General features: G+C 71.2%; 62 protein-coding genes, 1 tRNA gene and 1 pseudogene (2 of these 64 cut by a window edge). 18 read left to right on the top strand and 46 right to left on the bottom strand.

The features are described 5' to 3' along the window. The 20 genes from BIV04_RS03210 to BIV04_RS03125 form a co-directional block, all read right to left on the bottom strand. Positions 1-2,406, bottom strand: the 5' portion of a protein-coding gene (locus BIV04_RS03210; protein ID WP_071254056.1) for a hypothetical protein. It extends 72 nt beyond the left edge of the window; the window shows 2,406 of its 2,478 coding nt (coding positions 1-2,406); the start codon lies at positions 2,404-2,406; its stop codon lies off the left edge, out of view. Between the two features lie 56 nt (positions 2,407-2,462). After that, positions 2,463-2,945 carry an endonuclease domain-containing protein gene (locus BIV04_RS17500; RefSeq protein ID WP_083396089.1) on the bottom strand — a complete coding sequence of 161 codons (483 nt, stop codon included), beginning with the start codon at positions 2,943-2,945 and terminating at the stop codon, positions 2,463-2,465. Between the two features lie 362 nt (positions 2,946-3,307). Next, positions 3,308-3,577, bottom strand: a complete 270-nt coding sequence (locus BIV04_RS16665) for a hypothetical protein (RefSeq protein ID WP_071254052.1) — start codon at positions 3,575-3,577, stop codon at positions 3,308-3,310. Between the two features lie 99 nt (positions 3,578-3,676). Continuing rightward, the gene (locus tag BIV04_RS03195; protein ID WP_071254050.1) at positions 3,677-4,225 is read right to left on the bottom strand and encodes a hypothetical protein; all 549 of its coding nucleotides are present in this window, start codon (positions 4,223-4,225) and stop codon (positions 3,677-3,679) included. 14 nt (positions 4,226-4,239) lie between these two features. Next, complete coding sequence (locus BIV04_RS03190) at positions 4,240-4,644, bottom strand: hypothetical protein (RefSeq protein ID WP_071254048.1); 405 nt, start codon at positions 4,642-4,644, stop codon at positions 4,240-4,242. Further along, complete coding sequence (locus BIV04_RS03185; RefSeq protein ID WP_071254047.1) at positions 4,641-4,928, bottom strand: hypothetical protein; 288 nt, start codon at positions 4,926-4,928, stop codon at positions 4,641-4,643. The genes BIV04_RS03190 and BIV04_RS03185 overlap by 4 nt, the downstream gene beginning before the upstream one ends. Positions 4,929-4,938: 10 nt before the next feature. Continuing rightward, a complete protein-coding gene (locus BIV04_RS16995) occupies positions 4,939-5,283 on the bottom strand; it encodes a hypothetical protein (RefSeq protein ID WP_071254045.1) in 345 nt (114 codons plus the stop codon). Then, complete coding sequence (locus BIV04_RS17385) at positions 5,280-5,405, bottom strand: hypothetical protein (RefSeq protein ID WP_255364128.1); 126 nt, start codon at positions 5,403-5,405, stop codon at positions 5,280-5,282. Before BIV04_RS17385 ends, BIV04_RS16995 begins: the two co-directional genes overlap by 4 nt. Further along, a complete protein-coding gene (locus tag BIV04_RS03175) occupies positions 5,402-5,809 on the bottom strand; it encodes a hypothetical protein (protein WP_071254043.1) in 408 nt (135 codons plus the stop codon). Before BIV04_RS03175 ends, BIV04_RS17385 begins: the two co-directional genes overlap by 4 nt. A gap of 62 nt (positions 5,810-5,871) precedes the next feature. Continuing rightward, positions 5,872-6,819 carry a P22 phage major capsid protein family protein gene (locus BIV04_RS03170; RefSeq protein WP_071254041.1) on the bottom strand — a complete coding sequence of 316 codons (948 nt, stop codon included), beginning with the start codon at positions 6,817-6,819 and terminating at the stop codon, positions 5,872-5,874. Positions 6,820-6,843: 24 nt separating this feature from the next. Next, on the bottom strand, positions 6,844-7,362 hold the full coding sequence (locus BIV04_RS03165) for a hypothetical protein (protein WP_071254038.1): 519 nt from the start codon (positions 7,360-7,362) through the stop codon (positions 6,844-6,846). A 65-nt stretch (positions 7,363-7,427) separates the two neighbouring features. Next, positions 7,428-8,294 (bottom strand): D-alanyl-D-alanine carboxypeptidase family protein, encoded by an 867-nt coding sequence (locus BIV04_RS03160; RefSeq protein ID WP_083396088.1) that lies wholly within the window; start codon positions 8,292-8,294, stop codon positions 7,428-7,430. Positions 8,295-8,303: 9 nt separating this feature from the next. Next, positions 8,304-9,104, bottom strand: coding sequence for a hypothetical protein (locus BIV04_RS03155; protein ID WP_071254034.1), 801 nt, complete (start codon positions 9,102-9,104; stop codon positions 8,304-8,306). A gap of 15 nt (positions 9,105-9,119) precedes the next feature. Beyond that, positions 9,120-10,481: a phage portal protein gene (locus BIV04_RS03150; protein WP_071254032.1), complete on the bottom strand. Its 1,362-nt coding sequence runs from the start codon at positions 10,479-10,481 to the stop codon at positions 9,120-9,122. A gap of 25 nt (positions 10,482-10,506) precedes the next feature. Beyond that, positions 10,507-12,171 carry a hypothetical protein gene (locus tag BIV04_RS03145; protein WP_071254030.1) on the bottom strand — a complete coding sequence of 555 codons (1,665 nt, stop codon included), beginning with the start codon at positions 12,169-12,171 and terminating at the stop codon, positions 10,507-10,509. 15 nt (positions 12,172-12,186) lie between these two features. Next, positions 12,187-12,579 carry a P27 family phage terminase small subunit gene (locus BIV04_RS17495; protein ID WP_369825268.1) on the bottom strand — a complete coding sequence of 131 codons (393 nt, stop codon included), beginning with the start codon at positions 12,577-12,579 and terminating at the stop codon, positions 12,187-12,189. Positions 12,580-12,699: 120 nt separating this feature from the next. Continuing rightward, positions 12,700-13,053, bottom strand: coding sequence for a hypothetical protein (locus BIV04_RS03135; RefSeq protein ID WP_143048519.1), 354 nt, complete (start codon positions 13,051-13,053; stop codon positions 12,700-12,702). A 739-nt stretch (positions 13,054-13,792) separates the two neighbouring features. Continuing rightward, positions 13,793-13,960, bottom strand: coding sequence for a hypothetical protein (locus BIV04_RS16990; protein WP_177174748.1), 168 nt, complete (start codon positions 13,958-13,960; stop codon positions 13,793-13,795). Positions 13,961-14,317: 357 nt separating this feature from the next. Further along, a tRNA-Trp gene (locus BIV04_RS03130) sits at positions 14,318-14,389 on the bottom strand. Positions 14,390-14,487: 98 nt separating this feature from the next. Continuing rightward, positions 14,488-14,733 (bottom strand): hypothetical protein, encoded by a 246-nt coding sequence (locus tag BIV04_RS03125; protein WP_071254024.1) that lies wholly within the window; start codon positions 14,731-14,733, stop codon positions 14,488-14,490. 136 nt (positions 14,734-14,869) lie between these two features. On the opposite strand from BIV04_RS03125, the gene BIV04_RS03120 reads away from it, so the two are divergent. Both BIV04_RS03120 and BIV04_RS03115 read left to right on the top strand, forming a co-directional pair. Beyond that, positions 14,870-15,142, top strand: coding sequence for a hypothetical protein (locus tag BIV04_RS03120; protein ID WP_071254022.1), 273 nt, complete (start codon positions 14,870-14,872; stop codon positions 15,140-15,142). 60 nt (positions 15,143-15,202) lie between these two features. Then, complete coding sequence (locus BIV04_RS03115; RefSeq protein WP_143048518.1) at positions 15,203-15,931, top strand: hypothetical protein; 729 nt, start codon at positions 15,203-15,205, stop codon at positions 15,929-15,931. 61 nt (positions 15,932-15,992) lie between these two features. On the opposite strand, the gene BIV04_RS03110 is transcribed toward BIV04_RS03115, so the two are convergent. The 5 genes from BIV04_RS03110 to BIV04_RS03095 form a co-directional block, all read right to left on the bottom strand. Next, complete coding sequence (locus BIV04_RS03110; protein WP_143048517.1) at positions 15,993-16,523, bottom strand: hypothetical protein; 531 nt, start codon at positions 16,521-16,523, stop codon at positions 15,993-15,995. 70 nt (positions 16,524-16,593) lie between these two features. Beyond that, on the bottom strand, positions 16,594-17,415 hold the full coding sequence (locus BIV04_RS03105; RefSeq protein ID WP_071254016.1) for a hypothetical protein: 822 nt from the start codon (positions 17,413-17,415) through the stop codon (positions 16,594-16,596). Positions 17,416-17,649: 234 nt separating this feature from the next. Then, the gene (locus BIV04_RS16350) at positions 17,650-17,823 is read right to left on the bottom strand and encodes a helix-turn-helix domain-containing protein (protein ID WP_255364127.1); all 174 of its coding nucleotides are present in this window, start codon (positions 17,821-17,823) and stop codon (positions 17,650-17,652) included. Between the two features lie 124 nt (positions 17,824-17,947). After that, entirely contained in the window at positions 17,948-18,499 is a 552-nt protein-coding gene (locus BIV04_RS16985) for an SHOCT domain-containing protein (RefSeq protein WP_071254014.1), read from the bottom strand. Between the two features lie 118 nt (positions 18,500-18,617). After that, the gene (locus tag BIV04_RS03095; RefSeq protein ID WP_083396085.1) at positions 18,618-20,036 is read right to left on the bottom strand and encodes a recombinase family protein; all 1,419 of its coding nucleotides are present in this window, start codon (positions 20,034-20,036) and stop codon (positions 18,618-18,620) included. Positions 20,037-20,092: 56 nt separating this feature from the next. Between BIV04_RS03095 and BIV04_RS03090 the strand changes: the two are divergent. Together BIV04_RS03090 and BIV04_RS03085 are read left to right on the top strand one after the other, a co-directional pair. Next, positions 20,093-20,260: pseudogene (locus BIV04_RS03090) on the top strand (MTH1187 family thiamine-binding protein); the annotation flags it as partial. 194 nt (positions 20,261-20,454) lie between these two features. Next, positions 20,455-21,705, top strand: a complete 1,251-nt coding sequence (locus BIV04_RS03085; RefSeq protein ID WP_054147546.1) for an MFS transporter — start codon at positions 20,455-20,457, stop codon at positions 21,703-21,705. A gap of 206 nt (positions 21,706-21,911) precedes the next feature. Here BIV04_RS03085 and BIV04_RS03080 read toward each other — a convergent pair whose 3' ends face one another. The 4 genes from BIV04_RS03080 to BIV04_RS03065 all read right to left on the bottom strand — a co-directional run bounded on the left by BIV04_RS03080 (position 21,912) and on the right by BIV04_RS03065 (position 26,454). Next, on the bottom strand, positions 21,912-22,589 hold the full coding sequence (locus BIV04_RS03080) for a response regulator transcription factor (protein WP_043593728.1): 678 nt from the start codon (positions 22,587-22,589) through the stop codon (positions 21,912-21,914). Positions 22,590-22,674: 85 nt separating this feature from the next. Continuing rightward, positions 22,675-23,925, bottom strand: coding sequence for a hypothetical protein (locus BIV04_RS03075; RefSeq protein WP_071254008.1), 1,251 nt, complete (start codon positions 23,923-23,925; stop codon positions 22,675-22,677). Beyond that, positions 23,922-25,079 (bottom strand): sensor histidine kinase, encoded by a 1,158-nt coding sequence (locus BIV04_RS03070; RefSeq protein WP_071254006.1) that lies wholly within the window; start codon positions 25,077-25,079, stop codon positions 23,922-23,924. The genes BIV04_RS03075 and BIV04_RS03070 overlap by 4 nt, the downstream gene beginning before the upstream one ends. Positions 25,080-25,254: 175 nt before the next feature. Then, positions 25,255-26,454 carry a homoserine O-acetyltransferase gene (locus BIV04_RS03065; protein ID WP_071254005.1) on the bottom strand — a complete coding sequence of 400 codons (1,200 nt, stop codon included), beginning with the start codon at positions 26,452-26,454 and terminating at the stop codon, positions 25,255-25,257. Positions 26,455-26,598: 144 nt separating this feature from the next. On the opposite strand from BIV04_RS03065, the gene BIV04_RS03060 reads away from it, so the two are divergent. Together BIV04_RS03060 and BIV04_RS03055 are read left to right on the top strand one after the other, a co-directional pair. Next, the gene (locus tag BIV04_RS03060) at positions 26,599-27,336 is read left to right on the top strand and encodes an ABC transporter ATP-binding protein (RefSeq protein WP_071254003.1); all 738 of its coding nucleotides are present in this window, start codon (positions 26,599-26,601) and stop codon (positions 27,334-27,336) included. Further along, positions 27,333-28,631 (top strand): FtsX-like permease family protein, encoded by a 1,299-nt coding sequence (locus BIV04_RS03055; RefSeq protein ID WP_071254001.1) that lies wholly within the window; start codon positions 27,333-27,335, stop codon positions 28,629-28,631. The genes BIV04_RS03060 and BIV04_RS03055 overlap by 4 nt, the downstream gene beginning before the upstream one ends. 33 nt (positions 28,632-28,664) lie before the next feature. Here the strand turns inward: BIV04_RS03055 and BIV04_RS03050 are convergent, their stop codons facing one another. Beyond that, positions 28,665-29,996: a bifunctional o-acetylhomoserine/o-acetylserine sulfhydrylase gene (locus tag BIV04_RS03050; RefSeq protein ID WP_071253999.1), complete on the bottom strand. Its 1,332-nt coding sequence runs from the start codon at positions 29,994-29,996 to the stop codon at positions 28,665-28,667. A gap of 184 nt (positions 29,997-30,180) precedes the next feature. Here BIV04_RS03050 and BIV04_RS03045 point away from each other — a divergent pair, with 184 nt between their 5' ends. Then, positions 30,181-30,957, top strand: a complete 777-nt coding sequence (locus BIV04_RS03045; protein ID WP_071253997.1) for an SDR family oxidoreductase — start codon at positions 30,181-30,183, stop codon at positions 30,955-30,957. Here BIV04_RS03045 and BIV04_RS03040 read toward each other — a convergent pair. Further along, on the bottom strand, positions 30,944-31,534 hold the full coding sequence (locus tag BIV04_RS03040) for a hypothetical protein (RefSeq protein WP_071253994.1): 591 nt from the start codon (positions 31,532-31,534) through the stop codon (positions 30,944-30,946). The genes BIV04_RS03045 and BIV04_RS03040 overlap by 14 nt on opposite strands. Positions 31,535-32,157: 623 nt before the next feature. Between BIV04_RS03040 and BIV04_RS16980 the strand changes: the two genes are divergently transcribed. The 7 genes from BIV04_RS16980 (at position 32,158) to BIV04_RS03005 (ending at position 37,998) form a co-directional block, all read left to right on the top strand. Beyond that, complete coding sequence (locus BIV04_RS16980) at positions 32,158-33,120, top strand: glycosyltransferase family 2 protein (protein WP_071253992.1); 963 nt, start codon at positions 32,158-32,160, stop codon at positions 33,118-33,120. Positions 33,121-33,246: 126 nt separating this feature from the next. Next, on the top strand, positions 33,247-34,443 hold the full coding sequence (locus tag BIV04_RS03030; RefSeq protein WP_071253990.1) for an FAD-binding domain-containing protein: 1,197 nt from the start codon (positions 33,247-33,249) through the stop codon (positions 34,441-34,443). 80 nt (positions 34,444-34,523) lie between these two features. Next, positions 34,524-35,288, top strand: a complete 765-nt coding sequence (locus BIV04_RS03025; protein ID WP_255364126.1) for a YqjF family protein — start codon at positions 34,524-34,526, stop codon at positions 35,286-35,288. A 34-nt stretch (positions 35,289-35,322) separates the two neighbouring features. Next, a complete protein-coding gene (locus BIV04_RS03020; protein ID WP_071253988.1) occupies positions 35,323-35,871 on the top strand; it encodes a phosphoribosyltransferase in 549 nt (182 codons plus the stop codon). After that, positions 35,868-36,611 (top strand): Type 1 glutamine amidotransferase-like domain-containing protein, encoded by a 744-nt coding sequence (locus BIV04_RS03015; protein ID WP_255364125.1) that lies wholly within the window; start codon positions 35,868-35,870, stop codon positions 36,609-36,611. Before BIV04_RS03020 ends, BIV04_RS03015 begins: the two co-directional genes overlap by 4 nt. Before the next feature lie 47 nt (positions 36,612-36,658). After that, positions 36,659-37,348: a uracil-DNA glycosylase gene (locus BIV04_RS03010; protein ID WP_071254725.1), complete on the top strand. Its 690-nt coding sequence runs from the start codon at positions 36,659-36,661 to the stop codon at positions 37,346-37,348. 56 nt (positions 37,349-37,404) lie between these two features. After that, on the top strand, positions 37,405-37,998 hold the full coding sequence (locus BIV04_RS03005) for a GNAT family N-acetyltransferase (RefSeq protein WP_071253984.1): 594 nt from the start codon (positions 37,405-37,407) through the stop codon (positions 37,996-37,998). A 3-nt stretch (positions 37,999-38,001) separates the two neighbouring features. On the opposite strand, the gene BIV04_RS03000 is transcribed toward BIV04_RS03005, so the two are convergent. Beyond that, complete coding sequence (locus tag BIV04_RS03000) at positions 38,002-38,595, bottom strand: TetR/AcrR family transcriptional regulator (RefSeq protein ID WP_071253982.1); 594 nt, start codon at positions 38,593-38,595, stop codon at positions 38,002-38,004. Between the two features lie 5 nt (positions 38,596-38,600). Then, positions 38,601-38,939: a multidrug efflux SMR transporter gene (locus tag BIV04_RS02995; protein WP_043593751.1), complete on the bottom strand. Its 339-nt coding sequence runs from the start codon at positions 38,937-38,939 to the stop codon at positions 38,601-38,603. A 121-nt stretch (positions 38,940-39,060) separates the two neighbouring features. Between BIV04_RS02995 and BIV04_RS02990 the strand changes: the two genes are divergently transcribed. Next, positions 39,061-40,485, top strand: a complete 1,425-nt coding sequence (locus BIV04_RS02990; RefSeq protein ID WP_071253980.1) for an amidase — start codon at positions 39,061-39,063, stop codon at positions 40,483-40,485. Positions 40,486-40,539: 54 nt separating this feature from the next. On the opposite strand, the gene BIV04_RS02985 is transcribed toward BIV04_RS02990, so the two are convergent. The 5 genes from BIV04_RS02985 to BIV04_RS02965 are packed head-to-tail and all read right to left on the bottom strand — an operon-like array spanning position 40,540 to position 45,509. Continuing rightward, entirely contained in the window at positions 40,540-41,346 is an 807-nt protein-coding gene (locus BIV04_RS02985; RefSeq protein ID WP_177174747.1) for an ABC transporter ATP-binding protein, read from the bottom strand. After that, a complete protein-coding gene (locus BIV04_RS02980) occupies positions 41,343-42,122 on the bottom strand; it encodes an ABC transporter ATP-binding protein (protein ID WP_071253979.1) in 780 nt (259 codons plus the stop codon). Before BIV04_RS02980 ends, BIV04_RS02985 begins: the two co-directional genes overlap by 4 nt. Next, the gene (locus BIV04_RS02975) at positions 42,119-43,063 is read right to left on the bottom strand and encodes an ABC transporter permease (RefSeq protein WP_071253977.1); all 945 of its coding nucleotides are present in this window, start codon (positions 43,061-43,063) and stop codon (positions 42,119-42,121) included. The genes BIV04_RS02980 and BIV04_RS02975 overlap by 4 nt, the downstream gene beginning before the upstream one ends. Then, positions 43,060-44,013, bottom strand: coding sequence for an ABC transporter permease (locus BIV04_RS02970; protein WP_071253975.1), 954 nt, complete (start codon positions 44,011-44,013; stop codon positions 43,060-43,062). Before BIV04_RS02970 ends, BIV04_RS02975 begins: the two co-directional genes overlap by 4 nt. Further along, positions 44,010-45,509, bottom strand: coding sequence for an ABC transporter substrate-binding protein (locus BIV04_RS02965; RefSeq protein ID WP_071253973.1), 1,500 nt, complete (start codon positions 45,507-45,509; stop codon positions 44,010-44,012). The genes BIV04_RS02970 and BIV04_RS02965 overlap by 4 nt, the downstream gene beginning before the upstream one ends. Before the next feature lie 285 nt (positions 45,510-45,794). Here BIV04_RS02965 and BIV04_RS02960 point away from each other — a divergent pair, with 285 nt between their 5' ends. After that, positions 45,795-46,223 (top strand): SIP domain-containing protein, encoded by a 429-nt coding sequence (locus BIV04_RS02960; protein WP_071253972.1) that lies wholly within the window; start codon positions 45,795-45,797, stop codon positions 46,221-46,223. A gap of 13 nt (positions 46,224-46,236) precedes the next feature. Then, on the top strand, positions 46,237-47,175 hold the full coding sequence (locus BIV04_RS02955; protein WP_177174746.1) for a siderophore-interacting protein: 939 nt from the start codon (positions 46,237-46,239) through the stop codon (positions 47,173-47,175). Positions 47,176-47,248: 73 nt separating this feature from the next. On the opposite strand, the gene BIV04_RS02950 is transcribed toward BIV04_RS02955, so the two are convergent. From BIV04_RS02950 to BIV04_RS02940, 3 genes are read right to left on the bottom strand one after another with little or no spacing between them, the layout of a single operon-like run. Continuing rightward, entirely contained in the window at positions 47,249-48,070 is an 822-nt protein-coding gene (locus tag BIV04_RS02950) for an SDR family NAD(P)-dependent oxidoreductase (protein ID WP_071253970.1), read from the bottom strand. After that, positions 48,067-48,423: a Fe-S oxidoreductase gene (locus tag BIV04_RS02945; protein ID WP_177174745.1), complete on the bottom strand. Its 357-nt coding sequence runs from the start codon at positions 48,421-48,423 to the stop codon at positions 48,067-48,069. The genes BIV04_RS02950 and BIV04_RS02945 overlap by 4 nt, the downstream gene beginning before the upstream one ends. Further along, positions 48,420-49,820, bottom strand: coding sequence for an NAD(P)/FAD-dependent oxidoreductase (locus BIV04_RS02940; protein WP_071253968.1), 1,401 nt, complete (start codon positions 49,818-49,820; stop codon positions 48,420-48,422). The genes BIV04_RS02945 and BIV04_RS02940 overlap by 4 nt, the downstream gene beginning before the upstream one ends. 194 nt (positions 49,821-50,014) lie before the next feature. On the opposite strand from BIV04_RS02940, the gene BIV04_RS02935 reads away from it, so the two are divergent. Further along, positions 50,015-50,185, top strand: a complete 171-nt coding sequence (locus BIV04_RS02935; RefSeq protein ID WP_043595102.1) for a CsbD family protein — start codon at positions 50,015-50,017, stop codon at positions 50,183-50,185. A gap of 80 nt (positions 50,186-50,265) precedes the next feature. On the opposite strand, the gene BIV04_RS02930 is transcribed toward BIV04_RS02935, so the two are convergent. The 5 genes from BIV04_RS02930 to BIV04_RS17470 all read right to left on the bottom strand — a co-directional run. Then, positions 50,266-51,102, bottom strand: coding sequence for a crotonase/enoyl-CoA hydratase family protein (locus BIV04_RS02930; protein ID WP_071253966.1), 837 nt, complete (start codon positions 51,100-51,102; stop codon positions 50,266-50,268). Further along, the gene (locus tag BIV04_RS02925) at positions 51,099-51,926 is read right to left on the bottom strand and encodes an arginase family protein (protein ID WP_369825265.1); all 828 of its coding nucleotides are present in this window, start codon (positions 51,924-51,926) and stop codon (positions 51,099-51,101) included. Before BIV04_RS02925 ends, BIV04_RS02930 begins: the two co-directional genes overlap by 4 nt. A 13-nt stretch (positions 51,927-51,939) precedes the next feature. Continuing rightward, positions 51,940-53,079, bottom strand: coding sequence for a DUF418 domain-containing protein (locus BIV04_RS02920; protein ID WP_071253962.1), 1,140 nt, complete (start codon positions 53,077-53,079; stop codon positions 51,940-51,942). Next, the gene (locus BIV04_RS02915; RefSeq protein WP_071253960.1) at positions 53,076-53,798 is read right to left on the bottom strand and encodes a PspA/IM30 family protein; all 723 of its coding nucleotides are present in this window, start codon (positions 53,796-53,798) and stop codon (positions 53,076-53,078) included. Before BIV04_RS02915 ends, BIV04_RS02920 begins: the two co-directional genes overlap by 4 nt. 103 nt (positions 53,799-53,901) lie before the next feature. Then, positions 53,902-54,068, bottom strand: the end of a protein-coding gene (locus BIV04_RS17470; RefSeq protein WP_143048516.1) for a YgcG family protein. Its footprint extends 1,855 nt past the window's final position; the window shows 167 of its 2,022 coding nt (coding positions 1,856-2,022); its start codon lies off the right edge, out of view; it ends in the stop codon at positions 53,902-53,904.

Here is a 54,068-nt window from a genome sequence, read left to right as displayed (position 1 = left end):
GTTGAATTGGTCGCCTCCTGCGGGGGGCCGGCCCGCGCCGTCGATGCGTGCGCGTGACTGCGCCGCGTCGAAGGCGTCCGGCGACTGAATCGTCGGGACGGTCGGGATCAGCGCGTCGGATGCTCGAGCGACAAGACCCGCGGTCGACGCGAGGCCGATAGCCATGCCCTGACCGGTGAAGACACCGATCGAGCGCATGAGGCGCGAGGGCGAGTGAATGCCGAGGAAGTTCTTCACGCCCTCGACCGAGTTGCGGATCGGGGCGAGAACGGCCTCGGCGATGCGGCCGGCCGCGGCCTGCACGCCCTGAATGAGGCCTTGCATCATGTTCGAGCCGACCGACACGAGGAGCGAGCCAAGGCCGGACAGAGCGCCGAGGATCTTCCCCGGAAGGCTGCTCACGAAGGAGACAGCCGATGAAACGCCCGAGGAGATGGCGCCGGTGATGCCGGCCCAGGCGCCAGAGACGATGCCCGTCAGGCCGTTCCAGGCCGACGAGAAGAGCGACCCGATGAGGCTAAGGGCCGCGCTGATGACCGACTGCACGATCGACAGCGCGCCCATGATGACCGACTTGATGAGGTTCCAGGCCCCACCAACGATGTTGCCGAGCCCCGTCCAGACTTGAGACCAGTTGCCCGAAATGACGCCAGTGACGACCTGAATGACGCCCTGGACGATCTGCAGTGCGGCGGTGATGACGGCCGCGATGACACCGAAGACCGTCGTGACGACTGGGAGGAGCGCCTGGATGATCGGAATGAGCAGCCCCGCGAGCGTCGAGATGACCGGCAGGATCGCGCTGATCACCGAAGACCAGACCGGCACGAGCGTGCTGATGAGCATGACGATGAGCGGCGCGATGGCGCTGGCGACCTGAGAGAAGATCGCCACGAGCGGCGGGAGCACTGCGCCAACAAGCTGCACGATGACCGGGACGAGCTGCGAGAGCAGGCTCGACACGAGCGGCATGACGGCGGCGACTACTTCGCCGATGAGGCCGACAATCATGCCGAGGGCCGGCGCAAGGGCCGCGAGCAAGCTCGAGAAGACCGGGCCCAGCGTGCCCAGCGCGCCGGTGATGACCGGGAGGAGCTGCGAGACCGCACTGCCGAGCGTGGCGAAGATCGGGGTGAGCGAGGAGCCGACGGTCGAGGCGAGACCCGCGAGCTGGCTGCGCAGCTCCGGCGAGCTTGCGAGCAGGGCGCCAATGATGCCGACGACGAGACCGAAGGGGCCGAGGAGCAAACGCGCTGCGGGGGCCAGCTTGGTCAAGGTAGCGATCATGGGCGCAAATGCCGAGGCGACCCTGGCGCCGATGTTGAGCATGGGAGCGAGGTTGAGAAGGAGCCCGCCGACGACGGCGCCGATGGGCGCTAGGTACGGAGCGAGCGTCGAGAACGCGCTACCCACGCCAGCCATGGCGGACTGTGCCGTCTCGCGCATCGTGAAGAGGAAGTCGACGAAGCCGCTGTCTTCCTGCAGTCCGGCGAAGGGCTTGAAGTCGCCCTTGCCGAGGATGGAGTAGATGCCGCCGGCGACGTCGATGACCGTCTTGATGCCGGTCTCCGCGCCGTTGAGGGCGGGGCCGAGGACGCCGATGAGGATCGACGCCAGGCCGGAGATAGCGGGCACGAGGGCCGCACCGATGCGGGTCTTGCCGTCCTCCCACATGGCGTTGAGGACTTGTTGCTTGTGGGAGAGGGTGTCGGCCTCGCTGGCGAAGTTGCCGTGCGCATCGGCCGTCTGATCCATGATGATCGCGAGGGTCGCGGCCTGGTTGGCCTCGGCCGACAGCGCGCCGCCGACCTTCGTGAAGCCGAGCTCGGCGGCCTTCGCGTCGACACCGGCCTGGTTGAGGCTGACGCCGTACTTCTCGATCGGGTCGCGCTCGCCCTTGAGGGCGGAGGACAGGGCGCCGACGGCATCCGCGGTCGAGCCGCCGAACATCGACGACAGGTCGGCACCGAGGCCGATGAGGTTGTTGGTCTTCGGCGCCAGCTCGTCCATGGCTGTTCCACCATTTTTTAGTTGGGTGCCGATGAGCGTTCCGAGTTCGGCGTACTCGTTCTTGGTCAGGCCGACCGACGTGGCCGCGGTAGAGGCCCAGTCGAGCATCTGCGGGGCGGCACTCTTGAAGACGGTCTCGATCGCGCCGACGCTCTGCTCGAGGTTGGCGGCGCCCTGGACGGCGTCCTTGAAGAAGCCCCCAACGCCGACCGCGGCGAAGAGAGCGCCGGCACCGGCGGCGAGCTTGCCGACGGAGGGCATGAGGCCTTTGCCGAACAGGCCACCGCCGTCAGCGCCAGCACGGCTCATGGCGGGGTTGACCTCGCCGGAGAGCGCCGAGCCGAAGCCCTTCGCCGACGGGATGATGGTCAGGGTGGCGAAGCCGACGTTGGACATCGGACCTCCTTGGGCATGAAAAAACCCCGGCCACAACGGACCGGGGTTTCAAAGGGTTAGCGCTCGAGGTATGTGGCCAGCGAACGTAGGACGGTGGGGCTATCGCGGGCACTACCAATGGCGTGGTTACAGCCAGCGCAGAGCAGCCCGCGAACGCATTCACCGCAGGACTGCTTGCCTGGGCAGCATGCGTGGTCGTGATCAACATGCGCCGCGGTGGGTGTCTCGAAGGGGCGAGCGCAGACCTGGCAGGCCCACCCGAGCTCGTCAAGGCGCTGACGCTTCTCTGATGGGGTCATTCCATGGGCACGACCAGCCGTCTTGCGGTACGCCGTCTGGTAGGCCTTGGCGGGTTCTGGGTTGGCGGCATACCGAGCAGCCGCAGCGGCCAGAATTGCGGCACGGTTGCGGGCGTACGTTTCCCGGTTTGCAAGGCGCTGGCATTCGCGGCAGCGACCTTGCAAGCCGTCCCGCGCTCGGCGGTCGGGACCGAACTCGCTGAAGTCCTTACGTTCATCGCAGCGCGGGCACAGTTTCATGCAAGAGGAGGGGGGCCGAGACCGTCACGGCTGCTCGAGCCGTGCGCGCTGCTCTTCGAGTCGAGCGCGGAGGCTGGCGTAGCGCGTGCTGGCGCTCTTGGGCTTGGGGAGTGCGGGGTGGGGCTTGCCGGTCCACGCGGACCAGAGGTCGGCGATGAGGATGGCTTCGACCGTCCAGTCGGGGTTGACGTCGGCGTGCTTCCGGGCCGTCGCGGAGTCGGCGGGGAGCCGGGAGACGAGGATGGACAGGCGGCGGAGGGAGAGCTCGCCGCGCCAGTAGGCCGCGAGGTCGACGCCGTAGAAGCGCTGGAGGTCGGCTTCTACGACGTCAGCGTCGTCGCGGAGTAGCGCGACGAGCTCGCTCAGTTTCCCGAGATGCCGAGGGCGCTCTGGAGCTCGACGACGAACTCCTGGAAGGTGGCGACGGTGGGCTTGGTCGCACGGAAGGCGGCGATCTGGTCGTCGCCGAGGACGAGACGGAGGAACGTGGCGACCTTGCCGTCCTCGAACGCCTCGAGGGCCTCGAAGGGCCACTGGCTGGTCGGCGCGACGCTGTAGTCGATGCCGGCGAAAGTGAAGGGGACGTGCTCGCCGAGTGCTTCGGCGGCGGTGGGGCTCTTGCGTGCGGTCATGCGGGGGTTCTCCTAGCGCGGGTCGGAAAGGTGCGCGGGCATGGGTGAGAGACGAGGGAGCGTCCCGCGCGGACGCTCCCTCGCCGGTTCAGGGGAGGGCTAGACGACGGCCGTCGGGTCGGTCTCGACGGTGGTGTAGAGGGTGCCGTCCTCCTCGGGGAAGATGAGGACGGTGATCTCGTAGACCGTGGGGTCCTCCTCGCCTTCCTTGACCTCGCCGATCTCGGAGACCTCGGCGTGCTTGACGATGCGGCGCTTGGTGCGTCCGCCGTCACGCAGCTCGAAGCCGATGGCGAAGGCGTCGGTCGTCGGGACGACGATGCGCGAGGTGCGCACGCCGCCGACGGTGATGCGCTCCGAGCCGGGGTTTACGAGTCGGAAGGTGGCCTTGTTGTCCTCGAGCGCGACGAACTTGAAGGTCCGCTTGTGCTTGGACTTCGTTCGGCGGTAGAGGATGCCACCCCAGGCGTACGACTCGGACGTGTCCTCGTCGCGGCCTTCGGTGAAGCCTTCGGCGCCGTCGAGGAGGCCGGCGGCCTCCCAGGCAGCGCCCCAGGCGGTGGTGACGTCGTCGGGGCCTTCGGTGTCGACGGCTGCGATGTAGACGTCGGCTCCCTGCCACTGGGCGGTGTTCTTGGCTTCTCCCATGGGAGTCGCTCCAATCAGTCGAGTTGCTCCGGCACGAGCCGAGCGGTGAGGGTGAGGTAGGAGAGGGGCTCTCCCGTGTCGGGGTCCTCGGTGGGAATCGGGCCCGTACGGTCGCCGAAGCTGCGTACGCCGGGGGCGTGGGCGCCGAGGAGGAGTGCTTCGCAGAGGCGAGCGAGCGCGAAGCCGAGGCCCTCGTCGCGGTGCCAGATGGAGAGGCGGACGGCTTGCTGACCGTTGAGGCGGGGCGTGCGGCTCGAGCCGTCGACCTGGACACGCACGTAGGGGCGCGGGCCTTGGGGGTCGGACGGCTTCGTGCTCACCGTGACGCCCAAGGCTTCCGGCTCGGGGCGCCCGGCGAGGAGCGTGCGGAGGACGTCGCGGGTGATGAGCCGGGCGTCGGGGAAGACGAAGCCGGTCACTTCTTGCTCCTGACCTCGAGGCCAGCAGCCGCAGCGGCCTTGCTGAGCGTGCCGTGCTTGGCCTCCATGCCGAGGCCCGCGGGGTGTGCGAGCGTCACGCCAGCGGCAGCACGGTCGGTTGTGTACGTGTCGACCTTGACCGGCAGGGGCTCGCCGCTGCGGACCGTCTCGGAGACGTTGCTGGCGACGCTGTCGGCGGTGTCGGCGACGAGGGCGGCGACATCGGCGGACTGCAGCACCTCGAGGATGCCGGGGCTATCGAGGCGGAGCTGGTTGCGGGCCATGCGGCTCCTCTCAGGCGGTGAATCGGACGAGCTGGGCGGAGGTGGAGGTGCCCATGGACTCGCTGCGGCGGACGACGGGGTCGCCGTCGACGCGCCACACCTCGCCGGAGATCTCGACGCGGTCGTCGCGGTGCAGGTCGGCGGCCGAGGGGACGAGCAGGAGGCGCTCCCCTTCGGTGAGGCGGGTGACGACGCCGTCCTTCTCAGACGACGTGACGTCGTGGACGACGGCGCCCCGGAGCCGCTGCCGCTCTGGCGCTGCCCAGGACTCAACGGGGTCGCCGTCGTAGTCGAGGGCCGTGCCGGGGCGGAGGCGGTAGACCGGGCGCGCTCGAGTGGGGCGCGCAAGGCTCACGGCACGTCCTCCAGCTCGACCCACGGCAGGGCCTCCCCGACGACACCGGTAAGGGCATCGACGGAGACGAGGTAGACGACGCCGTCGATGACTGCGTTACGCGGCTCAGGGGGCTGGGTCACGTCGTGTCTCCGTCTCCGTAGGCGCTGGGCGTGCGGATGGTTCCGACGAAGCCGCCGGAGCGGCCCGTCGCGGCGCGTCGGACTTGGGCGATCTCGCGGGCGGTCAAGTAGACGCCGGATGTCTCGGTGTTGCCGACCGTGTGCTCGCCGTAGGTCTCCTGGGCAATGCCTTGCGGGTTTTCGTACTCGCGTCGGGCAGCCTTGAGGACGACGAGGTGGACGACGTCAGGGGCGTCGATCTTCCAGGTCGAAGCCTTGGAGGTGGCGACCTCGGCGAGCACGAGCGCGGTGGCGTCTTCGAGGGCCGCTTCAGCGCCGGCGAGGTCTTCCTCTTCGAGGGAGCCCTCCGGGACGCGGAGGCGCCGCTCGAGCTCGGCGACCGGGGGCGGGAGCAGGTTAGGCACTCGGTCTCCTCTCGGGAGGCGGTGAGGAGGGAGCCGGTCACCCCGGCTCCCTCCTCAGTCGGCTACTCGCCGGCGGGTTCGGTGTCGGACGTCGAGATGCGGATGGCGGCGCCGTTCGGCACCTCCGTCACCTTGACCGTGCCGAGCGCGTAGTCCCGCTCGATACGGAAGAGCGGCATCGCCGTGACGCCGGCGAAGATCGACACGAGCGAGCGGTCGACGGTGAACTTGGCGTCGTAGTCGCGGAGGTAGCGCAGGGCGTAACCGTTCGCGCTCACGGTCTCCCCGAAGGTGGCACCTTCGGGGACCTTCGGGGCCCGGACGGCGAGGGTGAAGGCGTTCTTGTGGAACGCGACGATCTGGTCCTCCTCGAGACGGGTCGACTCGACGACCGTGAAGCCACGCACGAGCCCCACCTGCGCCTCGCGGAGAGCCGCGGGCGAGTCGGACTGGCTCGCGTCGGTGATCGCCTTGGCGTCCAGGAGGTCGGCGTACACGGCCGTCCCGACGACGGCAACGAGGCCGCTCGCGGGGACGTTCCGCTGACGCAGGGTCGCACGGATGCGGGTGAATGCCGAGACCGGGTCGGTGCGGTCGTAGGCGATGGACGTGTCGAGGGGGACCGCGCGCAGCTTTTCGGCCACCAGGTGCTCGAGCTTGTCGACGACGGCCTCGACCTGCGGGGCCAGGACGCGGGACGCGAAGTCGTCGATGCGGAGGCTCACATCGCCCTCGGAGAGGGCGAGGGCGCTGTAGGCGTGCGTGGTGAGGCTCACCGGCACGGTCTTCTCCGTGAGGTCGTCCGTGACGATGGCGGCTTGGGTCTCGTCGATGTCGCGGTCGCGGGCGATCAGGGCCGGCCCGACGCGCACGTCGACGGTCTTGCCGAGCGCGGTGGCGATGTCGGAGTCGTAGTTGCGCGAGATGAGCGCGGTGAGGACGGAGTCTTCCTTCGCCAGCTCAGCGGCGACGGCGGCGACCTGCGCCGGGGTGTAGAGGTCGTTCGGCATGTGGCCGGGTCCTTTCGGAGAGGGTTAGCTGCGCGCCTTGGCGGCGATCGCGGCAGGGTCAAAGGGCTCGGCGACATCGCCGCCGTGTCCAGGAGTGAGGGTCAGGTCGGGCTTCGGCTTGCCGGGGAGTTCTGGCTTCGCGTCGGCGTCCGGCTTGGGTTCGCCATCGGGCTTGGCATCGGCATCCGGCTTGGGCGCTTCGGCGGGGGCCTTCGGCTGACCGACCTTCGACAGGCGCTCGGCCTTGGCGAGGATCTCCTCCTCGGTGTCACCGGAGAGGAAGTCGACGAAGTCTTCGGACACGGTGGGGTGCTTGCGCAGGGCCCGCTCGGTCCAGAGGGCACGCTCGGCCTTGTCGGCGCGGTCCTTCTCGGTCTCGCCTGCGGTGGCCTTCGTCTCGGCTTCCGTCAGCGCCTGGCGGGCGGTAGCGAGGTCGGCCTGCAGGGTGGTCTTGGCGCCGCGGAGGTTCTGGACAAGCGTCCAGGCCTTCGCTTCGTCGAAGTCGTCGCCCCAGGGCTTCTTCTGGTCGTTGGTGTCGGTCATGTTGTTCCTCCTGGGAACGAAAAAGCCCCGGACCTGCCGGGGCTGAGATGGTGGGGTGCGGGTGCTCAGGACTTGAGGCGTGCCGCGAGGGTGTCGGCGACCTTGCCTGCGACCTCAGCGGCGAGGGCGCTGGTGTCGACGTCGGCGGCGAGCTTGCCGTCGAGGCCAGCGAGGACGGCCGTGGCGAGGGCCGAGGCGTCGACCGTCTCGGAGTCGTGCGAGGCGTAGAGCGCGTACTGGTTCCAGCCGACGCGGTCGACCGAGATGTCCTGCACTCGGCCACCGTGGCGGCGGGCCACGTCCTTCATGGCCTCGAAGGCGCCACGCGGGGCGTAGCCGGACGAGGTCTGGGTGAAACGCCCACCGACGAGCACGCCGGTGGAGGCGTACGCGGGATCGGTCTTGGCGCTGGGGACGTCGAGGATGACGGCGACGAGGTCCATGTCGTGCTCCTTCGGGGGCTCAGGGACGGGATGACGGGTGGCAGCGGGGGTGTCGAAGATCGACGGGCCGCGCGTGATGCGGGGGTCGCCGACGTAGTCGTAGTGCCAGGCCTCGGGGCGGCTGAACGAGTTGCCGGTGGGCTTCCAGCCGTAGGCCGGCGCGTTGGCGTCCATCCACCGCTTCGCCGCGGTCCCGAAGGAGGCGACGCCGGAGCCGAAGTCACACGAGATGCCTAGGCCGTGGTTGGAGCTGCCCGGGTAGGCGGCGAGGTTGCCGGTCCCGGCCTGGTACTTCCGCCAGTACTCGAGCTGGCGCGTATAGTCGCGGTAGCCCTCGGTGATGACGAGGGGCTGCCCGAGGGCCTCGCGGAAGGCGTAGGCGAGCATCCCGTACTGGGACGCCGCGTCGCGGCGGAGGAAACCGGACCCTGACACAGACGCCGGAACGGCCATGAGGTCGGCTGTGGCGAGCCTGCCATTTTCGGCCATTCGGGCCTCCTAGCTGGTCTGTCGGGCCGCGAAGTACGCGGCGTGCCGCTCGTCGAAGGCGGCCTGGAGCTCCTCGAGGCTGAGCTCGGGATGAGCGACGGCGTAGGCGTAGTCGGTGCGCCAGAAGCCGCCGACGTCGCGCGTGGACGCCTTGTAGAGGTCGTTCAGGCGGCGCGAGGTGGGGTCCCAGCCGCCGGTGCGGTCGTTCTTGAAGACCGGCTTGGCCGAGCAGCCGCACCCGTCGTGGGCCGAGAAGCTCGCCGTGCCGGCCGAGTAGATCGGGCCGCGGCCGAGGAGCATGGCGCAGAAGTGACAGGGCTTGCCGTCGCTGACGCGGGCCCAGCCGCGGGTGTCGCCGTCGGCGTCCGCGAGAGCGATGATGCGCCGTCGCGGGGCCTCGAGGATGCGGCGCTTGGCCGACCGGAGCATGGCCGCCTTGGCGGCGGTGAGGGCCTGGTCGGCGGGCGTGCCGTTCGCGATCGCCTTCTTGGCGTTGGCGACGCTCGTCGCGTGGAGCGCGGCGCGGTTGGCTTTCGTCTCGGTCGGCTGGAACTCGACGTCGGGTGCTGGCTTGTCGTAGCCGGCGAGGACCTTGGAGGCGTCGTAGTATTCCTGCGCTGTGAGCTCGCCGGAGCGGCGGCCCGCCTTGATTACGGCCGACGCCTGAGCCTGGAACCGGAGGAAGGACCCGTCGATGTCGGCGGGGTCCATCGTGCGGTCCCAGAGCTCGGCGAGGATGACCTGGAGGCGGGCAACGTCGCGGACCTGCTGCTGCATGTGGCGGCGAGCGAGGATCTCCTGCGTCGTCACGGCGCCTCCTGGGTGCTACTCGGTGGCGGGTGCGTCTGTCGACGTCTGACGCTGCGTCTCCTGAAGGAGCGCTGTCATCGGGTCGGGGTTGGCCGCGCGCAACTCGGTCCAGCGCGTGATGTCGCCGTCGGTGACGCCGGGGATGCGCTCCCAGAGCGCCTCGACGGGCACGGAGAGCATCGTGGCGATCTTGCCGAGGGCGTCGACCGTGGCCGCGAGGGAGCGGGCCTCGGTGTCGCGCCAGCGGACCTGGGCGTCGAGGTCGGCAGCCCCGGCGGAGTCGCCGGCGGCCTTGGCCGCGAGGCGAAAGCCGGACTCCCAGGACTCGCCGAAGTTAGTCTCGTACTCGCCGATCTTGCGCTGGGTCGAGTCCTGGATGGCGGCGAGGGCGTCGGCGCTGATGTTGACGAGGTCGCCCATCATGACGGTCGGACTTACCTGCGAGACGGCCGCGAGGGTGCTGACGCTCGAGTCGTAGAGGCGCAGGTGTCCGGACATCTCGGTCTGGGCGAAGTCGCCGAAGCGGGCCTCGCTGTCTTCGGAGACCCAGAGGCGGTCAACGGCGGAGTTGAAGGGCTCGACGGGGTTGCCGTCGTCGTCCTCGGGGATTGCCAGGCCGGTTGCCCAGCGCTGGCGGAAGCTCGCGTACTGGAGCGCCATGAGGGTCGAGAAAACGACTTCGTTGACACGGTCCTGGAGGTTGAGGATCGGGCGGATGATGCCCGTTGCCTCGCCGTCCAGGCGGTCGCGGAAGCGGACGAACGGCGTGACGCCGAGGCCGTGCGACTCCGTCGCAGAGAGCACCCAGCGAGAGTCGTCGCCCTTCGGCTTGGCGAACGTGTAGACGTTCTCGGCGTCGAAGACCTCCATGAGGCGAGCGCCGTCAAGGGTCGTGCCCTTGTGCCGAAGTGCGAGCTCCGGGAACTCCTCGTCGGGGTCCGAGTACCAGGCGGCCGAGCGGAGGGGCGACAGCGGCCGGAAGTACGGGATGCGCTTGGTCTGCACGCTGCCAGGCAGGACGAGAGCGTAGCTCGTGCCGAACTCAAGCGCACCGCGGTGGGCGATGTTCTGGCGGGCGTCGAGGCCGTTGGCCTGCCAGTAGCTCCAGGCGGTGGCGTTGTCGCCGGCGCGCGCAGGGCGGTAGCCGTCGACGAAAAGGCCGTGCGAGTAGGTGTCGCTGAGGAGCGGCGTCCAGTTCGTGATGGAGCGCTTGGCGAGATGGCGGTACTCGGCCTTGGCCCCGCGGGGCATGTAGGGCAGATCGTGGTCGCCGGCGAGGTAGCGGCGGACCTTGCCGAGCCGACCGGAGACGGGCTCGAGGTCGGCGGCGAGCTCTTCGTCGAGGCGAGCCGCCAGGGCGGCGTCGATGTTCGGCATGGGCCCTCCAGGGGATGCGTAGGGCCTAGAAGCCGACGACGCGGCCCTTGGGCTTGCGCCGCTTGGCGTAGCCCTTGTCGGCGAGGACGCGGGAACGGGCCATTCGGGCGAGGATGAGTGATGCCAGGGCGTCGACCTTGAGCGGGGACTCGCGGGTCTCCTTGCCGAAGCTGACGCCCCACCGGTTCGGCCGGCGACGGGCGTTGAGGACGTGGCGGGTGAGGACGTCGTGCGCCTGGATAGTTCCGGCGCCGGGCCCTGCGACGAGGTCGTGGGCTGCCCAGGGCTGGTCGCCGTCGACGATGGCGCGGTGCAGCGTCTCGACGGCGCGGACGGTCTCCATTTGGTGGGCGCGCATGTCGTAGCCGACCGCGTGCTTGGCGGTGGCCTTCACGAGGAGGCGCTCGGAGTGCTCGTCGCGCCAGGCATCGACGTCCGTCTCCCAGTAGGCGACGTCGGCGAAGAAGGCGACGACGTCGAGGGTGGCGAAGGCGTGCTCGACAGCGCCGCGGACCTGGTCCTTCGGGACCTCCCAGCCCTGGCCCTTCGGGCCCTCTGGCTTCTCCCAGATGGCGAGGAGGAAGGCGGCGCCGTCGTCGACGCGGCAGGCCACAAGGGCTGTCGAGTCGTCGGTGAGGGCACCGTCGAAGCCGAGGGTGACCATGTCGCCGGTTGCGTGGCGGGCCTTGGGGTCGCCGAGACGCAGCGGGGCGAGGTCGTCGCGGCGGTTCTTGTGCCACTCGGCAGGTGCAAGCCAGGAGTCGGCGGCGGCGACAATCTGGTTGAGGTAGAAGCGGCGAGACTCTTCGGCGGTCGTGCCCGGGTCATAGACCTCGGCGAGGATGCGCCCGAGGTTGACCCAGTAGGAGTCGCCGTAGGCGGCTATGAGGCCAGCCATGACCTGCTCGGCGTCAGCGAGGTCCAGGTCGGACGGCGCCTCGCGGGAGTCGTAGAGGATGCCGTCGCCGACGGCGCGGCCCTCAAGGATGGCGCGGTGGTCGAGGTAAGACTTCTCGGCGGTGCTGTCGCGGCCGGGCTCGTGAGCGTTGGTGGTCTCGATGGACCGGCCGTCCATCTTGCCGAGGTTGCGACGGATGACGTCGGCGAGGTCGTGGCCGCGGTTCGACTGCGTCCAGTGATGCGTCTCGTCGAGGATGGCGAAGGTGACGCGGCCACCCTCCTGGGTGCTGGCGGAGGCCGTCGCGGGGACGATCTTGCCGCCGCCGGGGAGGAGGATGCGAGTCATGCCGATGTCGACCCCGTAGGCGTCGACGAAGGCCTGGTCGCCGGCCATGGCGCGGATGGCGTCGAGGGTGTTCTTCGTCTGTGCCTCGGAGACGCCGGCGATGACGATCCAGGGGAGGGGCTCGCGGACCCCGAAGGGGTAGCCGTCGTCGTCCCAGCCGCCGAAGCGGGTCGGGCCGCAGAGCTCGGCGAGGGCGATGGCGCCGAGGAAGGGCGACTTGCCCCAGCCCTTCGCGCGGCGGAGGACGGCGCGGCGGTAGCGGAACGTGCCGCGGTCGTCGAGGGCGTAGAACCAGAGGACGAAGTCGCGCTGCTCGGCGGTGAGGCGCATGTACTCCTCGACGCCGTCCGGGCGGAAGAGTGTGGCCTCGATCCAGGCGATGACGCCGTAGCCGAGGGTCTTGATCGAGGGGTCGAAGGGCGGAGACGTCAGAACGGCGTGCATCGACCCTCCTCGGGACTAGAAGGGGGCGCTCGCTTCCCGGATCGGGGTGACGGTGGCGGGTCGGCTGGACCAGCGCTTGCCGGCGAGGGCGGCTCCGCCCGCGGATGCGGCGCTGCGGCCGCCGAGCTCGAGCGAGCGGATGACGTCGAGGGCCTGTTTCCGGTACTGGCGTACCTCGGCGACGAGCGGGTGGGCGACGGGCTGGCCCTGGGAGCCTGCGACGACGAAGCCCTCGGTGTCGATGACGACCTGCATGGCGTCGGCCTGACTCAGTAGGTCACAGGCGCCGTAGAGGCCCGTTAGCTTCGCCTTTTCGAGCCCAGGAGAGGCCTCTAGGACCTCCCGGAAGGCCCTTTTTGCGGGTGCCGACCAGCCCTGACGGCCGCGTGGGGTCGCGGAATCCGGCATGTGACACCCCCTGAAAGCTCGGGCAAAACGGAGATGCATGCGCATCGACTGGCAGACGCTATGCCGGGTCGGGCTGGAGGCCAGGGGGGTACCGGGGGTACCTGGGCACCCCCGGTCGGATCAAATCGGAACCGAGGCCCGAGCGAACGTGCTCGTAACGCGTTCGACAGTCACGGGCATGAAATGGGGAAGCAACTGACGGTAGATCTTGGCGGCGCGCTCGCCGCGGAGGCGAACTCGGAACGTCGCCTTGGTCCAGTTCCCCGCAGCGTTCGGGTGCTGCTCGAGTCTTCTAGGCGGAGCGGTCTGAAGGTAGGAAGCTACGCGCTCCATCATTGCCTCGTCGGCGTTCTCAACTTCGAGGGCCACGCGTCGAGGTCGGTCATGCTCTCCAGGAAAACCCCTCGTCTCGGGATAGATTGCCCCGTCCGTTTCGATGACACCGATGAGCCAGCCGAGCTCCAGGTCAGTCAAGCCTGGCTGGAGACCGGGGCAGTCGCGAGGTAGGGGTGGCGTCCGGGGGGCGGCCCGTTCAAAGTCCCGTCGAGTCGGCCGGTATCCAAGGCCCAGGCGGACGCTCACTTTGCAGGCGTCGGAACAAACGTGCCTTCGACTCTCTGAGTGGCCGGCATGACTAACCGACTGCTGACCGCAGACCCAGCAGGGGAGCCGACGAAGCCGCCGCCCGCCTGTCGATCGGCATTCGTCGCAGGACTTCGGAGCCTGGCCTCGAGTGAGGGCTCGATCGAAGTGCTGGGCGCACACCTCGCACGCCCGCACTTCCCGCAGGTGCGTCGGCTCGCAGCCTTGCGGGCAGCGAGTGGCACGGTTGCCGCGGCGGCGGTCGTGCTGCCAGGTGGCGGAGCAGAGGGTGCAGGTGTAGTCAGTGGTCACGCTATAGGAGGGGGCCGAAGCCCGGGATGCTGCTCGGCGGATCGCTGTCGGAGCGGGCGAGGTCGACGAGCTGCAGCGCCTTCGGCACTGGACTTACGAGCGTGGTGCCAACGACACAGAGCTTGCAGGTTGTCGAGCGAGTGGTCGTCGCCGGGTTCGACGTGGTCGACCTGGTTGGCGAGCTCACCGCATGGCACGCCGAGCGAGTCGCGGGCCTGGCATCGGTAGCTGTCACGACGCAGCACGCGCACACGGCGAGTCGACCAGTCACTCGGCAGGCGATCCTTGCGGTCGCTGCTCGGGTCGAGAGTCCACGCCACTACAGCGCCGCTGCCCGCTGGAAGCCGACGACCCGGGGGGTCTCGTCGGCGAGGGGGTGGTCGCTGCTGCGGGGGGAGGGGGTGTCGCTCGAGGGGGCGGGGTCCTTCTCGTCAAGGCCCAGGGCCAAGCGGAAGGTGAGGCGCCCGATGGACACGTAGACCTGCATGGTGCCTCCTCGTGCGGGAACGACGAAGCCCCGGCGTGTCCTCGTCGTGGAGGGCAGCGCCGGGGCTGTGGGCCGAGGAGACCGGGGGAGGTGGTCGTCGAACTCGGCAAGGCCCACCCGCCCGACGTGGTCGCCGGCGTCGAGGTGGGTATCTGTGAAGTAGGTGCGCCACCCACGCACGCAGGCCGGTGGCTCTCCGAGGGGCCGCACCGTGATCCGCCGGGTCATGGGCTCTCACAGGGCGGGAGGCAAGGAAATGCCCTCAGAGGTCCGTCGAGTCGGCGGGTGACTGGGCCGCGTGGTTCTCGACGAAGACAGCTAGAGCCGGTGACTCCCCGTGGAGGGACCGGCTCTGCGCACACCCCCGAGGAGTCGAACCTCGGACGCGCGGTTTTGGAGACCGCCGCTCTACCGCTGAGCTAGGGGCATAGGCGGGAGAGCCCACCTGTCGGCCACCCCTAGGGGCGCGGCTCGGGCAGGGTAGTTCTCTCCCTAACTGAGGAGGGGGCCGTGGGTGTGACAAGCAATCACGAGGCCCGTGCGCGGCACCTCCGGCAGCGGGAGGTCAGGCCGTCGTCCTTGCGCGCGTCCTGGCCGAACGCCGAGAAGGGCTTGCGCTCGCCGCAGCGGGCGCAGGTCTTCCCGGCCGTGGCCTGACGGCGGGCCAGCACGGCGAGAGCTGACGCGGCCAGGGTGCCGCGCTCGTCGTCGTACTGGTCCGCCGCCGCTCGGACGCGCTCTTCGGGGGTGTTGGTTGCTGCAATCGGTGTCATTGTGTGCGGCGTCCAGCCGTGCCCCGGCCTGTAGCGCGCGGGGCGTGAGATATTGTTGACGCGTGTCGGTCAACAGATGTAATATATGCTGACAAGCGCTCGAAACTGGCGAGCGCCCTGAGTGAACGGACCCGACATGGCTGTTGTGCTGCTTTCGTACGACCTGAACGTCCCTGGGCAGAAGTACGAACAACTGATCGAGAAGATCAAGGCGCTGGGAACTTGGGCCCACCCGCTGAAGTCGGTGTGGCTGGTCGCTGGACCGACGCTGACCGCCTCTGGGGTCTTCACGGATCTTCGCAAAATCATTGACAACAGCGATCGTCTCATGACCGTCGACGTCACTGGTGAAACTATCTACGGCTGGCTAAATAAAGACGTGAACGCCTGGATTTCACGGAACCTCTGAGCCCAATGTGGACGCGCCCTCGCCGCTTTAGGCTGCTCGAATAGCCCTAGGCTCCAGGACATGGCAAACCCTGCAACCGCCCTCGCCGACCTTCTCGAATCTTGGACCATGGCAGGCGTACGGCCGCGAGACGTGAGAGACCAGGAGTCCGAGTCGGAGGCCGCCTTTTGGCGTGGTCAAGCCGCAGCGGTGGCCGCGGTCAAGGACGTCGACGCCGCAGTTGAGTCTTTGCGCGCCGCCGGCGCAGACGTTCGGGCCTATGAGCCCTACGTCACAACGTGGTACGCCGCAGTCTTTTCTGAAGACTATCCATGGAGCCAGCCGGCCAACGCGCCGGCAGTATCCCAGAACTCTCTCCTCGCCCTGAGGGGGCTCGCGACGACACTGCAGTTCGCGCGGCCGAGTGTGCCAGGCGCGGTGGCCGCTCGCGCGAACCTCCGCGGGCTTGTTTCCGAAGCCCGCGAGGCCCTCCATGCCAACAGTGACGAGCTGGATGCGGCCGAGCTGCAGTACGTCTTTACGCTGCTCACTAGCGTGGACACTCTTCTTGCCGAGACGGCCGTACTCGGCGAGTCCAACCTGCGGGAACACATCGATCGACTCAACGGGGCTTTGGTATCCGTCGCCGCCAAGCTTCGGGCGGATGGGCACGAGGAGGCCGGAAACAAGCTCTGGGGCGTCGCCCTGAACATCGTCGGCGTCTACCGCGGCTTGCTCAATGACGCCGGGCAGTGGGCCGCAATCGCCTCGGTCATGCTGCAGCAGCTAACTGACGGCTCGGGTTCCTGACTCAAGGCGCATACACGGACTGTGTTCGATGCCTCCTACAAGCCGACCCTAGGCGGACTTGCTAGCCCGCCTTGCGAACGCCGAGGACGACGAACTTGCCGCCGGTCGAGCGTTTCCGCATGTAGCCGCGCTCCTCGAGCGCGCGGTAGAAGCGCTGATTTGACCAGCGCCGAAGCTCGATCAGTCGGTGCTCGGCGGCGTACGCCTCGAACGCCGCGAAGAGGACGGGCGCTTCCATCCGGCTAGCCGGGTCCGGCACGTAGACGCCCGGCAGGAAGCCCTCGAGCACGTCCGTCGCCTTTTGAGGCACGGGGGGTGTACTCCAGCCGATCATGGGAACCGAGGGCTCGTCGAGATCGCGGGCCACGCGGTAGACATCGGCGCCACCCTTTCGCCAGCGGAGGCCGAGCACGAGGTCGGCCTCGCTGTAGAAGGTGCCGCGTCCTAGTGGAGTGACGCCGTATTCAGAAGCCGATGCTTCGTACGCCGCCTTCACGTCGCTCGCCTTGTGCGTGCCGAGGGGGTACGTGCTGAGGAACACCTGGGCGTGGGCATGCTGACGGCGGTGGCGCGGAGAGGGTTGGGGGCTCATGAGGACTCCTTCGTTGGTAGACGTCGCGAACTGGGACACATATAGAGAGGGCCGGGGAGGTCCTGGCTGCTCAGAGACGAGCGCTATGGGGCTCGCTGAGCTGGCCGCTAGGGACGACGTAGTAGCGGGCGCCGTGGCGGTCCCGGCGGGGTCGACCGAAGACCTCGGTCGCGACTGCGAGCAGGACGCGACGGCGGGGCACGAGAGCGGGCGGACTCTTGTCGTCCTCAGGGTCTAGGTGCTCGCCGGTGCTCGCGAGCTCGCCGAGTGCGGCCGCCGCCTGTTCAGCGAGCTCGACGGCTCCAATGCGCTCACCGGGCTCTGCCAAGAAGCCTTCGCCGTCGGCATTTGTGAGCCACCACCGCGCTGAGGCCTCCTCGTCGCCGCGGATGCGCGCCCGGTGGTCGGCGCGGACCTGCGCAGAGGTGCGAGGTGGGCCAGCGGGCTTGGCCTCGCGCGGCGGCGTCCACTCGGGGAGGACGTCGCGCCAGCAGAGGGCGCGGACCGTGTCGGCGAGGTAGGCGTCGACCTTGGGTGTGCTGCCGGCAGCGAGGAGGCGCCGGACGTCGGCGTAGGGACGGCCGGCGTCCGCGCGGTCGGGCAGGGCCTCGAGTGCGGCGCGGAGCTCGGTGACGAGCGTGGCGTGCGTGATGGGGGCCGGGGTGCCGCCGGTTGAGGCCAGGATGGCCGCGCGGTCGCGGTAGAGCCTACGGCCGGTCTCGAGGAGAGGGCGGGCGAAAGTCTCGGCGAGGACGAGAGGGGACGGGTACTCGACGGTCAGGCCGAGCCCATTGTCCTCAAGGCGCTCTTGACACGGGCGACGAGGGTCGCGGGGTGGGCGGTAGGCGCCGCCGTCGCGAAGGGCGGCGAGGCGGTCTGCGGGCGTGGGCATCGGGCTCCTTAGGGTTATTGACGGCGCCAAGGTCGGATCGGGGTGGTAGATGTGACCGGAACCTGTCCGAGTGATGTCTTCCTTCGTCAACGGCCTTCTCTGTAGGAGAGAAGAACGTCTTAAGGAACTAACGGGACACAGGAAGTTGGTGTCACTCGGACAAGTTCCGGTCGCATGCGACAGCCGCGCCCGGCGCTCCTCCGCGAGGGGACCTCGTGCTTGCCGGCCTCGGCGTCACGCCGTCAGCCCCGCGACGTAGGCCTCGAGGTCAGCGTGCCGGATGCGCCGCAGCCGGCCGACATGAACAGAGGGGATCTCGGCGTCGAGTAGTTCGTAGAGCTTTGAGCGGCTGATGCCGAGGAGCTTGGCGGCATGTTCGGGGGTGTAGAGCATGGGTGCGGTTTGCACAGCAGCCTCCGGAGGTGGACGTAAGTGGACGTAGGAGGAGGGGGCCAGGCGAGGGTGCGGTGCTCAGTAATGACGAAAGCCCCCTGGCGGGTTGCCAGGGGGCTTGGGGGTGGGGCGGGTCTAGCTACATGCGGGCGAGGATCTCGGCCTTTTTCGAGTCGAACTCCTCCTGGGTGAGGATGCCGGCCTGGCGCAGCCCATCGAGCTGCTGGAGCTGGGCACCGAGGTCGGGAGCGGCAGGGGCCACGGGAGCGACAGGAGCCGGTGCGGGCGCGGGTGCCGCGGGGGCTGCGACGGGCGTGGTCGCCGCCTCCACGCCACCGAGGATGAGCTGCTGCAGGAGGGCGCGCACGTTCTTCGCCTCGGCGTGCGAGACGCGGAAGTCGATCGTGTTGCCGGAGGTGATGACCGAAACAACCGTGTTGAGGATGCCGTCGCGACGGGTCGTGACGCTGCTGATGTTCTTGATGGGAATCATCTCCGTCCCCGTCTTGCCGCCCTTGACGCCGGTTGCCAGCATGCTCATGCCCGCCGTCATGACGCCAGCGGTGATCTTCGCCGCCGAGATGCCGCGAGGCCGCTCCCACTCGACGCGGTCGGGCCAGATCTCTACGCGGGCGTTCTTGCCGGCGATGTGAGAGGTGAAGGTGAGCAGCGGGGTCGTCGTCGTAGTCATGAGGCTCCTTCGTGATCGTCGACCAGATTAACTGAAGGGTTTCATACCAGCAGCCCCTTTTTGGGGGCGTTCGGGCCGACGGATTCCGCGAGCGTCTAACTGTTCCGGTGCGGCGTTGCTAGTCGCCGTGCCCCACGCTGATAGAGACTCGAGCGGGGTCCCACAGCCCCCGACGCTTCGCCGGCGCAACTTCGACGACCACTCCGGCCGCGAGGAGCATCTCCCGACGATCGAGCCATTCCGTGCGGTCCCAACGGTCCGCGAAGGTTTCGTCGGTCTCGACGAGCTCTACGGTCGGCTCGACGGGTTCGGCGTCGAGCCGAGCGCGCTCAGCCTGCAGTCGTGCGAGGCGCGCAACGAGCGCACCGACGTCGGCGCCGGGCTCTCGCATGGCGTCGGTGGTCTCCCGGATGGCCTCCTCCAGGCCGGCGAGGTGTGCGACATCGCGCTGCGTGATGACCTTCTCGGTAACGAGGTAGCGCCCCACTAGCGCAAGGAACTTCCGGCCGACCTCGTCCTCGACGCGGTCACATTCGACGGCGATCCCGCCGGCGCACACCCGGCCCTGGGCGGCTGCAGCACACGCGTAGATCGGTCGGGCAGGTGCGGGGCGCTGTTTCACGATGAGGTTGCCGCCGCACCCGGGGCAAGTGAGAAAGCCAGACAGCATTCTGGAGGCACGGCGCCGCTGGCGGCCCTGACGGGTGGCTTCGGCGCGCCCAGGCGTGGGCTTCCAGTCGGTGATCACGCGCAGCCGCTCGACGTCCGCGACGCTTAGAATGGGCTCCCAGAAGACGATCGGCAGCCCCGTCTCGTCGTCGCGGAGAATCTCGCCGCGGGCCTTGACACGCCCCAGCACAGCGTTCGAGCGGAGCATCCGCTGCAGTGCCGTCGGCCCCCACTGTTCCGCACGCCGGGGCTTGATGCCATCGGCGTTCAGTCGAGCGCAGGCGGCGTAGACCGACGAGCCGGCCAGTACCTCGTCGGCAACGCGCCGGACGGCTGCCGCCTCTTTGGGCTCCGGCTCCAGCGCACGGCCTACGCCGTCCGGATGCGGGATGGAGCGATACCCGTAGGGCACAACCCCGCCGGGAAAGCGCCCAACCTTTCGCAGGTGCTCCTGTGACGCCGAGACGCGAAGGCCGATGGTCTTGGCCTCCATGCTGGCGAACACCTGCAGGATCTCGACCATGGCGCGACCCATCGGCGAGGTCGTGTCGAGGGACTCCGTCGCCGAGATGATCTGCAGCCCCTCGTCGAGGAGGACGCCGACGTCTACGACGGATCGGACGAGTCGGTCAAGACGCCAGACCATGACTGCGTCGGCCGTGCCTTCGGCGATGCGTGCACGGACCCGGCGCAGGCCTGGGCGGTCGAGGCGGCTGCGGCTGGCCGAGACGTCGACGTCCTCAACGATCTCGACGAGGTTGAGTCCGCGCAACTCGCACGTCTTCTCTATGAGCTGTCGCTGGCGGGTGATGGACGTGGATTCTTCGCGTGAAGCACGAGAGAGTCGCACGTATCCGACAATTTTCATGTGGGCCTCTTTCTTAGGTCTCAGAAGGAGGGGGCCAAGTGTCTTCTTCTGCTCGCGAGGGCGAGTGGGACGAGGTGATGGCCGTCGTCAAGGCCGCCACCGAGGCCGTCGGTGCCTTCGGCTCGCGCGTCTCGCTCGTGCTCAAGGCCGACATCCGACCGGGCCGCACCGGCGAGCTGACCGGCAAGGTCGAACGGCTCGAAGCGGCGCTCGGCGACGCCTGACGCCGATCGGCCCTTGAGTTCGACCTCCCGGGTCGTAGACTGGTCCCTGCATCGCGCGGTCGAATCGATACGACCCGGCGTCGAGCACCCGCCCGGGTGGCGACGGCGCCCTCGGGCCCGCGCCCCTCCCAGCTCGACGGCGAGCCGTGGCAGGCTCCCTCGCTGACACCCCTCGAACTCGAAGGCCCTCGCTCGTGACCCACCTCTCCCGCCGTCGTCGCACGGCCGCCCTGATCGCCCTCGCCCTGGGAGGCTTCGGCATCGGTTCCACCGAGTTCGTCGCCATGGGCCTGCTGCCGAACATGGCCGGCGATCTGCTGCCCGACCTGTACTCCCGGTCGGCGGACGCCGGCATCGCCCAGGCCGGCTGGCTGATCAGCGCCTACGCCCTCGGCGTCGTCGTCGGGGCCCCGACCATCGCCGCGATGTCGTCGCACTTCCCGAAGAAGAAGCTGCTCCTCGCCCTGCTCGCCGCCTTCACGGTCGGCACGATCGCCTCGGCCCTGCTGCCGTCGTTCGGCTGGGTGCTCGCCGCCCGCTTCGCCGCGGGCCTGCCGCACGGCGCCTACTTCGGCATCGCGTCCATCGTCGCCGCGTCGATCATGGGCCCCGGCAACCGAGGCAAGGGCGTCGCGCTCGTGCTCAGCGGCCTGACGATCGCGAACGTCATCGGCGTTCCCTCGATCACCTGGCTCGGCCAGCAGTCCGGCTGGCGGGTCGCCTACCTCGCGGTCGCCCTCATCTTCGCGCTGACCTTCGTCGCCGTCGCCTTCGCCGTGCCGCACCAGGACGGCGACGCCTCCGCCTCGATGAAGCGCGAACTGCGCGCGTTCAAGCAGCCCCAGGTGTGGCTCGTGATGGGCATCGGAGCCATCGGCTTCGGCGGGTTCTTCGCGGTCTACAGCTACATCGCCAACGCCGTCACCGAGGGAGCGGGCGTCTCCGAGGGCATCGTGCCCTGGGTGCTCGTCACGGTCGGCGTCGGCATGACCATCGGCAACCTGCTCGGCGGCTGGCTCGCCGACCGCTCGCTCAAGCTCGCCATGTACCTCGGCTTCGTCGGCCTCATCGCCGCCCTCTCGGCCTACGCGCTCACCTCGAGCTCGATCGTCGGCATCTTCGTCAGCACGTTCTTCGTCGGCCTCGTCGGCTCGAGCGTCGGCCCGTCGGTGCAGTCCCGCCTGATGGAGGTCGCAGGCGAGAGCCAGGTCATCGGCGCCGCCCTAAACCACTCGGCCATGAACCTCGGCAACAGCTTCGGCGCCTACCTCGGTGGCGCGGTCATCGCGGCCGGCCTCGGCTTCTCGGCACCCGGATGGGTCGGCGTCGTGCTCGCCCTCGCCGGAGTCGTCCTCACCATGATCAGCTTCGGCATGCAGCGGGTCGACGACCGACGCGGTGCGGCCCGGGCCACGGCCGCCGAACGCGAGTCGGTCTCGGCGTAGGCGTCCTCGGGCCGCCGGCCCGCGCCTCCTCGTCTGCTCGCGACACGGGGCTGTCGGCGCGCTCGGGTTCGGCCCGCTCGGCGTGTCGAAGCGCGGTCCGTCGCGAGCGGCACGGGAACCACCGGCCGAGGAGGCGCGGGTAGCGCAGACGACGAACGGCCCGGCCCGCGAGGGGGCCGGGCCGTGCTCCGGGGTGACGCCGGGCGTCAGAAGCTGGTCTGGGCCGGGGTGTCGGTCTGCAGCAGGATGCCGTCCTGGATGGCGCGCTTCCGGAGGGCGACCTTCGTGCCCACGTCGTAGCCGGCCACCCGGTACTTCTCGCGGATGCGCTTGAGGTAGCTCTTCGCGGTCTCTTCGCTGATGCCGAGCTGGTAGGCGACGGCCTTGACCGGCTCGCCGCCGCCGTAGAGCGCCATCACGCGGCGTTCCTGTGCGCTGAGCTTCGGCACGCCGCCGACCTCGGCGGCGTTGAGGGCCAGGTCGAGCTCGGCCGAGATGTACGACTCGCCCTTGGCGGCCGAGCGGATCGCCTCGACGATCATCTCGGCGTCCTCGCTCTTGACGAGGTAGCCCAGGGCGCCGGCGGCGAGGGCCTCACGCACCACGTTGGGCTCGGAGTAGGTGCTCATCAGGACGGTCTTGACGCCCGTCGTCTTGAGCGTGTTGATCTTCAACGAGATCGGGATGTTGTCCTTGAGGTCGAGGTCGAGCAGCACGACGTCGACCGGGAACTCGGGGTGGGTGAGCAGCTCGGGCCAGGACGCGACCGCGGCGACCATCGAGATGTCGCTCGCGGCACCACGGATCCACTCGCTGAGGGCGCCCAGGAGCATCTTGTGGTCGTCTACGAGGGCGAGGCGGATGCGGTCGTCGTGGTCTGACACGTCGGGACCTTCTTTCAGGACGGTGTGGGGTTCATGCTACGGGCGGGGGTGGTGATCGGGCCGGGCCACGCGGGCGCTCGGCGGCTCAGGCCTCGGCGGGGTTGTCCACGATGCAGCTGACCGAGATCTTGACGCTCGATTCGTGGGACGACACGACGTACTCCCCGGCGCGCTCGAGGGCGTTCCAGGTGGCCGGGGTGACGCGGTTGCGCCGGATGCCCGTCGTCGAGATCACCACGGGGACGCACACGCTGCGACCGGCGAACGACTGGGACGCGGCGGTCACGGGGCCGAGGGCCAGCTGGATGGTCGTGCCCGGTGCGCGGCTCTTCGAGTCGCCGAGCAACAGCCAGACGCCCTGCAGCAGGCCGTCGCGCTGTGCCGGGGCGAGCAGGCCGGCCAGCGACGACGGGTCGACCAGCGTGACCGACCGGCCGAGGTACTCGGACTCGGTGACCGCGTGGTGCAGCCAGGTCTCGCGCCGGCCCTCGATCAGGTGCAGACGGAGTTCGGTGGCCAGCGACGCCGCCTGCGAGGCGACCTTGGGCGAGAGCGGCAGCGGCACGTCGCCGTTCGCGACGCCGTCGAGCAGCTTCTCGGCCGCGAGGTCGAGCCGCGCCAGTTCGTCGCTCGCGAGCATGCCCACCGCGAAGCGGGGCTGCGACACGTTGCTCTGCACGAGCACCCGGTCGAGCTCGACCTGCACCATGCGGCGGAACCGGTGCACCGCGAAGGTGGCGATGGCACTCGGCAGGACGGCCAGGGCCACGACGGTGATCTGCTGCGGGCCCGAGTCGCTGGTGACGGGAGTCGAGAGCGCCACCATGACGACGAGCGCCACGAACAGCAGGGCGGTGGCGATGACGACCTCGCGCACGGGCCTCAACGTGACGATCGGCAGCAGGCCGAAGCCGACGGCCACGCTCGAGGTGGCGTAGGCGCCGACGTCGTGCAGGGGCCAGATCGCGACGAAGTCGAGCGCGACGACGACGGCGAGGACGACCCCGATCACCGCGAACACCCCCGTGGTGAGCCTCTCGCCTCGCACGGTGACGAGCACGGCCGTGCCGATGAAGGTCGCCACGTACAGCAGCCACGAGATCAGGACGGGGGCGACGTCGGGATAGGACGACAGATGGCTGAGGAAGAACGCGAGGCCGTACACGGCCTGGAGTGCCGCGACCACGGCCGCGCCGACGCCGAGGTAGCCGGTCCCGAGGGTCGCTCCCGCCGCTCGCGCCTGGCGCAGCGAGCGCGCGCCGGTCGAACTGATCGGCAGGCCCCGGGCGGCCCGGCGGCCCCGGACGACTCCGAGGGTGTTCTCGTCGATGCTCATCGCGGGGCCTCCAGGACGACGGTGGTCCCCGACCCGGGGGACGAGAAGAGGCGCGCGCTGCCGCCGACCTCGTGCAGCCGACCGACGACGGACTCCTTGAAGCCCAGGCGTTCTTCGCTGATGCCGGCGAGGTCGAAGCCGACACCGGCGTCGGTGACCATGGCGCGCACCATCGAGTCGTCGTGGATGATCGTGACGTGCGCCTCGGTCACCCCGGCGTGACGTCGCACGTTCTCGAGGCACTCGGCGAGGGCCAGCAGGAAGGCGTCGAGCACGTGCGTGGGCAGCAGCACCTGTCCGGTGCCGTGCCAGCTCACCTCGAGGCCCATGCGGCCGAAGCGCTGCTTGACCGACTCGAGGGTCTGGCCGAGCGGGGACTCCTCGACCGTCTCGAGGCTGTAGTCGCCCGAGGCCTGTGGCTGGGGGGTGCCGCCGAGACGGAGGTGGCGCAGAAGGCGGGCGTCCTCGGCGGCCTGGTCCTGCAGGGCCTGGGGCGTGACGCCGAAGCCCGAGTGGGCGAGCAGGGTCAACGTCGCCAGCACCGTGTCGTGCAGCAGGCGGGCGCCCTGTCGTCGTTGCGCCTCGGTCTCGCTGGCCTGGCGTTCGGCCCGGTGGGCGTTGCCGATGCTGTAGATGCGGCGGGCCGCCAGGGGCACGGCGCGCCCGAGCCAGAGGCCCGTCACGAAGCAGGAGACCCAGCCGAGCAACACGGCCGCGACCGGGAAGGTGAAGAGCGAACCGGTGGCCAGGGCCACCAGGGTGAGCTCGACGACGAAGGCCACGATCGCCGTGGTCAGTCGCGGTCGGCTCGACGAGAGCATCAGGCTGAAGGCGGCGGTCGCACCGCCGGCCAGGGGGATGATCGCGGTCGCGAGCGGGCCGTCGTCCGGCCCGCCGGCGGGCAACAGGGCCACCACGGTCGCGGCGATGCCCGAGGACAGCCCGACGGGGACCCAGACACGGGCACGGGGCCCGGTGACGAAGAGCAGCGACACGACGAGCAGCGCGACGAGCGGGGCGATGGCCGCGAGGTGCAGGGGGTCGGTCACGCCGGGGATCGCCAGGGCCACGATGGAGACCGCCGCGCAGGCGAGCCCCAGGGTGCTGGTCGTGCTGCTGAGCAGACGATCGCGCTCTTGGGCGAAGATGTCCATGATTCGTGAGTGGCTTCCGACGGTGGCGTCACGGATGCCGGGTGGCTGGTGACTCCTCATGTTTTCACACCCAGCCCCCTCTCAGGGGGTCGTGCAGGGCCCGAATCGCCGATCGGCGAGGTAACGATCCGGTCGCGACGCCGAACTGTACCCCGCGGTGTCCACCGAACTGGGGTCAGTCGAGCAGGCGGCGCAACTGGGCGCCCACCGCGTCGCCCTCGATGAGGAATCCGTCGTGCCCGTAGGGGCTCTCGACCACGGCCACGTCGTCGCCGTCCAGCCCGTGCCGCAGGTGTCGTGCGATCACCCGCTGGTCGGACACGGGGAAGAGCCGGTCGCTGTCGACGCCGAGCACGAGCGTCCGGGCCGTGATGCGGTTCAGGGCCGCCGCCACGCCACCCCGGTCGCGTCCGACGTCGTGCGAGTTCATCGCGCCCAGCAGGGTCACGTAGCTGCCCGCGTCGAAACGCCGGGTGAACTTGTTGCCGTGGAAGTCGAGGTAGCTCTCGACCTGGAACCGCCCCGGACCGCCCAGCGGCGAGATCTCGCTCTGCCAGCTGCGACCGAACCGGGCGTTCAGCTCGTCGGGCGAGCGGTAGTTGAGCAGGGCCATCCGCCGGGCGAGGGCGAGGCCGCGGTAGGGGCCGTCGACGGAGTCGTAGTAGTCCCCGCCGTCGAAGGCGGCGTCCATCCGGATCGCCTCGTACTGCACCGTGTTCAAGGCGATCTGGTCGGCGCTCACGACCGGCGGCGCGGCCAGCACGGCGAGCCGGGCGACGCGCGAAGGATGCGTGATCGCCCATTCGAGGGCGTGCATGCCGCCCATCGACCCGCCGACGACCGCGGCCCATCGCTCGATGCCGAGGCGGTCGGCCAGCGCCGCCTGGGCGGCGACCTGGTCGCGGATCGTCAGGTGGGGGAACCTCGACCCCCACTCGACGGCGTCCGGCGCGAACGACGAGGGGCCGGTGCTGCCCTGGCAGCCCCCGAGCACGTTCGGTGCGACGACGAACCAGCGGTCGGTGTCGATCGCGAGCCCCGGGCCGACGACGCCGTTCCACCAGCCCGCCGTGGGGTGGCCGGGGCCGGCCGCGCCGACGACGTGGCTGTCGCCCGTCAGGGCGTGCGAGACGAGCACGGCGTTGCCACGGTCGGCGTCGAGCTCGCCCCAGGTCTCGTAGGCGAGCCGCGGTCGGGGAAGCGTGGCGCCGCTCTCGAGCACGAGGTCGTCGAGTGCCTCGAACGACCGGCCTCCGGGATCGTCGCCGTCGCGCCAGGCGCCCGTGACCGGCGGGCGGCCGAGCATCGCCAGGCGCGTGCGCTCGCTGATGACGCTCGACGGGACGGTGTCCTCGGGTGTGCTCTGCCAGTCCATGTGACGTCCATCCTGGACGAGCCGGGGAGGCGCGGTGCGTTTGTTACGCGCACCGCGCCTCCTCGGGGCTGCCGCCTCGATTTTCACAGTCATTGTCATTGGGAATGTGACATACTATGACAATTCATCGAGTCGGAGGAACCCATGCAAGCAGTCGTGTCCGCCCAGGACGTCGTGAAGACCTACCCCGGTCCCCGGGGAGGGGAACGACGCACCGTCCTCGACGGCGTCTCGCTGAACGTCGCGTCGGGTGAGATGGTCGTCGTGGTCGGGCCGAGCGGGTCGGGCAAGTCGACGTTGCTGCAGTGCGCCTCGGGGCTCGACGCGGTCGACGGCGGCTCCGTCGTCGTCGCCGGGACCGACCTGGCGACGCTGCGTCCCGAGGCCGCCGCCCGGTTCCGACGATCGACGATCGGCTTCGTGTTCCAGTCGTACAACCTGGTGGGGGCGCTCACGGCGGCCGAGAACGTCGCGTTGCCGCTGCGCCTCGCGACCGGCAAGGCCGACCGGCGGGCCGTGCGCGAGGCCCTCGGCGCGGTCGGGTTGGCCGACGCGGCCGACCGCCGACCCGGCGAGCTCTCGGGCGGGCAACAGCAACGGGTCGCCGTGGCGCGGTCGCTGGCGACGCGACCGGACGTGGTGTTCGCCGACGAACCGACCGGGGCCCTCGACACCGAGTCGGGTGTCCGCGTCCTCGACCTGCTGCGTGACTATGCCTCGGGCACGACGTCGGTGGTCATGGTGACGCACGACCTCGAGGCCGCCGCCCGGGGTGACCGGGTGCTGGTGCTCAGGGACGGGGTCGTCCACGCCGAACTCGTCGCGCCCGGCCCGGACGACGTCCTGGCCGCGGTCGCGGGGGCCCGAGGGGGCTCGCGGTGATCGCGCGGCTCGTCGTCGCCGACCTCGTCGCCGGCTGGCGCACCTGGCTCGGTGTGTTCGTGGTGCTCTTCCTGTCGGGTGTCGTCGCGCTCGTCTGCGCGGGGGACGTCTCGACGGCCCGGGCCATGGACGATCCCCAGCAAGCTGCCGCCCTGATGAACCACGCGAAGATCTACTCGGCGATGAACGGTCTCGTCGTCGTCGCCGGTGTCGCCCTCCTGGTCGGCTACGCGGTGCGTCTGCAGCGGACCCGGCACGCCCTCTGGCAGTTCGCCGGTCTCACCCCGCGCTCGATCGCCGCGGTGGTCCTCGCGCAGGTCGCGACGGTCTCGGTCCTCGCCTTCCTCGTCGCCTCGATCGCGGTGCTGCCCGTGCTCGACCTCCTGCTGAACGGCCTCTCGCGACCGGTACGGGCCGATCCTGACGCCCCGCTGGTCTCGATCGCCCTCAGTCCCGGCCCCGTCGCCGTGGCCGCCCTCGTCCACGTGGGCGTGGCCGTCGTCAGCGCGGCCGTCGCGGCCCGCCGCGCCGGCCGGACGCCCGCCCTGGTCGCCGTCCGCGCCCCGCTCGACGAGACCGTGCGACCGGGCGTCGGCCGATTCGTGGCCACCGCGCTCGCGGCGGTGCTCGCCGTCGGGACGTACGTCGGCTACCTCCTCGGCGATCGCGGCGTGACGTCGCTGTTCCCGATCGCGTTCATCGCGCTCTTCGCCGCCGTTGCACCCTGGCTGACCGGGCCCGTCATGCGCCTCTGGACGGCTGTCCTGCCGGCGGGCGTCGGCACGACCTGGTTCGTGGCCCGACGCAACGCCCTGCACGCGGTCGCCCGCAGCCAGGCGGCCGTGGCCCTGCTCGCGATCGCCGCGGCGCTCGGCGCCTTCACCGGTGCCATCGGCGTCTGGAGCGACCTCCGCATGTTCGTCCAGGGGCTGGCTCTGTTCGGCGTGCCGGTCGCGGTCGTCCTGTTGACCGCCGGCACGACGATCTTCATGGCGACACCGGAGCGACGTCGCGAGAGTGCCGTGCTGGTGGTCGCGGGCATGACCTGGCGGGCGGTGACCCTGGCCGCGGCGATCGAGGCGGTGGTGGTCACCGTGACGGCGGGACTCCTCGCCATGGCTCTCGCCCTGCCCGCGACGATCGTGCCCCTCCCCGGGCAGCAGGCGCTCGACTCGCTGCGTCCGCTGCCCTGGGTGCTCCTCGTCGGGTTCGTGCTGGTCGTGGTGCTCTCGATCGCCCCGGTGATGGCGGCGCGTCGTCGTCCGGTCGTGCGCGAGCTCGGGGTGGCGGCCTGAGCGACGCGCCGACCCCAGGGGCCGCGGCCCGTCCTAGCTGCTGCGCAGCGCCTCCCGGGTGACGGCGCGCGCCGCCGCGAAGCCGGCGTCGAGGTCGGCCTTCAGGTCGTCGACGTTCTCGAGACCGACCGAGAGGCGGACGAGCCCCGGGGTGACGCCGGTCGTCAACTGCTGCTCGGGGGTGAGCTGCGAGTGGGTCGTCGACGCGGGGTGGATGACGAGGCTCCGCACGTCGCCGATGTTCGCGAGGTGGCTGAACAACTCGAGCCCGTCGACGAGGGCGCGTCCGGCGTCCACCCCGCCCTTCAGCTCGAACGACAGCACGGCGCCGACGCCCTTGGGGGCGTACTTGTTGGCCGCCGCGTACCACGGGCTGGTGGGCAGACCCGCGTAGTACACCGCGGCCACGTCGTCACGCGAGTCGAGCCACTCGGCGATCTCCTGGGCGTTCCGGACGTGCCGCTCGATGCGCAGGCTGAGCGTCTCGATGCCCTGGATCAACGAGAAGGCCGTGTCGGGGCTGTTGGAGGCCCCGAGGTCGCGCAGCAGCTGCACCCGGGCCTTGATCACGTACGCGAGCGCGTCGCCGACGGCCTGCGTGTAGACGGCTCCGTGGTACGACGGGTCGGGCTGCGTCAGGCCGGGGAAGCGCTCCGCGTTCGCCGACCACGGGAACGTGCCGCCGTCGACGATGAAGCCGCCGATGACCGTGCCGTGGCCACCGAGGAATTTCGTCGCCGAGTGCACGACGATGTCGGCGCCGTGCTCGAGGGGCCGGATCAGGTACGGCGTCGCGATCGTGTTGTCGACGATCAGCGGCACGCCCTCGGCGTGCGCGACGTCCGACACCTTCTCGAGGTCGAGGATGTTGATCTTCGGGTTGCCGATGGTCTCGGCGAAGAACAGCTTCGTGTTCGGGCGCACCGCACGACGCCACTCGTCGGCGTCGTCCTGGTTCTCGACGAACGTCGTCTCGATGCCGAGCTTCGCGAGCGTGTACCTGAAGAGGTTGTAGGTGCCGCCGTAGATCGACGACGACGACACGATGTGGTCGCCGGCCTCGGCGATGTTCAGCACGGCGAAGGTCGACGCGGCCTGCCCCGACGCCACCAGCAGCGCACCCGTGCCGCCCTCGAGCGCGGCGATGCGCTTCTCCACGACGTCGTGGGTGGGGTTCATGATGCGTGAGTAGATGTTGCCGTTCTCGGCCAGGGCGAAGAGGTCCTGCGCGTGCTGCGCGTCCCGGAAGACGTACGACGTCGTCTTGTAGATCGGCGTCGCTCGGGCGTGGGTCGTCGGGTCGGGCTGGGCTCCGGCGTGGATCTGCTGCGTCTCGAACTTCCAGGCGGGCTGGGCGTCGGTCATGGTCTGCTCCTGCGGTCGGGTTGCGTGGGCCGGGGTGGTCGGCGGGGTCTGCGGTGACAGCCACGGTACGGACCGTGCCCCCGACCGTCCACGATGCCGGACACGCGACGTAACGGGGCCGCTAGCGTGGGCCGGGTGCGTCCGCAGCGGGCGACGACGACGAACGAGGCAACAGGAGGCACACGTGACGAAGCGGGTCGTGGTGACGGGAGCCAGCTCGGGCATCGGAGCGGCGACGGTGCGGCTGTTCCGCTCGCGCGGCTGGGAGGTCCTGGCGGTCGCCCGACGCGAGGAGCGCCTCCGCGCGCTCGCCGACGAGACGGGGGCGAGCTGGTTCCGGGCCGACCTCACCCGCGACGACGACGTGGCCGCCCTGCGCACCCGAGTCGAGGCGACCGGCCCGCTGCACGCGTTGGTGAACAACGCCGGCGGCGCTTTCGGCCTCGACAGCGTCGAGAACGGCTCGATCGACGACTGGCAGCGCATGTTCGACGTCAACGTGCTCGGCACCAAGCGTGCGGTCACCGCCTTGCTGCCCTCGTTGCGTCACGGAGCCGAGGAGGCGCGGGGCGCCGACATCGTCACGGTCACCTCGATCGCCGGTCACGTCGCGTACGAGAACGGCGGCGGCTACAACGCCTCGAAGTTCGCCGAGCACGCCCTCGTGGCCGTGCTGAGGCTCGAACTGGCGGGGGAGCCGATCCGGGTGATCGAGATCGCGCCGGGCATGGTGCACACCGAGGAGTTCTCGCTCGTGCGCTTCGGCGGCGACCGGGATCGTGCCGACGCCGTCTACCGCGACGTCGAGGCGCCGCTGACGGCCGACGACGTGGCCGAGGCGATCGTCCACTCGGTCGAGCTGCCGGCCCACGTCAACCTCGACCTGGTGACGATCAAGCCTGTGGCGCAGGCGGCGACCTACAAGGTCGCCAAGGGTGAGCTGAGGGTCAAGAAGGACTGACCGGCCCGGCGGGGCCCGCGGCCCGGGCCTCGCGCAGCGCCGCGAGGTCGCCCTCGACGAGGTCGCGCAGCCGCTCGTGGCGTCCGTCGTCGTAGTCGTCGTCCGGGCGCGCGGCCCAGCCGAGCCGATCCACGACCGTCTGGCCGACGTCGTCCCAGGCACGCGATCGGGCGTCCGCCACGATCTCGGCCACGAAATCGTCGTCGTCCCGGCGCGCGGCCAGCGCCCGGGCCACGCCCTTCGACGCCGCCTCGCGCAGCTTGAGCGCGTCGACGTCCTCGGGGCGGTAGTCGAACTGGTGTCGGGACTGCCCGTACGACCGGCCGGTCATCCGGCGCAGCTGGCGCACCCGGACGGCCGCCGCGGCCTGCTCGGCGGTCAGGCGGTCGATCTCGTCGCGGGTGACCCGGGTGGCGACGGCTTCGTCGAACGGCAGGTGCTCCTGCAGAGCACGGCGGATGATCTGGTTGGTCACCGCGACGACCAGGGCGGAGCGGACGATCAGCAGGCCCTCGTCGACGGCACGCTCGAGCGCCGTGCGTTCGGCGCGGCGGCGCGTTCCGGGGCCGTGGGGCACGGGTCGACGTCCTCTCGTGGTGTGACGGGTGAGGCCCCGACCCTACCGGCGTGCAGGGGGCTGCCGACCGGGTGGGTGGCCCGGGCGACGGGCGGACGGACGACGCGTCGCAGGGGTCACGAGCGGGTGGTTCCGACGCGGGGCGACCCGGCGGACGACCGGGCGGACGCCGCCGACGGTGCCCGCGCCTCCTACCGTCCCGGGCCCCCGGGGCCGCCGAACCGCACAGGACTGCGGGCCTCACCCGGGGGGAGCCGGCGTGGGCCGGGCCCCACCCGGACGTCACCCGGACGAGGCCCCCTCGAACGGGGGACCCCCTCGTTCCTCGTGTTCCCAGGAGGCGCCCCGTAGCGTTGTCGAGGTCAGGACGCCCCGAACCCGAATCCGGGGCGAGCCTCTGCCGTGGTCGCCCGAATCGATCACCGGCCGACGACGTCGAACCACCCACTCGACGACGTCACCCGAACGCACCCTCCGACGAGGGTCGCCACCCGAACGCGCCGCTCGACGGCGTGACCGGCGACCGTCGACGACCCCAGAGGAACCCCCGTGACCCTCAGCGCCCGAACGCCCCTGCCCGCCGTCCGCCCGGCCACCCGCCGCTCCCCCCGGGGAGGTGTCGCGTGAACCGCCCCGCCCCCCGCGTCAGCGTCGTCGTCTGCGCCGACGAATCGACCCCGTTCGACGGTCTGACGGCCGCACTCGACTCCGTCCTGCGGGACGGGGACGTGCACGACGTCCTCGTCGTCGTCGACCGTGCGCCGCGACTGCGCGACCACCTGCGCCACCGCTACGACGACCTCGTCGTGGTCGACAACACCCGCACACCGGGGCTCGCCGGCAGTCGCGACACCGGCATCGAGTCGGCGCGCGGCGACGTCGTCGCGTTCCTCGACGCGGACTGCGTCGCCCACGCCGGCTGGGCCCGGGCGCTCTCCGCGCCGTTCGACCAGGTCGACGTGATCGCCGTCGTCGGCCGGACCGAGGCGACCTGGCCCGGTGCGGCCGAGTCCGCCCTGCCCGACGACCTGCTCTGGGCCGTCGACTGCACGCCCCGCTCGCGTCCCGACGGCCTCGTGGGGCTCGACGACGTGGCGGGGGCGACCGTGGGGTTCCGCCGCTGGGACCTGCTGCAGGTCGGCGGCCTGGCCAGCGGGGTCGACGCCCGTGACGCCGTGCCCCGTGGCGCCGAGTTCGTCGAGCTGTGCCTGCGCCTGGCGGCCGACGAGCCGGAGGCGCGAATCGTCTCGACCTCGTCGGCCCGTGTCTCGCGCACCGTCGTCCCACACGAGACGCGTCGGCGGTCCGTGGCCGCCTCGGCCTTCGACCGCGGCGTCGCACAGACGGCCCTGCGTCGGTCGTCCGGTCGGGACGTCGACACCGAGACCGAGCGCGGCATCACGCCGGGCCGGACGGCCGCGGCCGCCCTTCGTCTGCTCGGCGCCCGTCGCCGAGGTGCCGCGATGCTCGCCGTGGCATCGATCGCGCTCGTCGCCGGGCGACTGGTCGGCCGGCTGCGGGGGGCGCGCATCGGCGTGCCGCTCGAGGACCTCGAGCCGCTGCGTTCGGCGACCGTCCGTCACTGACCGGCCCGGCGCCTCCCTCCGGCCCGCCGCCGCCCTCCCGGCGCGTCGTCGGTTCCGGCGTCCACCGCACGCCTCCCGGGGGGACGACGCCGGTCCCCACGGCCCCCAGGGTCGCAAGATGGAGGCGTGCTCATCCCGACCAGAGTCGCCGGCCTCGAGGCCCTCGACGAGTTCCTGCCCCGCGCCGGTTCCGCCTACGCCCGTGACCGCAATCATGACCTGGGGGTCTCGCGGCGCACCGTCTCGGGGCTGTCGCCGTACCTGCGCCACCGCCTCGTGACGGAACGCGAGGTCGTCGGCGCGGTCCTCGAGCGGCACACGCTCGGTGCCGCCGAGAAGTTCGTGCAGGAGGTGTTCTGGCGCACCTACTGGAAGGGCTGGCTCGAGCAGAACCCCGAGGTGTGGCGGCGGTACCGCCGGGACGTCGACCGCGCCGTCGACGCAGGCGTCCCCGCGGGGTACGAGGAGGCGGTCGCCGGCCGCACCGGGATCGACGCGATGGACGCCTGGGTGCGTGAGCTCGTCGAGACCGGGTACCTCCACAACCACACGCGCATGTGGTTCGCCAGCATCTGGATCTTCACGCTCGGCCTGCCGTGGCAGCTGGGCGCCGACTTCTTCTACCGGCACCTGCTGGACGGGGACGCGGCTTCGAACACCCTGTCGTGGCGGTGGGTCGCCGGCCTGCAGACCGCCGGCAAGACCTACCTGGCAACGGCCTCGAACATCTCGCGCTTCACCGACGGCCGGTTCTCGCCCGTCGGCCTCGCCACCACGGCCCGGGCTCTCGACGAGGAGCCGTTGGCCCCGCGGACGCCCGTCGAACCGGCCGACGTCGTCGGTTCCCCGGGCACCCGGGTCGGACTCCTGCTCCACGAGGAGGACCTCGAGCCCGAGAGCCTGCTCGCCGAACGCCCCGGTCTCGTGGCACGGTTGTCGGCGACCGCCGTCGTCGCCGACCCCGGGTCACGGTCCCCCCGAGGGGCCTCGGCCGCCGTCGTGGCCTTCACGAGGGGCGCCGTGGACGACGCGGCGACGCGCACGCCGGACGCCGGCGGTCGGTCCGCCCGGACGCTGTCCGACGCGCTGCCCGCCACCGTCGTCGAGTGGGCACGGTCCGAGGGCCTCGACACGGTGCTGACGCCGTACGCGCCGGTCGGCCCGGTCCAGGAACGCCTCGAGACCGTCCGCGCCGCCCTGTCGGTCGAGGGGATCGACCTCGTCACCGTCCGACGGCGCTGGGACGGCGAGGCCTGGCCGTCCGCCTCGAGGGGCTTCTTCCCGTTCCGGGGACGCATCCCGGAACTCGTCCGACACCTGTGACGAGCCCCGACCGAGGGTCCGGCGGCGACACCCGTGCCCAGCTGTGGGGCGTTCAGGGGGCCGTCCGTACCGTGGCCCCTATGGACCAGACCATGCCGGGGGCCGAGCCCGCGCCGGTGACCCGCACCGCGCCTCCTCTGCTCCGCCCGCCGTTCATCCGACAGCACTGGGGCGGCCTGGCCTTCGCGCACTGGCGGGTCGAGCCCGACCGCGTCGCACCGCTGCTGCCGCCCGGCACGCGGCCCGACGTGTTCGACGGATCGACCTGGGTCGGGCTGATCCCGTTCAAGCTGACCGGCAGCGCCTTCGGGCCGCTGCCCGCCGTGCCCTGGGCCGGGGACTTCCTCGAGACGAACGTGCGGCTGTACTCGGTCGACGCCCTGGGCCGTCGCGGCGTGGTGTTCCGCACCCTCGAGGCCCAGCGCCTCGTGTCGGTGCTCGCCGCGAACGTCGGGCTCGGTCTGCCGTACCGATGGGCGTCGATGCAGGAGTCCCGGGCCGACGGGGTCGTGACGTACCGCAGCACCAGGCTCGGGCCGGGGGCGAATCCGTCGTCACGCCTGTCCGTCCGGCCCACCGACGAGGTGGTCGAGGGCGATCCGCTCGCCGAGTTCCTCACTGCCCGCTGGGGCATGCACGTCGCCCGGGGCGGACGCACGCGGTACTGGCCGAACCGGCACGACACTTGGTCGCTGCGCCGGGCCGAGCTGGTCGACCTCGACGACGAGCTGGTGGCCGACGGCGGCCTGCCGGGCGTCACCGACCGTGAGCCCGACTCGCTGCTCTGGTCCGACGGCGTCGACACCGTCTTCGCGCCTCCCGGGGGTGCCTGGGTCCCCGCGTGACGCGTGGGGGCCTGCGCGCGTTACGGTTGTCGGCATGGTCACCCCACCCGACGACAGCCAGGCCGCCCCCGCACGACCCGAGGTCGAGGCTCCCGAGAGAGAGGTGCTGGGCTGGCTCGAGTTCGGTGAGGCCGCTCGCCACCTGGCCTCGGACGTCGTCCAGGCGGGGTTCACGCCCGACGTGATCGTCGCCGTCGCCCGCGGGGGGCTCGTGCTCGCCGGGGCCGTGGCCTACGCGCTCGACACCAAGATGTGCGGGTCGATCAACGTCGAGTTCTACACCGGCGTCGACGAGCGACTGCCCGAGCCCGTCCTGCTGCCGCCGACCCTCGACGCCCCGTCGCTCGAGGGCAAGAAGGTGCTCGTCGTCGACGACGTGTCCGACTCGGGGCGCACCCTCGTGCTCGTGCGCGACCTGCTCGCCGAGGTCGCCGCCGAGGTGCGCACGGTCTGCCTGTACAGCAAGCCCCGCACCGTGCTCGAGCCGGACTTCGTCTGGAAGCGGACCGACCAGTGGATCACCTTCCCGTGGAGCGCGCTGCCGCCCGTGACGCGCGAGGTCGGAGCGGGGGCCGGCGCGTGAGCATCCACCTCGTGGGCGGCGGCTGGTCGCCCGACGACACCGAGCTGTACGACCTCTTCGTGGCCGAGGCCGCCGTCCGAGGCGCCGCCGTCGGTCGGAGCGTGCCGCGCATCGCCGTTCTCATCGTCGTCGCCGACGACTCGCCGTCCGCCGAGTTCCGCGACGGTTACCCGGCCATGCTCGCCGCGGCAGGCCGCTGCGAGGCCCTCACCACGATCGTCGCCGCGGGTGACGAGTTCGACACCCGAGTGCTCAGCGACGTCGACGGCTTGCTCGTCGCGGGCGGGCTCACCCCCGCCTACCTCGAGGCCGTCGCGCCGCTGATCGACCAGGTGCGCCTGCTCGTCGCCGACGGACTGCCCTACCTCGGCTTCTCGGCCGGTGCCATGATCGCCGCCGACCGCGCCCTGCTCGGCGGCTGGCTGATCGGCGACGTCCCGGTCTGCCCCGAGGACGCCGCCGAAGACCTGGACGAGGTCACCCTCGCCGACGGACTCGGCCTCGTCGACCTCGCCATCGACGTGCACGCCGCTCAGTGGGGCACCCTGACCCGACTCATCGCCGCCACCGAGGCCGGACTCGTCCGCGGCGGCGTCGCCATCGACGAGAACACCGCCCTGGTCGTCGGCGAGGGCGCCCTCGCGGTGCTCGGCACCGGCAGCGTCTGGCGGGTCGAACCGCAGCTCGACGACGACGGCGAGATCGTCGGCGTCTCGGTCGGCACGCTCGGGGTCGAGTGACCGACGCGACCGGGTCCGGGCCGGGCCGCGACGACGCCCCCGTCGAGATGCACGACCACCGTCGACCGCTCTCGGAGCAGATCGACCCGTCGTGGGCGACCGCGCTCGAGCCCGTGGCCGACCGCATCGCCGACATGGGCGAGTACCTGCGGGCCGAGGTGCGCGCGGGGCGAGGCTACCTGCCGGCCGGCGAGGACGTGCTGCGTGCCTTCCGTCAGCCGCTCGACGAGGTGCGCGTCCTGATCGTCGGTCAGGACCCCTACCCGACGCCCGGCCACCCGATCGGGTTGTCGTTCGCCGTCGACCCGCACGTCCGCCCGGTCCCGCGCAGCCTGGCGAACATCTACCGCGAGCTGCACGACGACCTCGGCGTGCCCGTCGTCGAGCACGGCGACCTGACCTCGTGGTCGCGCCACGGCGTGCTGCTGCTCAACCGGGTGCTCACGGTGCGTCCGGGCGAGACGGCGTCGCACCGTGGCAAGGGCTGGGAACCGGTCACCCAACGAGCCATCGAGGTGCTGGCCGCACGGGGCGGGCCGCTCGTGGCCATCCTGTGGGGCCGCGACGCGTCGGCGCTTAAGCCGATGCTCGGTGACGTCCCCTCGATCGAGTCGCCCCACCCGAGCCCCCTGTCGGCGTCGCGCGGGTTCTTCGGCTCGCGACCGTTCAGCCGGGCGAACGAGCTGCTCGTCGCCCAGGGCGGCGAACCCGTCGACTGGACGCTGCCGCCCGCCTGACCCCGTCCCGGTCGGCGACCGCACCGGGCCGGCGCCCGGCGTGGCAGAGTGGGCCCGTGCTCGAAGAGGAATACCAGCCCCGACGGCGCCTTCCCCGAGCCCTTCGGCCCCCGGCCCCGGTCGAGCCCGGGTTCTCGTTCGCGATCCGCCCCGCGACGCCCGCCGACCTGCCCTACGTGCGAGAGATCTACAACCACTACGTGGCGAACTCGTCGGTCACCTTCGACGAGGACGCCATGACCCTCGCCGAGTGGCGACGCAAGTACGCCTTCGTCACGAAGCTCGGCATGCCCTTCCTCGTCGCGGTGAACCCGTCCGGCGAGGCCCTCGGCTACGCGGTCGCGACCCCGTGGGGTGGCAAGGCGGCCTACCGCTACACCGTCGAGAGCTCGATCTACCTGCGGGCCGCGTCGACGGGCAAGGGCCTCGGCCGCGCCCTGCTCGAGGCGCTCGTCGAGGCCTGTCGGGATGCGGGCATCCGCGAGATGATCGCCGTCATCGCGGACAAGAACGCCGAGGCGTCGATCGGCCTGCACGAGCGGCTCGGCTTCACCGAGGTCGGTCGCATGGGCCGGGTCGGCTTCAAGTTCGGCCGCTGGCTCGGCACGATCACGATGCAGAAGTCGCTCAAGAAGCGCCGCCGCGGCTGAGCCTCAGGGCACCGGCCCGACGATCTCGCGCAGCACGCGTTCGGTCGCGTCCACGGTGGACGGCTCGCCGCGCCAGAGCATGCGGACGATCAGCCCGTCGACCGCGAGGGCCACGACGTCGACCCGCTCGGTCGGCACGCCCGCCCGCCGCAGCACGTGCTCGAGCGACGAGTACCAGAGGTCGGCGTCGTCGCGCAGCGACTCGTCCCGCATGGCGGTGAAGAGCAGCTCGTACTGCGCCCGGGCGGAACCGCGCTCGGTGATCGCGTACCGGACGAGTGTCTCGGCCAGGTCACCCAAGGAGGCGCGCTCGAGTCGGTCGAACGACCGCACCCAGTCGGTGGTCGCGTGGCGCAGCGCCGCGCGCAGCAGGTCGTCGCGTCCGGCGAAGTAGTACGTGGCCGCCGAGACCGGGACGCCGGCCGCGCGGGCGACCGCCCGGTGCGTCACGGCGGAGGGGCCGCCCGTCTCGAGGACGGCCAGGACGCCGTCGAGCAGCGCGCGCCTCCTGGTCTCGCCCTTGGGGGTGAGGGCCTGGCCGCCGGGGCCCAAAGCCGAGCCGGGGGTCCGGCCGTCGTCCGACGTCGCGTCGGTCACCGGGGTCAGGCCGCGGCCTCGTGGCGGCCGCCGAGCTCGAGCATGGTGACGCCGCCGATGACGAGGACGATGCCGCCGAGTTGGACGAGGGTCAGAGGCTCTTTGAAGAAGATCCAGCTAATGAGGGCGACGAGCACGACGCCGACGCCGGCCCAGATCGCGTAGGCGATGCCGAGCGGAACGCCCTTGGTCAGCGACTGCGAGAGCATCGCGAAGGCGAAGACGTAGCCGACCACCACTGCGGCGTACTGCCACCACTTGGCGTCGGGGCCGCTGGTGACCTTGAGGAAGCTCGTGGCGAAGACCTCGCCGACGATGGCGAGCGCGAGGAAGAGGTAACCCATGACGGTGTCCTGTCGAGACGTGCGACGGTCCCGGCGGCGACCTGCGACCGGGGGAGCACGAATGGGACAAATGTACCAGAAAGGGCCGCCCGTGGCAGGGGCCGCGGCCTAGGCTCGACGGGTGTTCGAACTCCATCACCTGAGCGCCCACGAGCAGTGGGACTGGCTGCGCCGCGGCGAGGTCTCGCCCCGAGAGCTGACCACCCACTACCTCGAGCGCATCGCCCGTCTCGACGGCGACATCGGCGCGTTCGTCACGGTCACCGAGGACGCCGCCCGCGCGCGGGCCGACGCCCTGGCCGCCGCCGGCCCCTCGGTCGCACCGCTGTGGGGGCTGCCGCTGGCCGACAAGGACCTCAGCGACCGTGCGGGCGTGCCGACCTGGTCGGGATCACGGCTGAGCCGGGGACGGGTGCCCGAGAAGTCGTCCGAGATCACCGAGGTGCTCGACGAGGCCGGCGCGATCAGCGTGGGCAAGACGGCCACGCCCGAGTACGGACTGACCGCGTACACCGAGACGCTCGTCGGTCCGCCCACGCGCAACCCGTGGTCGCCGGGGACGGGCGCCGGCGGGTCGAGTGGCGGGGCCGCGGCCGCCGTCGCCGCCGGGCTCCTGCCGTTCGCGCCCGGGTCGGACGGCGGCGGCAGCATCCGCATCCCGGCGGCCGCCACGGGTCTCGTCGGCCTCAAACCCTCGCGGGGCCGGGTGCCGGCCCAGTCGGGCCTGACCAGCCTCGCGGGCCTGCCGGTCGGCGGGGCGCTGGCCCGGTCGGTGGCCGACGCCGCCCTGCTGCTCGACGCGATGGTGTCGCCGGACGGACGCGACCCGCGCCACCACCAGGCGCTCTGGGCCCCGCCGTCACCCGACGGGGCCTACCTCGGCACGGCCGTGCGGGGCGAGGGACGCTTCCAGGTCGCGGTCATGACGACCAGCCCCTGGGACGACGCGTTCGATGTCCGGGTCGACCCGCGCCTCCTGGGCGTCCTCGGCGAGACCGCCGACCTGCTCGCGACGATGGGGCACGGGGTCGACGAGACCAGCCTGCCGCCGTCGGACTACCCGGCGCTCTTCCGCACGATCTGGCAGGCGGGCGCGGCGGGCATCCCGGCCGAGAGCGAGGCCGAGCTGGCACTGCTCGAGCCGATCACCCGGTGGCTGGTCGAACAGGGTCGACGCGTGACGGCACGCGAGCTGTCGGCGGCGCTCGTCGGGCTCGCGGCGTTCGAGCGCGACGTGATCGAGCGGTTCTCGGCCTTCGACGCCGTCCTGACGCCGACGCTCGCGATGCTGCCGCGCCCGATCGGCTGGTACGACGCCGAGGACGCCGAACGCAACTTCGAGCAGCAGTGCCTGTACTCGCCGTTCACGTCGTTCGTCAACGTGGCCGGGCTACCCGCCGTCAGCCTCCCGGTGGGTGAGGTCGACGGCGTGCCCGCGGGCGTGCAACTGATCGGGCGACCGGGACGCGAGGACGTCCTGCTCGCGATCGGCGCCCAGCTCGAGCGGCGACTGCGGTGGCAGCGTCGTCACCCGCCGATGTGGTGAGCCGGGCTGCGACCCGCTGACGAGCCGGCCTGCCACCCGGTGACGAGCCGGGACTCAGTCGAGCGTCGGCACCGAGTCCACGAGCGCGCGCGTGTAGTCGTGCCGGGGCCGGTGCAGCACGTCGTCGGTGACGCCCTGCTCGACGATGCGGCCGTCGCGCAGCACGGCGACCCGGTCGGCGAGGTGTTGCACGAGTCCGATGTCGTGCGAGACGAGCAGCAGGGACAGCCCTCGCTCGTCGCGCAGCTCACGCAGCAGGTCGAGGATCTGCGCCCTCACGGTGACGTCGAGCGCGCTCATGGGCTCGTCGCCGATCAGCAGCCGCGGCCGGTGCACAAGGGCCCGGGCCAGGGCGATGCGCTGCCGTTGGCCCCCGCTGAACTCGTGCGGCCAGGCCTCGGCGTCGCGTGCCGCGAGACCCACGCGCTCGAGCATCTCGGCCACCAGGCGGTCGTGCTCGCCTTCGACGCCCAGGGCGCGCAGTGGCTCGGCCACGGTGTCGCCCACGCGCATGCGGGGATCGAGCGAGCTGTAGGGGTCTTGAAGGACGATCCCGGTCTGCCGCCTCAGCCAGCGCAGGCGTGAGGCGCGGTCGGGGGCGACCGTCCGGCCGTCGAACGTCACGGTGCCCGAGGTCGCCCGGTCGAGGGCGAGTAGCAGGCGCACGAGCGTGGACTTTCCCGAGCCCGACTCGCCGATCAGGGCGACGCTCTCGCCCCCCGCGACCTCGAGATCGGCGTCGACCAGCGCGTGGCGCACCGGCCCCGGCCGGAAGGGCGACCGGCGCGGCAGCGTGAAGGTGCGGGTGAGGCCCCGGGCGACGAGCAGAGGAGGCGCGGGTGCGGTCGTCGGGTCGCTCACGAGGCCCTCCAGGTCGTCGCCCTCGTGGCCTCGACGAGTCCGCGGGTGATCTCGTGCTCGGGGCGGTGCAGCAGCTGCTCGACGGGGCCGCGCTCGACGACGCGCCCGTACGACAGCACCGCCGCGTGGTCGGTGATGCGCGAGAGCACCGCGAGGTCGTGCGTGACGAAGAGCAGCGATGTCCGTTGCTCGTCGACGAGGCGCTGGAAGAGTGCGAGCACCTCGGCCTGCGTCGTGACGTCGAGGGCCGTGGTCGGCTCGTCGGCGAGCACGAGTCCCGGCCGATTGATCAGGGCCATGGCGATGCCGACGCGCTGCCGCTGACCGCCCGAGAGCTGGTGCGGGTAGAGATCGACGACGGTCTCGGGGTCGGGCAGGCCGACCTCGGCGGCGGCGGCCACCGCCCGGGCGCGGGCGTCGCGACGACCGACGCGGCCGTGCAGGCGGAGGGGCTCGGCGATCTGCCGCCCGACGGTGACGACGGGGTCGAGGGCCGTTCGGGGGTCCTGGAAGACCGTGCCGACGACGCGGCCGCGGAGGCCGGCCAGCTCGCGTTCGGACGCCCCGAGCAGTTCGCGCCCGTCCAGCCGGATGCTGCCCGTGGCGCGGGCGCCGTCGGGCAGCAGGCCGAGGACGGCCAGCGTCGTCATCGACTTGCCCGAGCCGGACTCGCCGATCAGCCCGACCCGCGCACCGTCGGGCACGTCGAGCGAGAGTCCGTCGACGACGCGGCGGTCGCCGATGGTCACGGTCAGGTCGTCGATCTCGAGGCTCACGAGACAACCCCCGGGGTGTTCGGGGCGCCCGCGGCGGTGGTGCGCGGGGGAGCGGCGGGTGGGGCCGGCGTCGACGGATCGACCGGGGCGCCGCGTCCCGCCCGGCGGGACCGCAGTCGCGGGTCGGAGGCGTCGCGCACGGCGTCGCCCAGCAGGTTGAGCGCCAGGACGGTCAGCGTGATCGCCAGTCCGGGCCAGAGCACCGAGCCGGGATGCACGCCGATGAACTTCTGCAGGTCGCTGAGCAGGCGCCCCCACGAGGCGGTGTCGGCGGGGGCGCCGTAACCGAGGAACGACAGTCCCGCTTCGGCGAGCACACTCGTCGCCATCGACAGCGAGAGCTGGACGACGAAGACGGGCGCGATGTTCGGCAGCACGTGGCGCCGCAGCACGGCCGCCGTGCCGAGCCCGTTCGCCCGTGCGGCCAGCACGTAGTCGGTCCGTGCGACCTGGCGGATCTCGGACCGGCTGACCCGGGCGATCGTCACCCCGTAGCCGATGCCCACGGCGACGACCACGACGGTGAGCGACCCGCCGAACGCCGCGGCGAGGGCCATGGCGATCAGGAGCGTCGGGAACGCCACGAGCACGTCGATCAGCACGGCGACCGACTCCCGCACCCAGCGGGCCGTCAACGAGCCGAGGGCGGCCAGGCCGACCCCGACCACGGTGGCGACGACGCCCGAGGCGACGGCGACCACGACCGTCGTGCCGGTCGCGGCGAAGACGTAGCTGAAGATGTCCCGGCCGACCGAGTCGGTGCCGAAGGGGTGCCCGAACGAGGGTGTCAGCCAGGCCGAGTACGGGTCGGTGTCGAACGGGTCGAGCGGGGTCCAGAACCGGCTGACCAGGGCGGACAGGACGATCAGGGTGAGCCAGCCGACGCCGAACGCGCCCTGCGGTCGACGCAGCAGCTCGCGGACGAACGCACCGCGCCTCATCGGTCGCCCTCGCGGAGGCGCGGGTCGAGCCGCCGGTGCACGACGTCGACCACGAGGCCGATGAACAGCACGAGCGTGGTCAGCGTCATCAGTTCACCCTGCACCTTCGTCAGGTCGCGACGACCGACGTCGGTCACGAGCATGCGGCCGAGTCCCGGCAGCGTGAACAACTGCTCGATGACGACGGCCGACACGATCAGGCCGGCCACCTGCAGGCCGAGGATCGACACCACGCTGAGCATGACGTTCGGCAGTCCGTGCTTCACGAGGGCACGCGACCGGGTCATGCCGTTGGCGGCGGCCGTCCGCACGTAGTCCTGGTCGAGGGCCCCGAGCGCCGCCGAGCGCGTGAAGCGCAGCAGCACGGCCCCCTCGACGATGGCGATGGTCAGGGCGGGCAGCACGAGCGAGCGCAGCGCCCGCCCGGGGTCGCTCCACCCGTCGGCCGGGAACCCCTGTGTCGGCAGCAGGCGCAGGGTGACGGCGAAGACGCCGATCAGCAGCATGCCGGCCCAGACGACCGGGACGGCCGCCAGCAGCTGGGCCCCCGTGCCGAGGACTACCCCGGAGGCGCGGCCGCGGCGGAGTGCGCTCGTTACGCCGAGCGGGATTCCGATGAGCAACCCGAAGACCAGGGAGAGCGCCGCGAGCGGGAGGGTGACGGCCAGCTTGTCGAGCACCTCGTCGATCACCGGCGTGCCGGTGACGAGCGACTCGCCCAGGTCGAGTCGCACCAGCCCGCCGACCCAGTCGAGGTACTGCACCACGACGGGCCGGTCGAGGCCGAGCTGCTGGCGCAGGGCGGCCACCTGCTCGGGAGAGCCGGTCGTCCCGGCGATCGCCTGGGCGACGTCGCCCGGCAGCAACCGCAGCGTCGCGAAGATCAGCACGCTCGCGACGGCCAGCCCCCCGACGAAGAGGAGCAGGCGGCCGACGACGAAGCGGGTCACTCCGCCGTGGCCAGGTCAGCCAGGTCGAGGCGGGTCGTGGTCGAGCTCGTCGGGAAACCGGTGACGCCGTCGTGGATCGCCGTCAGCGTGGTGGCCGTGTAGAGCCACTCGGCGGGGGCGTCGTCCGAGACGATCTTCGCCGCCTCGGCCAACTTCCGGTCGGCGACCTGCGGGTCGGTCGCCGCGATCGACTCCGTGTAGAGCTGCTGCACGGGCGCACTGTCGTAGCCCCAGTAGTAGTCCGGGTTCGCCCAGTTCGAGAAGTCGTGGGTCTCGGCGTGGTTCACCATGCTGAGCTCGAAGTCCTTGTTCACGTAGACGTCGTCGAGCCACGTGCTGAAGTCGACCTGCTGCACCGTCAACGTGACGCCGACGGCCTTGAGCTGCGTCGTCAGCACGTCACCGATCGCGGTCGGGTAGACGTTGGGGTACTCGAGGCTCAGCGAGAGGTCGCCGTCGTGGCCGGCCTCGGCGAGCAGGTTCTTCGCCTCGTCGGGGTCGTAGGCGTCGACGCTCGTGAGGTCCGCGTAGCCGGGGTCGAGCTCGGGGATCGGGCCGCCCTGGTCGACGGCCGACCCTCCGACGGCGGCGATCAGCGCGTCGTTGTCGATCGCCAGCCGCAGGGCCTTGCGGACCTTCGCGTCGGTGAACGGGGCGACGGCGTTGTTGAACGCGAGGGTGTACTTGTCGGTCGTCTTGCCCTTCTCGAGCGTGATGCCGTCCACGCCGTCGAGCTGGCTCGACAGGGTCGCGTCGACCGCCGTCTGCACGTCGACGTCGCCCGAGATCGAGGCGTTGATCGCCGCGGACGGGTCGGTCACGTAGCGGAAGGTCACGCCCGCGACCTTCGCCGGGGTGCCCCAGTAGTCGTCGAAGCGCCCGAGCTGCAGGTTGTCGCCCTGTCGCCAGCTGGTCAGTTCGAAGGGGCCGGTGCCGTTCGCCGTGGTCGACAGGTCGTTCGTCGCCGACTGCTGCAGCACGAGACCGGCGCGACCGGTCAGATCGAACAGCAGAGACGAGTCGGGTCGCGAGAGCGTGAGCACGACGGTGTCGGCGGCGGGCGCGGTGATGGTCGAGACGGCGGCGAGGTCGGCGTGGTTCGCGAGCGAGGCGTCGTCCTTGACCTGCGACAGCGACCAGACGACGTCGTCGGCCGTCATCGCGGCACCGTCGTGGAAGGTCACGCCGTCGTGCAGCGTGAACGTGTAGGTGAGGCCGTCGTCGCTGACCGTGTGGCTCGCGGCCAGCACGTCGCGGATCTCGTTGTCCTGCGTGCGGCCGACGAGGCCCTGGTAGACGTTGTCGATCAACACCTGGTCGAGTGCGATGCCCGCCGTGGTGCGGATGTCGAGGTCACTCGGCTCGAGCACGAGACCGACCGTGACGGTCGCGTCGGGGTCGGGGGTGCCCGACCCGTCGGGGGACGAGGCGGACGAGCAGCCCGTCACGACGAGCAACAGCGCGGCGACGGCGGCGGAGAGGGGGAGGGTGCGCACCTGGTGGGGCCTTCCGGGGATGGCCGTGGCGGATCGTCCACGGCGACGAGGGACCGGGGACGCGGGAGAGCCCCTCGGTCGTTCGGCGGGGGAGTCCCGGTCGCTGCTGAACCGGTCCACGCGATCCGCCACCGTGTTGCTGTCGGACACGGCACGGCCCCTTGCGCCGGGCGTCGCTGACGGACTCCCGAACCCGACAGAACTTACCATCACGGCAGCGAGGTCGCTGTCAATCGAGAGACCCGTGTGGCGGATGAGGCAAGCCTTACCTATATTGAAGGGGACATGCTCCTCGTAGACCAGAACCCGCCCCTGCCGCACGACGCCCTGCGCGTCCTGTTCGCCGCAGACGCGACGTCGATCCCCGTCCTGCGAGAGATGCTCTCGGTCCTGCCGATCTGCGCCCGGGGTCAGGTGTTCGTCGAGGTCGAGAGCGCCGACGACGTCGTGCCGATCACGTCGCCGGGTCGCGTCACGGTCACCTGGCTGGCCCGTGACCGCCGCTCGGGCGTCCCCGGCACCAGCACGGCGTGTGCCCCCGGTCAGGCCCTCGAGCGGGCGGTCCGGGCCTGGCTCGGCGAGATGTACGTCGAACCCGAGACCGTCGCGACGGGTGACCACGTCGTCTGGATCGGTGGCCCGCCCTCGTTCGCCTACGACCTGCGGCACGACCTGCACGAGCTCTTCCACGTCGGCACCCCCGCCGACGCCTGAGCGGCACCCCTCGATGACGATCACGTCCACCGCCACCGTCGAGCGCCCGGCGAAGCCGGCCCACCGTCCCTACCGCGTCCGGGTGGCGGCCGTCCGTCGCCTCGCCCCCTCGTTCGTGCGCATCACCTTCACCGGTGACGACCTGGGCGACTTCGGCGTCGACGGCCTCGACCAGCGCATCAAGGTCGTGCTGCCCCTCGAGGCCACGGGCTACGACACGTTCCCGACCGACGACTGGTACGCCTCGTGGCGCGCCCTCCCTCCCGAGCAGCAGAACGCCTTCCGCACCTACACCGCGCGAGCCGCCCGCCCCGCGCTGCGCGAGGTCGACGTCGACTTCGTCTGCCACGGTGACACCGGCCCCGCCTCGGCCTGGGCCGGTCGCGCCCGGGTCGGCGACGACCTCATGCTGATCGGTCCCGACGCGACGAGCGGCGTCACGGGCAGCGGGGTCGAGTGGTCACCCGGCGACGCCCGCACCGTGTTGCTGGCCGGCGACGAGACGGCGGCCCCGGCGATCTGCTCCATCGTCGAGGCGTTGCCGGCGGACGCCCGGGGGTGCGTGTTCATCGAGATCCCGACCGCGGCCGACGAGCTCGACCTCGTCGCGCCTCCCGGGGTCGACGTCCACTGGCTGCCGAGGCGTGATGCCACGTCCGGTCACGGTGAGGCCCTGGTCATCGCCGTCCGTCGCTGGACGGCCCGCTACGTCACCGCCTGGCACCACGGCGTCGAGGTGAGCGAGGTCGACGTCGACCACGACCTCCTCTGGGACGTCCCGCAGGGCGACGGCCCGCGCGGCGCCGCCGTCAGCTCCGACCTCTACGCCTGGTTCGCGGGCGAGGCGGGGGCGATCAAGACGCTCCGTCGCTTCCTCGTCAGCGAGGTCGGCATCGACCGGCGCCAGGTCGCCTTCATGGGCTACTGGCGGGTCGGCAAGTCCGAGTCCTGACGCGAGGCCCCCGAGAACGCAGGAGGCGCGACCACGTGGGCCGCGCCTCCTGCGTTTCGTCCTCGGGTCGCGCCTAGACCTCGGCGGGCAGGCCGACGAGTTCGGAGGTGCGCTCCCAGAGGGCCTCGGCGAGCAGCGGGTCGGTCGCCTGACGGTGCAGGCGGCCGTGGGGCTTCAGCTGGTCGAAGTAGGTGCCGCTCTCGACCGCGATCGTCGTGGGCCCGGCGAGCTGGACCAGCGGCACGGCACCGGCCGAGGCCGAGATGCCGTAGTTGCCGTTGGTCAGCACGTTCGCGACCCGCATGGAGCGCGAGTCCGAACCGAACCCGGTGACCACGATGCCCGGGTGGAACGAGAACGCCTCGAGCCCGGTGCGCTTCGCCAGCTCGCGGATGAAGAGGACGGTCTCGATCTTTGTCGTGCCGTACTGGCGCCACCCACCGCCCCAGCGACGTTTCGACCAGTTGAGGTCGTCGAGCCGCACGTGGCCCAGCAGGTTGGCCGTGCTGGCTGTCGAGACCACGCGGCCCCCGCTCTCGACGAGACGGGGCAGCAGCAGTCGGGTGAGCAGGAACGGCGCCAGGTGGTTCGACTGCAGGGTGCGCTCGAAGCCGTCGGCCGTGACGCCCCGTTCGCTGACGAGACCGCCGGCGTTGTTCGCGAGGGCGTCGATCCGGGGGTAGCGGTCGAGCAACCGGTCGGCCAACGACCGGACGTCGTCCAGCCGGTCGAAGTCGACCAGGAAGGCCGTTCCGCCCACCTCGTCGGCCACGGCCTGCGTGCGCTCGGGGTTGCGCCCGACGACGCCGATCTCGGCGCCGCCCTTCGCGAGTTCGCGGGCGGCTTCGCGGCCGATGCCGCTGCTCGCCCCGGTGATGATCACGGTGCGGGTCATCGATATCCGCCCTTCTCGAGGCCGGCCTCGATCTCGAATCTGTTCGACAGCGGGTCGCTGCCGGCCAAGAAGTACAGTACGGGCATCAGCATGCCGTACTTCTGCCACTGACGGACGTGCACGGCCTCGTGTTCGAGGATGCGCGGGCCGTCGTTGTCCCGGGTGAGGTACACCCGACCGACGCAGGTGCCGCCGCGCTTGAACGCCCAGCGAGGCAGCCCGCGGCACACGATCAGGTCGCCGACCACGCGGACGCGCCCGACGCTGAGCGGCACCCCGACCGCGAGACCGACGGCCGTCGCCCAGGCGCAGCCGAGTCTCGAGATCGGGGAGTCGACGAGCGGATTCTTCACGGACGTCCGTACGTGTCCAGAAGGCGCAGCCAGACCTCGCTGACCGTCGGGTACGAGGGGACGGCGTGCCAGAGCCGGTCGATCGGCACCTCGCCGACGACCGCGATCGTGGCGGCGTGCAGCAGGTCGCTGACGTCCGGGCCGACGAAGGTCGCGCCGACGATCACCTTGCGGGACTCGTCGACGACCAGGCGCGCCTGACCCTTGTACTCGTCCGAGTGGATCGCCGAACCCGCGACCGCGGCGAGGTCGTAATCCACGACCCTGACGTCGATGCCGCGCTTGCCGGCGGCGTCGGCGGTGAGGCCGACGCTCGCGACCTCGGGGTCGGTGAAGGTGACCTGCGGCACGGCGGCGTCGTCGGCCGTGGCGACGTGGGCTCCCCACGGCTCGGCCTGCACCGGCTTGCCGAACGCGCGGGCGGCGATGACCTCGCCGGCGGCACGCGCCTGGTACTTGCCCTGATGGGTCAGCAGCGCACGGTGGTTGACGTCGCCCACGCCGTAGAGCCAGTCGGTGCCCTTGACGAGCATGGTGTCGTCGACGTCGAGCCACTCGCCGGGGGTCAGCCCGACGTTCTCGAGGCCGAGGTCGGAGGTGCGGGGCACGCGGCCGGTCGCGACGATGATCTCGTCGGCGATCACCGTGGAGTCGTCGTCGAGGGTGACCTCGACCGTGTCGTGCTCGGTGCGCAGAACGTTCGAGGGCGAGACGCCGAGGCGCACGTCGACGCCGAGTCCGCGCAGCGAGTCGGCGACGAGTTCGCCGGCGAAGGGCTCTTGCCCGCCGAGCAGACCGCTGCGCGCGATCAGGGTGACGGTCGAGCCGAGCTGCTGGTACGCCGTGGCCATCTCGGCCGCGACGACGCCGCCGCCGACGATGACGACGCTCTGCGGCATCGACTTCACGCTGGTGGCCTCGCGGCTGGTCCAGGGCTTCGCCTCGGCGAGGCCGGGTATGTCGGGCAGCAGCGCCGACGACCCGGTCACTGCGGCGACGGCGTATTTCGCCTGGTGCACTTCGCCGTTCACCGTGACCTCCTTCACGCCGGTGATGGTGGCGTGCCCGCGGATGAGGTCGATGCCGGCACCCTCGACCCAGTCGGCCTGGCCCGAGTCGTCCCAGTTGCTGGTGAACGAGTCACGGCGACGCAGCACGGCGGCGACGTCGACGTCGCCGGTCACGGCCTGCTTGGCCCCGTCGAGCGACTTGGCGGCACGGACGACGGCACTGGATCGCAGGAGCGCCTTCGAGGGCATGCAGGCCCAGTACGAGCACTCGCCACCGACGAGCTCGGCCTCGACGAGGCCCACCTTGAGGCCGTTGCGGGTGGCGTAGTCGGCCACGTTCTCGCCGACAGCGCCGGCTCCGATCACGATGAGGTCATAAGTCGTCATGGCCCCGACGCTAGTCTCCCGGCGTTCCGTGTTCCCAGGCCGGTTCGCCCGGGGGACATGGCCGTTTCGTGAAACCCTCCTGCGTGTTTCCTGAACGGCGCGAGCGAGATCGAGGAGGCGCGGGTAATGTCCCTGACATCAGCGCACCACTGCGATCCTTGCGGCGGAGCGCGTCAACCTACGAGGAGGCACACATGGGACTCGACGACAAGATCAAGAACGCCGCTCAGGACATCGCCGGCAAGGCGAAAGAAGCTCTCGGCGACCGCAAGGGCGACGACGAGCTGAAGGCCGAAGGTCAGAAGGACCAGGCCGGTGCCTCCGCCAAGAAGGTCGGCGAAGACGTCAAGGACGTCTTCAAGTAGGCCGATCCGCCTCGTTCTCGGGCCCGTCCACCCTCCGGGGTGGGCGGGCTCTTTCGTGTGCCACGACCGATGAGGCGCGGTCAGCGTCCCGTGAACTCGGCGGCGGTCCGCGAGACGAAGGCCTGGAACCCGATCCGGGCGTCGTCCGAGGCGAGCAGCCGCACGAGCTCGGACTGCAGCCGGGCCTCGGCCGCGGCATCGCCCTCGCGCACCGCGAGTCGGGCGTTCGCCAGGGTCGCCTGCACGGCCAGGGGAGCCTGCGCCGCGATCCGGCGGGCGAGGTCGAGGGCGTGGTCGAAGGCCGACCCGACGTCGACCAGGTCTTGCACGAGTCCGATGCGCCGCGCCTCCTCGGCGTCGAGGAGGTCGCCGGTCAGCAGGTACTTCATGGCGTCGCCCCAGCCGACCCGGCGGGGGAGGCGGATGGTCGCGCCGCCGAACGGGAGGATCGCCCGGCTCACCTCGATCTGGCCGAAACGGGCGTCGCGACTCGCCACCACGACGTCGCTCGCCAGGGCGAGTTCGACGCCCAGCGTCAGGCAGGTGCCCTGCACGGCCATGACCACGGGCTTGCTCACCTGGCGACCGTGCACCTGCCACGGATCGAGGCCCCCCTCGGGGACGACGTCGAGGCCCTCGGCGGTCACCGCGGGCACGACGTCGCCGAGGTCGAGGCCGGCGGTGAAGTGGTCGCCGTGGGCGAAGAGCAGCCCCACGCGCAGGTCGGGGTCGCGATCGAGCTCGCCGTAGGCCAGGGCCAGCTCGCGCAGCATCCGCAGGTCGGCCGCGTTGCGCTTCTCGGGCCGGTCGAGGCCGATCAGCAGCACGTGGCCGTCGCGCTCGACCGTCACGCGCGGACGGTCGTCGCCCGAGGCGGCGAGGTCGGCCCGGTCGTCGCTCGTCGGGTCGGTGCTCATCGCGACAGGGCCCCGAGGATGCGCAGGATCGCGCCCATGTCGTCGGAGGCCGCCGCGGCGTCGACCGGCGCGAACGAGCAGAGGCCTGCACCGACGAGGGTGAATCGCTCCTTCAGGGCCGTGATCGTCTCGATCAGGACGCTCAGCTCGAGGCCGAACGGCTGAGGGTCGAGCAGGCCCTCGATCACTCCCGGGTCGAGCACGTCGAGGTCGACGTGCAGGTAGACCTCGGTGGCCCCCGAGGCCTCGACGGCGGCGACCACCTCGGTGGGGTCGAAGTCGAGGGACGACACCGTGCGGACGTGGCGGCTCTCGATGTAGCGGTCTTCGGCGTCGTCGTAGCTGCGCGCCCCCGCAAGCACCACGCGGGCGGGGTCGAGCGGTTCGGGCGTCGGGCCGGGGCCGAGGGTCGGGAGGTCTTCGGTGGCGTCGCCGATCAGGGCCCGCAGCACCATGCCGCTGAACGCCCCGCTCTCGCTGCTGCGCGGGCTGTGGAGGTCGGGGTGGGCGTCGAACCAGACGACGGCGGTGCGGGGGGTGACGGCGTGACGGACGGCCGCGAACTCGACGCCGCAGTCACCGCCCACCACGATCGCGGGGGAGTCGTCGGTCCGCAGCTCGCGTCCGACCGACTCGGCGATAGTGAGCACCGACGAGAGCCGGTGCACCCGGGTGCCGAGTGAGTCGCCCGCACCCACCGGGACCTCGACCACGGTGGTGGCCGTCGACGGCAGATCCCCGAGGATCGCGTAGGCGCCCTCGGCGAGCCTCATCGCCCGCGACGACGGAGAACCCTGCCACTGTGGAACCACGACGAACCTCACGGGCGTCAGTCTGTCACGAGCGGGTGCCCGTGCTCCAGGCCCAGGGGCGACTCAGTGCTCCGACCGCGCGCTCGAGGGGCCCACGCCCGACGAACCGCTGCCAGAGCGTGGCGTAGACGAGCGTGAGGACGACGGCGCCGACCAGGTGGCCCAGGGGCAGGCCGTAGGCGGCGGTCGGGTCGGACAGCCGGTACACGGTGAACAGCGGCGCGGTGATCAGCACGTGTGCCGTGTAGACGGTGAGCGGTTGCGCGCCCGTGGCCGCGAGGGGTCGCAGGACGGTGCGGACGACCGCGGCCGCGCCTCCTCGTCCCCGGCCGTGGGGCGTCACGGGACGCCGCGCGGTGGTGGCGAGCAAGAGCAGCCCGAGCACGGCGGCGGCGACGCCGCCCGAGCCCACGATCTCGGCCGGCATGCCTTCGTGGTCGGCCGGGTCGAGCCAGGGGACCGAGGAGGCGCCGGGCAGGAAGCGCGCCGAGTACCCCACGATCGCAGCCGACGTCCCGACGACGAGCAGCGTGACCTGGGTGCGGGTGCGGGTCAGGTCGGAGCGTGCCGCGGCGAGTCCGACGAGCAGGAAGGGCGTCCAGACCAGCGCCGGGTAGGCGCCGACCAGGAGGGCCTGGGTCGCGAGGCCGGCGGCGCCGGACAGGGCGGTGTCGCCGTAGGCGTCGACGGGGACGGACGACGCCAGCCACGGGGCCACGACGGCGAGCAGCGCGGCGGCCGCCAGCAGCACGGCCCGGGGGGCGAAGAGCAGCCCCAGCGCCAGGACGAACATGACGCCGTAGTACGGCAGGATCACCAGGAGGTAGGGGTTCCAGGCCTGCAGTGCGAGGCCCAGCACGATCAGCAGGCCGGCCCGGATGGCGATGCCGCCGACGACCCGCCCTCGACCGCCGCGGGGCGTCGGCCGGGCGCCTCCGGACACGAGACCGAGCGAGACCCCGGCGAGGGTGGCGAAGAGGATCGCCGACCGCCCGTCGAAGACGCGCTCGTCGAGCAGCAGCCGGGGCCACATGTGGGCGGCGAACATGCCGATCACGGCGAGGCCGCGGGCGACGTCGACGCCCATCAGGCGGGGTGCCACCCGGCGCGCCGGCACCGGCGGGACGTCCACCGGTGCCGGCGTGCGGGGCAGCGGCTGGCTCACTTGTCGAGCGCGCCGAGCTTGAGGGCGGCGAGGCGGGCGTCGACCTCGGTCTGCTCGCCGAGGTCGTCCAGGCTCTCGAACTGCGCGTCGAGGCTCGAGGCGGCGAGCTCTTGACGACCGAGCATCTTCGCCTCCTCGCGGCGGACCTTGTCCTCGAAGCGGCTGATCTCGCTCGTCGGGTCGAGGATGTCGATGCTCTGGACGGCGTCGGCGACCTTGGTCTGCGCCTCGACGGTCTTGGATCGGGCGTTGAGCTCGTCGCGTTTGGCGGCGAGCTGGTCGAGCTTGGACCGCATGCCGGTGAGTCCGGTCTTGAGCTTGTCGACGACGTCGGTCTGGGAGGCGACCTGCGGTTCTGCGGTCTTCGCCTCTTTCTCGCTCTGCAGCTGCTTGCCGAGGGCCACGCGGGCGAGGGCGTCGAACTTGTCGGCGTCGACCGTGTTGCCCGACGAGCGCAGTTCGTCGGCCTTGTTGCTCGCGGCGAGTGCCTTGCGCTCCCAGTCCGCGGCGGCGGCGACGTCCTCGGCGTGGTCCTGCTCGAGCAGGCGCAGGTTGCCGATGGTGGTCGCGACGGCCTCTTCCGCCTCGGCGATGCTGTTGGTGTAGTCGCGGACCATCTGGTCCAGCATCTTGCTGGGGTCCTCGGCCTGGTCGAGCAGGCTGTTGATGTTCGCGCGGGTCAGTTGCGCGATGCGTCCGAAGATCGACTGCTTTGCCATGGTGCGTCCTTTCGAGAGGTGGTGCCGTGGAGTGGTGATCGTCGTACTCGTGGTGCTGCTGGTGCGGGTGGGCGGGGTGCGGCGGGGAACGTGACGGGCGGGCCTAGAACCGGCCGCCGCCGGAGCTGCGGCCGCCTCCGCCACCCCCGCCGCCGAAGCCGCCTCCGCCGCCTCCGCCGCCCCCGCCGAAGCCGCCGCCTCCACCACCGAAGCCGCCGCCTCCACCACCGAAGCCGCCGCCACCGCCGCTGAAGAGTCCACCGAGCAACA

It is taken from the genome of Frigoribacterium sp. MCBA15_019, from assembly GCF_001864945.1.
GTDB lineage: Bacteria > Actinomycetota > Actinomycetes > Actinomycetales > Microbacteriaceae > Frigoribacterium.
This window is presented reverse-complemented; position numbering and strand designations above follow the sequence as displayed.

Excerpts from the sequence above, each read along its gene's own strand:
- BIV04_RS17500 (WP_083396089.1), bottom strand. The coding sequence starts at position 2,945 with ATGAAACTGTGCCCGCGCTGCGATGAACGTAAGGACTTCAGCGAGTTC.
- BIV04_RS16665 (WP_071254052.1), bottom strand. The coding sequence starts at position 3,577 with ATGACCGCACGCAAGAGCCCCACCGCCGCCGAAGCACTCGGCGAGCAC.
- BIV04_RS03195 (WP_071254050.1), bottom strand. The coding sequence starts at position 4,225 with ATGGGAGAAGCCAAGAACACCGCCCAGTGGCAGGGAGCCGACGTCTAC.
- BIV04_RS03185 (WP_071254047.1), bottom strand. The coding sequence starts at position 4,928 with ATGGCCCGCAACCAGCTCCGCCTCGATAGCCCCGGCATCCTCGAGGTG.
- BIV04_RS03170 (WP_071254041.1), bottom strand. The coding sequence starts at position 6,819 with ATGCCGAACGACCTCTACACCCCGGCGCAGGTCGCCGCCGTCGCCGCT.
- BIV04_RS03165 (WP_071254038.1), bottom strand. The coding sequence starts at position 7,362 with ATGACCGACACCAACGACCAGAAGAAGCCCTGGGGCGACGACTTCGAC.
- BIV04_RS03160 (WP_083396088.1), bottom strand. The coding sequence starts at position 8,294 with ATGGCCGAAAATGGCAGGCTCGCCACAGCCGACCTCATGGCCGTTCCG.
- BIV04_RS03150 (WP_071254032.1), bottom strand. The coding sequence starts at position 10,481 with ATGCCGAACATCGACGCCGCCCTGGCGGCTCGCCTCGACGAAGAGCTC.
- BIV04_RS03145 (WP_071254030.1), bottom strand. The coding sequence starts at position 12,171 with ATGCACGCCGTTCTGACGTCTCCGCCCTTCGACCCCTCGATCAAGACC.
- BIV04_RS17495 (WP_369825268.1), bottom strand. The coding sequence starts at position 12,579 with ATGCCGGATTCCGCGACCCCACGCGGCCGTCAGGGCTGGTCGGCACCC.
- BIV04_RS16990 (WP_177174748.1), bottom strand. The coding sequence starts at position 13,960 with ATGCAGGTCTACGTGTCCATCGGGCGCCTCACCTTCCGCTTGGCCCTG.
- BIV04_RS03125 (WP_071254024.1), bottom strand. The coding sequence starts at position 14,733 with ATGACACCGATTGCAGCAACCAACACCCCCGAAGAGCGCGTCCGAGCG.
- BIV04_RS03120 (WP_071254022.1), top strand. The coding sequence starts at position 14,870 with ATGGCTGTTGTGCTGCTTTCGTACGACCTGAACGTCCCTGGGCAGAAG.
- BIV04_RS03115 (WP_143048518.1), top strand. The coding sequence starts at position 15,203 with ATGGCAAACCCTGCAACCGCCCTCGCCGACCTTCTCGAATCTTGGACC.
- BIV04_RS03110 (WP_143048517.1), bottom strand. The coding sequence starts at position 16,523 with ATGAGCCCCCAACCCTCTCCGCGCCACCGCCGTCAGCATGCCCACGCC.
- BIV04_RS03105 (WP_071254016.1), bottom strand. The coding sequence starts at position 17,415 with ATGCCCACGCCCGCAGACCGCCTCGCCGCCCTTCGCGACGGCGGCGCC.
- BIV04_RS16985 (WP_071254014.1), bottom strand. The coding sequence starts at position 18,499 with ATGACTACGACGACGACCCCGCTGCTCACCTTCACCTCTCACATCGCC.
- BIV04_RS03095 (WP_083396085.1), bottom strand. The coding sequence starts at position 20,036 with ATGAAAATTGTCGGATACGTGCGACTCTCTCGTGCTTCACGCGAAGAA.
- BIV04_RS03075 (WP_071254008.1), bottom strand. The coding sequence starts at position 23,925 with ATGAGCATCGACGAGAACACCCTCGGAGTCGTCCGGGGCCGCCGGGCC.
- BIV04_RS03070 (WP_071254006.1), bottom strand. The coding sequence starts at position 25,079 with ATGGACATCTTCGCCCAAGAGCGCGATCGTCTGCTCAGCAGCACGACC.
- BIV04_RS03065 (WP_071254005.1), bottom strand. The coding sequence starts at position 26,454 with ATGGACTGGCAGAGCACACCCGAGGACACCGTCCCGTCGAGCGTCATC.
- BIV04_RS03060 (WP_071254003.1), top strand. The coding sequence starts at position 26,599 with ATGCAAGCAGTCGTGTCCGCCCAGGACGTCGTGAAGACCTACCCCGGT.
- BIV04_RS03050 (WP_071253999.1), bottom strand. The coding sequence starts at position 29,996 with ATGACCGACGCCCAGCCCGCCTGGAAGTTCGAGACGCAGCAGATCCAC.
- BIV04_RS03025 (WP_255364126.1), top strand. The coding sequence starts at position 34,524 with ATGGACCAGACCATGCCGGGGGCCGAGCCCGCGCCGGTGACCCGCACC.
- BIV04_RS03020 (WP_071253988.1), top strand. The coding sequence starts at position 35,323 with ATGGTCACCCCACCCGACGACAGCCAGGCCGCCCCCGCACGACCCGAG.
- BIV04_RS03010 (WP_071254725.1), top strand. The coding sequence starts at position 36,659 with ATGCACGACCACCGTCGACCGCTCTCGGAGCAGATCGACCCGTCGTGG.
- BIV04_RS02995 (WP_043593751.1), bottom strand. The coding sequence starts at position 38,939 with ATGGGTTACCTCTTCCTCGCGCTCGCCATCGTCGGCGAGGTCTTCGCC.
- BIV04_RS02975 (WP_071253977.1), bottom strand. The coding sequence starts at position 43,063 with ATGAGGCGCGGTGCGTTCGTCCGCGAGCTGCTGCGTCGACCGCAGGGC.
- BIV04_RS02960 (WP_071253972.1), top strand. The coding sequence starts at position 45,795 with ATGCTCCTCGTAGACCAGAACCCGCCCCTGCCGCACGACGCCCTGCGC.
- BIV04_RS02955 (WP_177174746.1), top strand. The coding sequence starts at position 46,237 with ATGACGATCACGTCCACCGCCACCGTCGAGCGCCCGGCGAAGCCGGCC.
- BIV04_RS02950 (WP_071253970.1), bottom strand. The coding sequence starts at position 48,070 with ATGACCCGCACCGTGATCATCACCGGGGCGAGCAGCGGCATCGGCCGC.
- BIV04_RS02940 (WP_071253968.1), bottom strand. The coding sequence starts at position 49,820 with ATGACGACTTATGACCTCATCGTGATCGGAGCCGGCGCTGTCGGCGAG.
- BIV04_RS02935 (WP_043595102.1), top strand. The coding sequence starts at position 50,015 with ATGGGACTCGACGACAAGATCAAGAACGCCGCTCAGGACATCGCCGGC.
- BIV04_RS02930 (WP_071253966.1), bottom strand. The coding sequence starts at position 51,102 with ATGAGCACCGACCCGACGAGCGACGACCGGGCCGACCTCGCCGCCTCG.
- BIV04_RS02915 (WP_071253960.1), bottom strand. The coding sequence starts at position 53,798 with ATGGCAAAGCAGTCGATCTTCGGACGCATCGCGCAACTGACCCGCGCG.